Raw genomic sequence first — 54246 nt, forward strand, 5'->3', positions numbered from 1 at the left:
GTCGGGATTGACGCGCAGCGAGACCCGGGCGCGCCGTCCCATGGACTGCGCGACTTCGGACAGGCACTGCAGTTCGGCCTGCGACTCGACGTTGAAGCACTTGACGCTGGCTTCGAGCGCGGCGCGCATTTCCCAGGCCTGCTTGCCCACGCCGGAGAACACCACCTTGGCCGGATCGCCGCCGGCCGCCAGCACCCGCTTCAGTTCGCCGCCCGACACGATGTCGAAGCCGGCGCCCAGGCGGGCGAATTCCTTCAGCACCGCCAGGTTGGAATTGGCCTTCATGCCATAGCACACCAGTACCGGGCGGTCGCCGATGGCGTCGCGGTACGATTGCCACGCCTGGACCAGCGCCGCGCGGGAATAGACATACAGCGGCGTGCCGAGTTGGCCGGCCAGGGCGTCGAGCGGGACGTTCTCGGCGTGCAGCGTGCCGTTCTGGAAACGGAAATGCGGATGGCCGGCCAGTTCGGGCCGTGCGGGGGCGGGGGCGGTCATGGAAGGGTGGTGGTGGGAGGAATGGGGGGCGGCTGGTGCTGTTCGGGCTGCGCGGGCGCGTCGCCTTCGGGCGGCGGCAGGTACAGCGGCCCCTTGAAGCCGCACGCGGCAACCAGGCCGGTTGCCGCCAGCGTGGCTACAATGCGTAAAGCCATGCGGCTGCGTGCCAAATGGAACACTCGAAACTCCGTAATTCTTGCAGGTTCGATTATGACTGAAACCGAATTCCTTGCGTTGGTCGACCAGGTACTCGACAGCATCGAGAGCCAGGCCGACGACTGGGCGGCTTCGCTGGACGTCGATGTCGAGGCCAGCCGCAGCGGCAACGTGCTGACGCTGGTCTTCGAGGACGGCACGCATGTGGTCGTCAACAGCCAGGCGGCCATGCAGGAAATCTGGGTGGCCGCGCGCAGCGGCGGTTTCCATTACCGCTACGACGGCCAGCACTGGAACGATACCCGCGGCGGCCCCCCGCTGCCCGATGCGCTGTCGCAGATCTGCTCCGAGGCCGCGGGCGTGCCGGTGAGCCTGCGGTTGTAACAGGTAACCCGGGGCGCCACGGCGACCCCCGGGCTCAGAACGGAATCTGCTGCGACCAGGGCGTCTGCTTGTCGGGGTTCAGGTTCGGCGCGGCGCGAATGCTGTTGTCGCCGCCGCCATTGCCGATCAGGTCGTTCAGGAAATCTCCCAACTGGTCTTCCGCGGGGGCGGCGGGTTCGGACAGCCCGAGCCGCGCCACCGCCTGCCCGGGCGGGAATTCCGAGAAATAAAAATCGCCCCGCTCGACCAGCAGCCCCTCGGGCCGCGGGCGTTGTTTCTGTTCGGGCACGCCCTTGAGCATGTCGGACATGTAGTCCAGCCAGATCGGCATGGCGATGCCGCCGCCGGTTTCGCGCGAACCCAGCGATTTCGGCTGGTCGAATCCCATCCACGCCGTGGCGACCAGCGAGGGCGTATAGCCCGAGAACCAGGCGTCCACCGATTCGTTGGTGGTGCCGGTCTTGCCGGCGATGTCGGAACGCTTGAGCGAGGCGCGCGCCCGCGCCGCGGTGCCGCTGGTCGCCACGCCGCGCAGCATGTCGTCCATGACCCAGGCGGTGCGCGGATCGATCGCGCGCGCCGAGGCGTCGCCGGCCACGATGGGCTTGGATTGCATCAGGACCTTGCCGGAGGTGTCGGTGACGCGTTCGATGAGGTAGGGCGCGATGCGATAGCCGCCATTGGCGAACACCGCGTAGGCTCCGGCCAGTTGCAGCGGCGTAACCGAGCCGGCGCCCAGCGCCAGCGGCAGCACCGCGGGCTGGCGGGCTTTGTCGAAGCCGAAGCGGGTCAGGTAGTCTTGCGCATACTGCGGGCCGATGGCTTGCAGGATGCGGATCGAGACCATGTTCTTGGATTTGTACAAGCCTTGCCGCATGGTCAGCATGGGTTCGTACGTATTGCCGTAGTTCTTCGGGTGCCAGGCCTTGGACCCGGTCTGCGCGGCGGTCAGCACGAAGGGCTGGTCGGAGATCTGGGTGGCAGGGGTGAGGCCCCGCTCGAGCGAGGCCGCATAGATGAACGGCTTGATATTCGAACCCGGCTGGCGCCAGGCTTGCGTCACGCGGTTGAACTTGCCGCGGTAGAAATCGAAGCCGCCCACCATGGCGCGGATGGCGCCGTCCTGCGGCGACAGCGCGACGAACGCCGCCTGGACCGACGGCATGTTGATCACTTCCCAGCCGTCGCCGAACTTGTGGATGTACACCACCGAGCCGCGCTTGAGCCGCCGTTCCGCCGGCACCTTGGTGCCCAGCGAGCGGGCCACCACCGCCAGCGCCTTCTTGTCGTCGATGGTGATGAACTCGTTGGCGCTGCGCACCACTTTCACTTCCGTGGGGCTGGCCGACAGCACGACGGCGGTGAGCAGGTCGTCGCTGTCCGGGTACTTCTCGAACACGCCGTCGAGGTAATCGTCCAGCGCCTGCGGATTGTTCTCGATGCCTTCAGGCATGTCGAGCTGTTCTTCGGGGCCCGGGTAGTAGGTGCGGCGCGTGTATTGCAGCACGCCGTCGCGCACCGCGTGGTAGGCCGATTCCTGGTCTTTCGAGTGCACCGTGGTGTAGACGTTGATGCCGCGCGAATAGACGTTGTCCTGGTAGATGCCGTAGAGCAGCTGGCGCGCCAGCTCGGCGACGTACTCGCCGTGGATGGCGTAGCCGCCGGCGGGCGTGCCTTCGGCGGCCTTGAGCACGATGGGTTGCGCCTTGGCCTGTTGATATTCGGTGTCGGTCAGGTAGCCGAGCGAATGCATCCGGCCCAGCACATAATGCTGGCGCAGCTCGGCGCGCGGCCGGTTGGCGATGGGATTGAAGCGCGACGGCGCTTTCGGGATGCCGGCCAGCATGGCGGCCTCGGCGGCGGTGACCTGGGACACGGGCTTGCCGAAATAGCGGCGCGAGGCGGCCGCGAAGCCGTATGAGCGATGACCCAGGTAGATCTGGTTCATGTAGAGCTCGAGGATCTGGTCCTTGGTGAGCTCGGATTCGATCTTGAAGGTCAGCAGCAGCTCATAGAACTTGCGCGAGTAGGTTTTCTCGGAGCTGAGGTAGAAATTGCGCGCCACCTGCATGGTGATGGTGCTGGCGCCCTGCGACTTGGACATGCTCAGCAGGTTGGCCAGGCCGGCGCGCACCACGCCGGCCCAGTCGATGCCGCCATGCTGGTAGAAGCGGTCGTCTTCGGCGGCCAGCACCGCCGACTTCATCACATCGGGAAACTCATTGATGCGCAGCACATTGCGGCGTTCTTCGCCGAATTCGCCGATCAGCACGTGGTCGGCGGTATAGACCCGCAGCGGTACGCGCGGCCGGTAGTCGGTCATGGCGTGCAGGTCGGGCAGGTTGGGCCAGGCCAGCGCCAACGCCATGCCGCCCAGCAAGACGCCACACAGCGCCAGGCCGCCAAAGAAAATGCCCGTTTTGACGAAAAACCGTAAAACAGGTGATCCGCTCTTGGGGACTGGGGCTTTTTTGGAAGAATTCTGCGACTTGCTCATCGCGGCGATTTTACGGGTATCTGTAGACACGCTTGACCGTCGCATCCGGGTTTCTGTAACAAATTCGTTCAATGTGGTAAGCGGGCAACTAGCAGGCGATGGGATAATGCGTGCATGAGTGAATGCACGAATTCAGCGCCCGCGCCCCGCCCCGGCACGGACGAGACCGCTTGCGCGGCTGCCCCGGCCGCCGTGCCCGCGGGCGCCGGCCTGCCGCATGATTTGCCCATTTTCCTGGTGGGCATGATGGGCGCCGGCAAGACGACCATCGGCCGCGGCCTGGCGCGCGCGCTGGGGCGCGAATTCATCGACCTGGACCACGAGCTGGAATCGCGCTGCGGTGTCCGCGTGCCGGTCATTTTCGAGATCGAGGGCGAAGGCGGCTTTCGCAAGCGCGAAGCGGCCGCGCTGGATCACTGCACGCAGCGGCGCGGCATCGTGCTGGCCACCGGCGGGGGCGCCGTGCTGGCGCCGGAAAACCGCCGCCTGCTGCGCCAGCGCGGCGTGGTGGTGTACCTGCGGGCCAGTGTCGACGAGCTGTTCCGACGCACCAGCCGCGACCGCAACCGCCCGCTGCTGGCCAACCCCGACCCGCGCGGCACCCTGCGCGACCTGATGACCAGGCGCGAGCCCTTGTACGAAGAAGTCGCCGACCTTATCGTCGACACCGGCACCATGCCGGTGGCGCACTTGGTCAAATCGCTGCTGCCGCTGCTGCAAGCCTACGAGAAACCCCATGACCGTTGTTGACGTCGACACCCCGGGCGGGCGCTACCCGATCCGCATCGGCCCGGGCCGCCTGGATGCCCTGGACCAGGCCATTCCAGCCGACGCTACCGCTATCGCGGTGGTCACCAACCCGACTGTCGCGGCCCTGTATGGCGAACGCGCCGAGGCCGCCCTGGCGCGCACCGGCCGCCGCGTGCTGCGCATCGAGCTGCCCGACGGCGAAGCCCACAAGGACTGGCAGACCCTCAACCTGATCTTCGACGCGCTGCTGGAAAACCGCCTCGATCGCCGCGCCGTGCTGGTGGCCCTGGGCGGCGGCGTGATCGGCGACATGACCGGTTTCGCGGCCGCCGTCTACATGCGCGGCATCCGTTTCGTGCAGGTGCCCACTACGTTGCTGGCGCAGGTCGATTCGTCGGTGGGGGGCAAGACGGCGGTGAACCACCCGCTGGGCAAGAACATGATCGGCGCCTTCTACCAGCCGGTGGCGGTCGAGATCGACACCGACGTGCTGGGCACGCTGCCGGCGCGCGAAGTGTCGGCCGGGCTGGCCGAAGTGATCAAGTACGGGCTGATCCTGGATGCCGATTTCTGGGCCTGGTGCGAGACCAATGCCGCGGCCCTGCGCGCGCTCGACCCCGCCGCCCTGTCCCACGCGATACGCCGTTCATGCGAGCTGAAGGCGCAGGTGGTCGGCAAGGACGAGCGCGAGTCCGGCCTGCGCGCCATCCTGAACCTGGGCCACACCTTCGGCCATGCCATCGAATCGGGCCTGGGCTATGGCGAGTGGCTGCACGGCGAGGCCGTGGGCTGCGGCATGGTGCAGGCCGCCGAACTGTCGGCCGAGGTCGCCGGCTTTCCGCCCGCCGATGTAGGGCGCGTGCGCGACCTGGTCGGCGCCATAGGCTGCCCGGTCGTGGCGCCCGACCTGGGCGCGGACCGCTGGCTGGCCCTGATGCAGGTGGACAAGAAAACCGAGGGCGGCGAGATACGCTTCGTATTGATGCCGCGCATCGGCCAGGCCCTGACCCGGGCCGCGCCCCTGGATGCGGTGCGCGCGGTACTGGCCCGCACCGTGCAATGACCAAGGAGGGACGATGCCGCCGATGAACGACCTGGCCTGCTATGCATCCGATCCCTCCAGCACACGCGGACGCCGGCACGCCGAGCCACCCCCCCAGAACCGCACCGAATTCCAGCGCGACCGCGACCGGATCATCCATTCCACCGCGTTTCGCCGGCTGGAATACAAGACCCAGGTGTTCGTCAACCACGAAGGCGACCTGTTTCGTACCCGCCTCACGCATAGCCTGGAAGTCGCGCAGATCGCACGCACCCTGGCGCGCAGCCTGCGTTTGTCGGAGGACCTGACCGAGGCCATCGCCCTGGCCCACGACCTGGGCCATACGCCGTTCGGGCATGCCGGGCAGGATGAGCTCAATGCCTGCATGCGCGAGCTGGCCCCGCAGGCCGGCGGCTTCGAGCACAACCTGCAAAGCCTGCGCGTGGTCGACGAACTGGAAGAGCGCTATGCCGAATTCAGCGGCCTGAACCTGTGCTTCGAGACGCGCGAAGGCATCCTGAAGCACTGCTCGGCCGCCCATGCCCGGCAGCTGGGCGACGTGGGCGAGCGTTTCCTGAACCGCACCCAGCCGTCGCTGGAGGCGCAGGTGGCCAACCTGGCCGACGAGATCGCCTACAACAACCACGACATCGATGATGGTTTGCGTTCCGGGTTGATCACGCTGGAACAAATGCAGGAGGTGGCCATCTTCGCGCGCCACTACGCCGAAGTGGCCGAGCGCTATCCGCAGCTGGCGGCGCGGCGCGCCATCGCGGAAACGGTACGGCGCATGATCAACACCCTGATCGTCGACCTGACCGCCACCTCCCTGCAGCGCATTGCCGACGCTGCCCCGGCCGACGCCGAGGCGGTGCGCCGCGCGCCGCCGCTGGCGGGATTTTCGGACGGCGTGCGGCGCGAGGCCGACGAACTGAAGCGGTTCCTGTTCGACAACCTGTACCGCCACTATCGCGTCGTGCGCATGACCACCAAGGCGCGCCGCATCGTGCGCGAACTGTTCCAGGCCTTCCTGGCCGACCCGCGCCTGCTGCCGCCCGACCACCAGCGCGACGCGCCGCAGCAGGCCCGCGCCATCGCCGACTACATCGCCGGCATGACGGACCGCTATGCGATCCGGGAGCACCGGCGGCTGTTCGAGATGGGGTAGGGCTTGTTCAGCGGTGCGTGCGGTACGGCTCGTCGTCCGGCACGAACATTCCTTCGGCGCATGCGTCGCGGGTCCATTCCTGCATGGCCGGCAAGGCCAGCACGGCATCCATGTATTCGCGCACCGCGCCGGCGGCGGGCACTCCGTAGGTGGTGAAGCGCGACACCACCGGGGCATAGAAGGCGTCGGCGGCCGAGAATTTGCCGAACAGGAACGGGCCGTCCTGGCCGAACTCGGCGCGCGTGTCGTGCCAGATGGCCTGCACGCGCGAGATGTCGCCTTGTGCGGCCGAGTAATCGATGCCGGACAGCGTGGCCTCGATATTCATGGGCAGCACCTGGCGCAATTGGCCGAAGCCGCTGTGCATTTGCGCGGCCAGCGAGCGCGCGCGGGCGCGGGCATGCGGATGGGCGGGCCACAGGCCGGCTTCCGGGTGACGCTCGGCCGCATATTCGCAGATGGCCAGCGAATCCCACACGGCGAAGTCGCCGTCCAGCAGCACCGGCACCAGGCCGGCTGGCGTGATGCCGCCCAGGCGTTCGGCGAATTCGGGAGTGAACAGGCCGAGCTTCTGCTCGCTGAACGGGATGCCGGTCGCGCGCAAGGCCAGCCAGGCGCGCAGGGACCAGGACGAGTAGTTCTTGTTGCCGATGATGAGGGTGTACATGGCGAGGACACGGGTAGGGAAAGGGCCTCGCCAGTCTACCGCGTATTGCTGCGTTGCAATATCCCCTGCCAGCGCGGCGCTACACCGGCAGGCCCTTCTGCCGCAAGATGCGCATGAAACGCTCGGCGTCGGGCCGGCCGCTGCTGTTCTGCAGGCGTATGGCGCTCTCGCGGTCGAGCTGGGCCGCCACCTTGTCCCGCAGCCAGCCCAGGTCGGCCTGGCCGATGACCACTATCCCGTCGGCATCGCCCACCACGAGGTCGCCCGGCTGGACTGCCATGCCCGCGCAGGCGATCGGGACATTGATCTCGCCGGGGCCGTCCTTGCTCGGGCCGCGCGGCGTGTGGCCGCGCGCGTATACGGGCATGCGGCCGTCCGCCCAGCTGGCGGTGTCCCGGATGGCGCCGTCGATCACGAAGCCGCCCAGTTGCAAGGCGATGGCGGTCGTGCGCATGAGGTCGCCCACCAGCGCCTGGGACAGATCCGCGCCGCCATCGATCACGATCACGTCGCCTGCGCGTGCGGCCAGCATGGCCGCGTGGATCATCAGATTGTCGCCCGGCCGCACGCGGACGGTGAGCGCCGGGCCGCACAGCGGCGCGCCCGCGCCGTGGTAGGCGCGCAGGCCGACACTGCCGACGCTGCGTCCCAGGCAGTCCGCGATGCACGCGGCGGGCACGTTGCGGAAAAAGGCCAGGGTGTCCGGCGAAGGCGGTGGGACGCGAGCGTGCCAGCGATAGCCGGGGGGCCATGCGGCCGGCGTCGTCGATGTGGTTGCGATCATGGTTTCTTCCATGGGGATCAATGCGAAGTTGGCCGTGTTCGGTTGCGATTGTGGGGCCGGGGTGTGCCGGCGTCTACGTTGCTTCGACGAATCAACGTAGACGCGTCGCGGCGGGTATCGGATGATGCGTTCCACACAAGCCGCGCGACGCGGCAAGACAAGGGGACCCACCATGGCCACGGCCGCAAAGACACTCACGACGCTATCCTTCGCATTCATCATGTCCATCAGCACTATTGAATCCGCACGCGCGACAGACCTGGCCAGCGCCTCGATCGAGGATGTCCGGCGCCTGCTGGCGGCGAAGCAGTTGAGCTGCCTCGAGATCGCACAAGACGCATTGCGCCGCATCCAGCGGCTGGACCACAGGCTCAAGGCGTTCATCGCCGTCAACCCGTCGCTATTGGACGATGCCAGGCGCCTGGATGCCATGCGCGAGGCGGGCGACGTGAGGCCGCTGCATTGCGTCACCGTGGCGGTGAAAGACAATATCGACGTGCGGGGCCTGGCCACCACCGGCGGGTCGGTCCTGCTGCGCGGCAATCGGCCGGCACAGGATGCCACGGCCGTGCAACGCCTGCGCGACGCGGGGGCGCTGATCATCGGCAAGACCAATCTGGACGAATTGGCCGTGGCGGGCAGTACCATCAGCTCGCTGGGGCAGCAGACACGCAATGCGTACGATCTTGAACGGTTTGCCGCGGGCTCCAGCGGCGGATCCGCCGTGGCCGTCGCTACGGGCATGGCGGCCTGCGCGCTCGGGACGGAAACCGTGAACTCGCTGCGCAACGCGGCCAGCTCGGCCGGCGTGGTGGCGGTGCGCAGCACGCACGGTGTAGTCAGCCGTCATGGCAGCATTCCCTTGTCGACAACCATGGATGTCGTGGGGCCGATCTGCCGCTCGGTCGGCGATGCCATCCGGATCCTGGCGGTCATCAGCGGGCGCGATCTGCGCGACCCGGCCACGGTCGGCAGCGAGGGACTCGAGCGCGCCATCGCGCCGGGCACGATCCACCCGGCCGACCTGCGCACCGTGAAGCTGGGGGTGCTGGCCAACTTGTTCGGCGAGGATGCCGAGCACGAGGCGGTCAATGGCGTCATGGCGCACGCACTGGATACCCTGCGCGCTGCCGGCGTGCGAACTGTCGATATCGCCGACCGGGAATTCGACTCGGACCAGAGCAGCCGGCGGCTGAACGTCAGCAACTATGAGTTCCGGCCGTTGTTCGAGGCATACCTGTCCGGCATCGGGCCGATTGCCGGCCTGGCTACGCTGCAGGATTATTACGCCGCGCGCCGGTTTCCGGAGTCGACCATGCTGAAGTTCCTGACCAACGCGGTCACATGGAAGGATCCGCTGGACATGCCGGAATACCTGGCCGCGCTGCAGTATCGCCAGGCCATGCGCGCCAAGCTGCTGGCCTTGATGGACGAGCATGGCTTGGATGCGCTGGTGTACCCCGCGCAGAAAAGGCCGCCGCTGAAAACCGGCGACACTCCGCGTCCCGAACGCAACGGCATTTTCGCTTCGGCACTGGGCTTTCCCGCCATCGATCTTCCCGCCGGGTATGCGGACGGCGGCGGGTCCGCGCCGGTCGGCCTGCCTATCGGTATGGACCTGCTCGGCAGGCCCCGCCAGGATGCGCGCCTGCTGGGCCTGGCCCTGGCCGTCGAGCGCGCGCTCGGGCCGCGGCGAGCGCCCGCCATGGCCGGCGAGGGCCGCTAGGGGCGGAGCTAGTCCGGCACATACTGGGCGCGGGGGCGAATCAGGAACGGCGAGGCGTACTGCTCCAGCGCGTGGGCATTCCAGCCCGCCACGCGGGCCACGATGAAGATCGCCTGGCACGTGTCCGCCGGCAGCTTCAGTATGTGCGCCATCGCCGCCAGCGCGAAGTCGTTCTTGGGCAACAACCCATGGTCTGCACGGACCGCCAGCAGGAACGAGTCGATCGCCGACATTTCCGGCCCGGCGGCAGCCTGCCTCAGGTCGGCCAGGATGGCGATCGCCCGCGGGTCGCCCTTGGGGTAAAGCGGGTGGTTGAACCCTGGCATCGCGTCGTCGATGCGCGCCGGCGGGTCCGCCTTGAGCACTTGCCCGATCAGGCGGTAGGCGCGCGAGAAATTGGCGTGCTTGGCGCCGCTGGCCGCGCAGCAGCCGGCCAGGGCCGCGGCATAAGGGTTCGCCATGGTCGAGGCCGTGCATCTGACCACAAAACTCGATGGGTTGAGTTCGTGGTCCGCGTGCAGGACCAGGGCGCGCCGGATGATCTGCGCATGCGCGGGCGGCAGGCCCCAGGCGTGCGCGAGGCGTTCGTGCGCCAAGGCTGCGCTGGCGCGCGACTGCGTGGCCAGCGCCACGGCGGCGCGAAAAATCGTGGTCGCCTGCGCGACGAGCGGCGCGTAGGTGTACGCGGTATCCGTGGCGGCCGCACGGTTCATCTGCGCGAGCAGCCATGCCGCGAAGCGTGCCGCGAACGGCTGGCCGTCGGCGCGTGAATCGGGCAGACCGGCCGGCGCGGCGTCTGGCAATCGATCGACCTTCCAGAGCAGTGCGGCCGTGTCTTCCAGCGTGGCTGTCTTACTGAGCTGGATTGCATCGATACCGCGAAACCATGGCCGACCACCGCGGATGGCACACACGTGGCTTTCCAGCACGGGCAGGCCGAAATCCAGCGACGCGCGCGCCACATTCCTGGGGCTGCGGCCGCGGTCCCGGCGGCGCACGTAATCGGCGATCTCGGCCCGGTTGAACAGGCTGGCGCCGGTTTCCGGATCCAGTATGCGGCCGACTTTCCCCCGGCTGATATAGGCGTACAGCGTGCGTAGCGAAACCCCCAGCATTTGCGCTGCCTGTCGCGAGCTGATCAGCGGATTTTCGTCTTGTTCCGCGTGGCTGTGGTTTTTCATGAGTTGATTCGAGGAATCTACGTTGACCGGGAAAACCGCGCCGATATTATCTTTGCCCATGGCCTGGCAATGTCTGCGAGGCATGAGAAAGCGCGGCGCATGCCGCCGAGGTGCATGAATGTCTGAGCATTTGAGTATGGATGATCCGGTGGCCGTTGCCAACGACAGCCGCGTCATCGAAGTCAGCCTGCACGGCGTGGGCGCCACGCCCCGTTCCAACTGGCTGTTCCTGAAGCTGGCGATGGACGACGGGCATGTGGGTTGGGGCGAATTGAGCCTGCGCGGGCACGAGGCCATTCTCGATGCCATATTGCAGCGGTTGATTCCGGCGATCGAAGACCAGACGCTGGATAGCCTGCGCGGCATGCGCGCGGCTTTCCCCGGCCTGCCTTGCGGCCGCGCGGGCAATGCCGTGCTCAGCGCGCTCGACCAAGCCTGCACGGACCTGGCCGGCCAGTATCGGGGGGTGCCGATTCACCGTCTCTGGGGCGCGGCGGGACGGCACCCGCTGCCTGCCTATGCCACCGTCAATCGCAGTATCCGGGAGCGCACGCCAGCCGGCTTTGCCGATGCCTGTAAAGCCGCGGTGGATGCCGGCTTCAAGGGGGTCAAGGTGATGCCGCTAGATGCGGTCACGCCCGCGACGGCAGGATCGGAATCGGGGCGGCGGGAAGTGCGCGCGGCGGTGCAGCGCCTGGCGGCCGTGCGGGCTGCCATCGGGTCGGAGGTGTCATTGATGGCGGATTGCCATTGGCGGCTGGATGAAAAGACGGCGCGCGATTTCCTGGACGCGGCCGCCGAGCTGCGGCTGCACTGGTTGGAATGCCCGGTGCCGGAATCGCATGAATGGCATGAGGCGATCGCGCGGCTGCGCCAGTATGCGAACCAGCGCGGGGTGCTGCTGGCCGGCGCCGAGAACGTCGTCGGCGCATCGGGCGCAGCGCCGTTCATCGTCGGCGGCCTGTACGACGTGGTCATGCCCGACATCAAGTACTGCGGCGGCTATGCCGAATTCGCGCGCATCGCCAGCCTGGCGGCGCGACATGGCGTGGCGGTGTCCCCGCACAATCCGTCCGGACCGGTTGCGCACGCGCACACGATCCATGTCTGCGCCGCCCTGGGCGTGACGCAGCCGGTGGAGCAGCAGTTTGCCGAATCCGCGCTGTTCGATGCTTGTGTCGCCGGCGAACCCGCGCCGTTCCTGGCAGGGGCGTTCCTGCCGCCGGCCGGCCCAGGCCTGGGAATCGCCGTCGACCCGGTCGTCGTGCAGGCGAACCCCGCCGGCGAAAGCGCTATTTCCATGCGCGACCCGAGCTTTGCCTGAGCGCCCATTTCCTGGAGATCAACTGATGAACCAACGTCGGCGTTTTATTGCTGCGTCCTTGTCGCTGGCCGCCGGCGCGGCCGTCCGGCCCGCGTTCGCCGCCGCGAAGTTTCCCGAACGGCCCGTGCGGCTGGTGGTGCCCTACGCGCCGGGCGGCGGCTCCGACGCGCTGGGACGTGTCGTGGCCCACGCGATGGGCCAGCGCCTCGGAGTCAGCATGGTGGTGGAGAACCGCGGCGGCGCGGGCGGCGCAATGGGGCTGGAAATGGTCGTACGCGCCGCGCCGGATGGCTATACGCTGGTGCTGCTGTCGACCTCGCACGCTTCCAATGGCGCCGTCATGAAGCTGAACTACGACGTCGTCAAGGATACGCGTGCCATCGGTCTCATCGCATCGGGCCCGTGGGTGCTGGTGACCAACAAGGCCACCGGCATCGCCAGCCTGGACGACTTGCTGCGCCTGGCGCGCGAGCAGCCTGACGCGCTCAACTACGCGAGCTCGGGCACCGGCTCGTCGACGCACCTGGCGACCGAGCTGTTCGCGCAGAAGGCGGGCATCCGGGTGTCTCACATTCCCTATCGCAGTTCGGGCCTGGCGCTGACCGACCTGCTGGCCAACCGCATCCAGTTCATGCTGGCCAGCGCCGCGTCTGTGACGTCTTATGTGCGCGACGCGATGCTGCTGCCGTTGTGTGTTTCCACGGCGAAGCGTTCGCCGTTTCTGCCCGACGTGCCGACCGCCCAGGAAGCCGGGGTGGCGGGCTTCGCCGAGGAGCTGTGGCACGGCCTCGCGGCGCCGGCCGGTACGCCCGAGGAGGCGGTACAGGTGCTGAACCAGGCATTGGCGCAGGCCCTGCAGGATGCCGAACTGCGCGCGCAATTCGCGCGGGAGGGACTGCAGCCCCGGCCGTCGACGCCGCAGGCATTCGCCCAGCTTGTCGAGGCCGATGTAGCGGCGTGGGCCGATATCGCCGCCAAGGCGAACCTCGCGATGTAGGGGTTGCCCGCGGCCGGGCTAGCGGCGCAATACCCGCCCCAGATAGTGCCCGGTATGGCTGTCCGGATTGGCCGCGACGTCTTCCGGCGTGCCGGTGGCGACCACCCGGCCGCCGCCGTCGCCGCCTTCCGGCCCCATGTCCACGACCCAGTCGGCAGTCTTGATGACGTCCAGGTTGTGCTCGATGACCAGCACCGTGTTGCCGCTGTCGACCAGCTGGTTCAGCACCTGCAGCAGCATTTCGATGTCGCGGAAATGCAGGCCGGTGGTGGGCTCGTCCAGGATGTACAGCGTGCGGCCGGTGCTGCGGCGCGACAGTTCCTGCGACAGCTTGACCCGTTGAGCTTCGCCGCCGGACAGCGTGGTGGCGCTCTGTCCCAGGCGGATATAGGACAGCCCGACGTCGATGAGCGTGTGCAGCTTGCGCGCGACGGCGGGCACCGATTCGAAGTATTCGAGCGCCTGCTCGACGGTGAGGTCCAACACCTCGCTGATGTTGCGGCCGCGGTAGCGTATTTCCAGCGTTTCGCGGTTGTAGCGCTTGCCGTGGCAGACGTCGCACGGCACGTACATGTCCGGCAGGAAGTGCATTTCGACCTTGACCACGCCATCGCCCTGGCAGGCTTCGCAGCGGCCGCCCTTGACGTTGAAGCTGAAGCGGCCGGGGTCGTAGCCGCGTGCGCGGGCTTCGGGCACCCCCGCGAAGAGTTCGCGGATGGGCGTGAACAGGCCCGTGTAAGTGGCCGGGTTGCTGCGTGGCGTGCGGCCGATGGGGCTCTGGTCGACGCTGATGATCTTGTCGAAATGCTCGAGCCCGTTGATCGACACGAACGGCGCGGGCTCGGCCTGGGCGTGGTGCAGCTGGCGCGCCACGGCGGTGGCCAGCGTGTCGTTGACCAGGGTGGATTTGCCCGAGCCGGACACCCCGGTCACGCATACCAGGCGTCCGGCCGGGATGCGCAGGTCGACAGTCTTGAGGTTGTTGCCGCTGGCGCCTTCCAGCACCAGCCAGGGCTGCTCGGCGGAAACGGCGCGGCGCTTGGGCACTGGAATTTCGCGGCGGCCGCTCAGGTACTGGCCGGTGAGCGAGGCCGGGTCTTCCTGCACGGCGGCGGGCGTGCCCTGGGCGACCACCTGCCCGCCGTGCTCGCCCGCGCCGGGGCCCATGTCCACCACCCAGTCGGCCAGCCGGATCATGTCCTCGTCGTGTTCGACCACGATGACGCTGTTGCCGAGGTCGCGCAGGTGCTGCAGGGTGCCGATCAGGCGGTCGTTGTCGCGCTGGTGCAGGCCGATGGAGGGTTCGTCCAGCACATACATGACGCCGGTCAGGCCCGAGCCGATCTGGCTGGCCAGGCGGATGCGCTGCGCCTCGCCGCCGGAGATGGTGTCGGCGCTGCGGTCCAGCGACAGGTAGTTGAGCCCCACATTGTTCAAGAAGCTCAGGCGCGCCTCGATCTCGCGCACGATGCGCTGGGCGATTTCCTGCTTGGAGCCGGTCAGTGCCAGCGCCTGGAACCACGCCAGGCAGTCCGACAGCGGCATCGCCTCGACTTCGTAGATGGCCTGGCCGCGCCGTTCGCCCTCGCGCGGGTCGTCGCCGATGAGCACGTGGCGCGCCTCGGCGCGCAGGCGCGAGCCGCCGCAGTCGGGGCAGGTCTTGATGTTGCGGTACTTGCCGAGCTCTTCGCGCACGGTGGCCGAATCGGTTTCGCGCCAGCGCCGTTCCAGGTTGGGAATGACCCCTTCGAACGTATGCCGCTTGACCGTGCTGCGGCCCTTTTCGTTGATATACACGAAGGCGATTTCCTCGGCGCCGGAACCGTACAGCACCTTGTGCCGGACGTCTTCGGGCAGGTCCTCGAACGGCGTCTCGATGTCGAAGTCGTAGTGCGCCGCCAGGCTGGTCAGCAGCGAGTGCGTGAACGCGTTGCGGCGGTCCCAGCCGCGGATCGCGCCGGCCGCCAGGCTGAGCTCGGGGAAGGCCACCACCCGCTTCGGGTCGAAGAACCCCACCTGGCCGATGCCGTCGCAGGTCGGACAGGCGCCCATCGGGTTGTTGAAGCTGAACAGGCGCGGTTCGAGCTCGGGCAGGCTGTGGCTGCATACCGGGCAGGCATAGCGGCTGGAGAACACCTGCTCGCGGCCGCTGTCCATGTCCAGCGCGACGGTGCGGCCGTCGGCCAGCTGCATGGCGGTCTCGAAGCTCTCGGCCAGGCGCTGCTTGCTTTCCGGCTTGATGCGCAGGCGGTCGATGACTACGTCGATGTCGTGTTTCTCGCTTTTCTTCAGCGGCGCCATTTCGGCGATTTCCTGCATCTGGCCGTCCACGCGCAGCCGCACGTAGCCCTGCGCCTGCAGGCTGGCGCATTCGTCCTCGAAGCTGCCCTTGCGGGCCCGCGCGATGGGCGCCAGCACGGCCAGCCGCGTATCGGCGGGCCAGGCCAGCACGGCGTCGACCATCTGGCTGACGCTCTGCGCCTGCAGCGGCAGCCCGTGGTCGGGGCAATAGGGCGTGCCGACGCGCGCGTACAGCAGCCGCAGGTAATCGTGGATTTCGGTAATGGTGCCGACGGTGGACCGCGGGTTGTGGCCGGCGGCTTTCTGCTCGATGGAGATGGCCGGCGACAGGCCTTCGATCAGGTCGACATCGGGCTTGTCCATCAATTGAAGGAACTGGCGCGCGTAGGCCGACAGGCTTTCCACGTAGCGGCGCTGGCCTTCGGCATAGAGCGTGTCGAACGCCAGCGACGACTTGCCCGAGCCGGACAGGCCGGTCACCACCACCAGCTTGTGGCGAGGCAGGTCGAGCGAGACGTTCTTGAGGTTGTGGGTGCGCGCACCCCGAATGCGTATCGCGTCCATCGGGCTTGTAAGCGGTTTCAAAGGCCAACTTGGTACTATAGCGCGCCGAGCCTTTTCCCGTATGGCCCCCCGAATCTACCTTTTTGCATGCCGGCTGATACGAAACTCAAATTGACCCCATCCGAACGGCGCGCCAGCATTGCCCTGGCGGGGCTGTTTGCCTGCCGGATGCTGGGCCTGTTCCTGTTGTTGCCGGTGTTCGCGGTCGCCGCGCGCGGCCTGCCGGGCGGCGACGACCCCGCGCGGGTCGGCCTGGCGCTGGGCATGTATGGCCTGACCCAGGCCTTCATGCAGATTCCCTTTGGCCTGGCGTCGGACCGCTGGGGCCGCCGGCCGGTGGTCATCGCCGGCCTGCTGCTGTTCGTGGCGGGCAGCATCGTCTGCGCGCTGGCGCAGGACGTCTACTGGATCACCATCGGCCGCGCCATCCAGGGCGCCGGCGCGATTTCCGCCGCTGTCACGGCCTGGCTGGCCGACGCCACCCGCGATGAAGTGCGCACCCGCGCCATGGCCATGGTGGGCGGGTCGATCGGCCTGTCCTTCGCCGCCTCGCTGGTGCTGTCGCCCCTGCTGGTGGGCTGGTGGGGCCTGGCGGGCCTGTTCTGGACCATCGCCTGCCTGGGCGTGGCGAGCCTGGCGGTGGCGCGCTGGGTGGTGCCGGTGGTGCCGCGCACCGAGGCGCGCAGCATGAACAATGCGGGGCCGCGCCAGGTGCTGGCCCACGCCGACCTGCTGCGCCTGAATTTCGGCGTGTTCGTCCTGCACTGCACCCAGGTGGCGCTGTTCGTGGTGGTGCCCGCCCTGCTGGCCCATGCCGGCGGCCTGGCGGCGCAGGAGCTCTGGAAGGTCTACCTGCCGATTATCGTGGTGTCGTTCGTATTGATGGTGCCGGTCATTTTCGTGGCCGAGCGGCATCGGGCCCATCGCGGCGCCCTGCGCGCCGCCGTCGCCGGCCTGATCGTCGTGTGCGCCCTGCTGCCGGCCGCCAGCCACGGTTTCTATACCCTGGCCATCGTGATGACGGCCTTTTTCGTGGTTTTCAACATCCTGGAGGCCCTGCAGCCCTCGCTGGTGTCGCGCGTGGCCCCGGCGCAGTACAAGGGCCTGGCCCTGGGCTTCTACAACACCGCCCAGGCCGCCGGCCTGTTCTGCGGCGGCGCGCTGGGCGGCTGGCTGGCCGCCCATGCCGGGGCGGACGCGGTGTTCCTGGGGGCGGCGGCGCTGGCAGCCGTCTGGCTGGCGGTGACCTGGGCCCTCAAGCCGCTGTCCTGAGGGCCGCAGTACGGGGCCGCGCCGGGCGCCTTTTTGTCGCGCCGCCGGTTTTCGTAGCGGTCGATTTTCGCGGATAATAGGGGCATCCACTCGGTTTTTGCCTGCCCGCCGGTCGTTATTCCCGATGACCGGCGTGTTTGTTGGAACCGGTCTTGAATCATCGTTTTAGGGTGCTTGCCTGCGCGGCCGTCCTTGCGCGGACGGGCGGGCCCGCCACCAGAGGAATATCGCCATGGCATCGGTCAATAAAGTCATTCTCGTCGGCAACCTGGGGCGCGACCCCGAAGTGCGCTACAGCCCCGACGGCGCGGCGATCTGCAACGTCTCCATCGCCACCACCTCCCAGTGGAAGGACAAGGCCACCGGCGAACGCCGCGAAGAAACCGAGTGGCACCGCGTGGTCATGTACAACCGCCTGGCCGAGATTGCCGGCGAATACCTGAAGAAAGGCCGTTCGGTGTACATCGAGGGCCGCCTGAAGACCCGCAAGTGGCAGGACAAGGAAACTGGCGCCGACCGCTACAGCACCGAGATCGTCGCCGACCAGATGCAGATGCTGGGCGGCCGCGACAGCGGCGGCGAGGGCGGGGGCGGCTACGGCGGCGGCGGTTACGACGACGCGCCGCGCCAGCAGCGCGCCCCGGCGCAGCGGCCCGCCGCGCAGCGCCCGGCTCCGGCGGCGGCTCCCGCCGCGGGCGGCGCGGCCAACCTGGCCGACATGGACGACGACATTCCGTTCTGACGCGCGCTGGCGCGCATGGCCCGCAAACCCTGGCTTGCCCGCATGGCGAGCCAGGGTTTTTTCATTGTGCGCGGCCTCGTGACCGGCTTCACACCTGGCCGGCGGCCGGGGTCTGCGGGGCCGCCGGGCCATCGTCAGGGCCGACCAGCGCGTAGTTGTAGCCCTGGTCCGACCAATAGCGGGCCAGCAGGTCGCCATCGCGCCGGCTGCCTTGCGCCAGCAGTTGCTTGCCGGGGCCGGGCGGGCGGATGTAGAACGTGGCGCGCTGGCCGGCGTTTTCGTAAATGACGATGGCGGCCGGCCCCTGGTCGGTGGCCAGCAGGCGCGCCGCGACCGGCCGGAAGCCATTGGCGCTCAGGTCGGGCAGGCGCTGGGCGTGCGCGAAATAATCGTCCAGCCAGGCCTGCAGATTGCCCGTATCGGCGCGCACGTCCGGTCGCGGCGCATCGGCCGAGGCGAACAGGCGATAGGCTTGCACCGCGTCCTGCATGGGCAGCATCCGGCTCGCCAGCACGGTGTCGCGCACACCCCAGCCCGCCATGCCCCCGATGGCCAGCGCCGCGGCCAGGCTGGCCGCCATGGCCAGCCTGCGCCGCGAACCGGCGCGCAGGCGCGCGCGCACCGCGGCGGGATCCAGGGCCGGGTTGGGAGGCAGGCGTTCCTGGTCGGCGAGCATGCGCAGCCGCTCGGCGTCGCGCGACCAGGCGGCGAGTTCTTCCGCCTCTTCGGGATGGGCCCGCAGGTAGGCTTCCATGGCCTGCCGCCCGGCGTCGTCGAGTTTGCCATCCACGAACGCGTTGCGCGCCGCGTCGTCTATCGGGCGTTGGTTCATTTCAATATCCTCAGGTGGGCCGCGCCGGCTTGTCCCTCGTTCAAGCCCCGCAATGCGCTGCGCGCACGCGACAGGCGCGACATGACCGTGCCCAGCGGCACCTCGAACAGATCGGCCACCGCCTTGTAGCTCAGGCCTTCCACACAGACCAGCCACAGCAGGGTGCGCTGGGCTTCGGGCAGGAGTTCGAAGGTCGCCAGCGAGGCGCGCGCGAGGGCCTGGCGCTCGGTCGAGGGCGCCGCGGCATCGGCGCCGGCAAACCATTCGAGCAGCCGCGAGTGGCGCCGCGTGCGGCGTTGGGAATCCAGGAACTGGCGGTACAGGATGGTGAACAGCCAGGCCCGGATATCGCCTTGCGGGCGGCGGCTGCCCCACCGCGTCAAGGCGCGCTCCAGGGTGGCCTGCACCAGGTCGTCGGCCGTCGCGGGGTCGCGGGCCAGGCGCAGGGCGAACCGCCGCAGCCGCGGCAATAGCTGGCGCAGGACGGCATCGGACAACTCATCCGCGGGCATGGTGTCGTCATCGGTGGGTGCCGGGGCTGACACAGGCAAGGGTACCGGTCGAATCATGGGGAATGTTCCTGTCCAGGCCAGCGCCACGACGCGGCAAATAACAGGCCAATATCGTAAGACGCCGCCCGGGCCAGTTTATTCCCGAGGGAATAATCGTTTTGGCCGGCCGTCTTACCCAGGTATTCAACGCCCTCACGGCCAAGGAGCCTTATGTCGGAAGGACCCCAACGCGATGCCCGGGCGCTCGGTGCCGGGCAACTCTGCCTGCGCCTGGGCGCGATCGGCGCCATTGTCCTGGCATCGGGCGCCGCATTCGCCTTCGTGGGCGGCTGGCTGGACCCGCAACGCCTGACCCCTGACCGCGCGGTCGACGTCCTCGAGGCCAACAGCGGCCGCCATGCCGGCTACCGCCGCAATCATGCCAAGGGAGTCTGTGTCGTCGGCCATTTCGAAAGCAATGGCGCGGCCCAGCGCTGGTCGACGGCCGCCGTGTTCGCCCCCGGCAACACGCCCGTGGTTGGCCGCCTGGCCGTGCCGGGCGGCAACCCGTTCGTCCCGGACTCGAGCGTGCCCATTCGCAGTTTCGCCTTGCGTTTCACTTCGCGCAATGGCGAGCAGTGGCGCACCGGCATGAACAGCATGCCGGTATTCGTGGTGGCCACGCCGCAGGCGTTCTATGAGCAGCAGCTCGCCGCGCGCCCCGACCCCGCCACGGGCAAGCCCGATCCCCGGCGCATCCAGGCATTCTTCGCCGCGCATCCCGAGACGGCGGCTTTCCGCGCCTGGGCCAAGACCGCCAGGCCATCGGCCAGCTATGCCACCGAAAGCTACTACGGCTTGAACGCCTTTTATTTCATCGATGCCCAAGGCAAGCGGCAGCCGGTACGCTGGCGGCTGGCGCCCGTCGACGCGCCGCCGGCCCCGGAAGCCGGGCCGCGGCACGACGGCGATTATCTGCAGGCCGACTTGCAGCAGCGCCTGGCGCAGGGCCCGCTGCGCTGGCGCCTGCTGGTGACGCTGGGCGCGCCCGGCGATCCCACCGGCGATGCGACCCGGCAGTGGCCGGCCGACCGGCCTGTCGTCGACGCGGGCATGGTGGTGATCACGGGTAGCGCGGCGCAGGAGCACGGCGCGTGTCGCGACGTGAACTACGATCCGACCGTGCTGCCGCGCGGAATCGCCATTTCCGATGATCCGCTGTTGCCCGCGCGTTCGGCTGTCTATGCGGCGTCGTACGAGCGCCGCACCAGCGAAGGGCCGCCCGCCGGCGTCCCGGCCTCGCCTGCGACCACCCAACCGGAGCGCGCGCAATGAATCCAGCATCGAATCGATCCGTGGCGGGCTTCGGCTGGTTTGCGCGCCTGCTGCATTGGCTGATGGCTGTGGGCATTCTGGCGATGCTGTTCATCGGCGTCGGCATGGTGGCGTCCGTTTCCGAGCGGCACCAATGGCTGATGCAGGTCCACAAGCCGCTGGGCGTGGCATTGCTGGTGCTGGTGTGCATACGCCTGGCCGCGCGGCTGTACCGGGGGACGCCGGCCCTGCCCGGCGACATGCCGGCCTGGCAACGCCACGCCGCCCATGCCTCGCATGTATTGCTGTACCTGTTGATGTTCGCCATGCCGCTGATCGGATGGGCGATGGTGTCGGCCGGCGGCTATCCGGTCATCGTGGGCGCCTGGCAGCTGCCGCCCATTGCGCCGGCCGATGCGGCGTTGTTCGCCTGGTTGCGCGGCGCGCACCGCTATCTTGCCTTCTTGCTGTTCGCCACCGTGCTGGTGCACTTGGCGGCCGCGCTGTTCCATGGCTGGATACGGCGCGATGGGGTGCTGGCATCGATGACGCGCGGCCGCTGACCGGCCCGCGGGGGCCTGGGTGCGGCCGGCGGGCGCGCATCCGGGCCGCGCGGCTGTCAGCGCCGCAGGGCGGGCCGGCCTGCAGGCTGGGCTGGAGAAATGCGCAGGGCCGATTCGACCCGCCCGATGTGTGCGCTCATGACGCGGCTGGCGCGCTGGGCGTCGCGGGCGCGCAGGCAGTCGAGCAGTTCCCGGTGCTGCAGGTTGGAGACCGCCCCGACGGTGTTGTCGGCGAAGAAGGTTGCGCGGCGGTGCGCCGACATCAGGTAGAACGGGTGCACCATCTGCGTCAGCACCGTATTGTGCGCGGCGCTGAACAAGGCCATGTGGAATTCGTAATCCAGGTCGGCCGTGCGCTCGCCCGAGCCCGCCATGGCTGCGTCGAAGCGGTCGATGACCGCCTGGAGCGCCTGCAGGTCAGCCTCGGTGCGGCGCTCGCAGGCGAGCTGCACTGCCTGGATCTCGACGATGCGGCGGACTTCCAGGGCTTCTTGCAGCTTGTCGGTGGTGAGCTCGATGCCGACTTCGGAAAACAGGCTTAGTGTTTCCAGGCTGACCCGTTCGGGCATGGCTGTCAGGTAGACGCCGGAATTCGGCTTGCGGGTCAGGTAGCGCAGGTTTTCCAGCACCGACAGGGCTTCGCGCACCACCCCGCGGCCCACGCCGAAGCGTTCGGAGAGTTCCCGTTCGGAAGGCAGGCGCTCGCCGGGATCGTAATTGCGCTTCTGGATGAACGCGAGCATTTGCCCGAGTGTGCGGGACGTGAGTTCTTGCTTTTCTGTGGCCATGGTGATCGAAGGGAGAACGCACGCCCGCGCATGGCCGGACCGCCCCGGGCCCGGCCATGCCGGCACCCGCTATTGCTTGGTGAAGATCTTGGGCGCGACCGTATTGAACGTATTTTGGATCGCCAGGGCCTGCTTTTGCAATGTCTCGCCACGCACGTCCGACACTTTCATGCCGAAATCCCGCGCGAACTTCTGGTAGTCGTCGCTGGCGATGGCCTGGGCGAACAGGTCCTCGAGCCGCGTGGCGACCTCGGCGGGCAGGCCCCGCGGGCCGACCAGGTACGACATCTGCTCGAGTTCGCCATAAGGGAATACGTCGATCTGTTTCTCGGCGAAGGTGGGCACCTCGGGCATGATCTGCACGCGCTCGGTCGAGAACACGCCGATGGGCTTGATCAGGCCGGCCTTGATCTGGTTGATGGTCTCGGACGGCTTGAGCACGCCCGCGTCGATCTGCCCGCCGGCCAGGTCCGACAGCACTTTCGAGCCGCCCGTATAGGGAACGTTGACGTATTCCACGCCCACCGTCCTGGCGAGCATCGACGCAAAAGTGTGGTTGACGTTGTTGTTCCCCGGCGTGCCGATGGACACGCCGCCGGCGCGCGATTTCATGAGCTTGACGAAGTCCTCGACGCTGTTGGCCGGGCTGACCTTGGGCACCACCAGGATCAGCTGTTCCACGGTGGTCTGGTTCAGCGCCGTGAACTGGTCCACGCGCAATTTGGTCATGTCCTGCGCGATGACGCCCATCAGCGAGGAAGTTGCCAGGCCGACGGTATAGCCGTCGGGCGCGGCGTTGGCCACTTTGGTCAGGCCGATGGTGCTGGACGCGCCGGGCACGTTCTCGACCACGACGTTGACGCCCGACTTGCCCAGGACTTCCGACAGCTTGCGGCCGGTCAGGTCGACCGAGCCGCCGGGGTTCCATGGCACGACCAGCGTGACCGGACGCGCCGGGAATGCTTCGCCGGCATGGGCGGTGCCCAGCAGGGATGCGGCTGCCAGCGCCGCGATGGCGGCGATACGGCGGGTTTTCATGTGTGTCTCCTCTGGTTGTATGGCGAAATCAGAACTTCACGACATAGCCGGGGCCGTCGATGAAGGGGAACTCCTTGAATACCGACTCATCGATGTCCAGGCCCAGGCCGGGCCGGTCCAGTGGCCGCACCGTGCCGTCGGCGCCGGCGTGGAAGGCCGGGCCGAACATGTCGCGGAACGGGTTGAAGTGCGATACGCAGGCTTCGTAGTAGCCCGCGTTGTCGACCGCCGCGAGCAGGTGCACGCAGGCGGAATGGTTGATGCCGGTGGCCGAGCTGTGCGGATGCACCTTGTAGCCCCAGGCCGACACCAGCGCGGCGATGCGCATGCTTTCGGTAATGCCGCCGGTCTTGGACAAGTCGGGCTGGAAGACCTGGACCGCGCGTTCTTCCAGCAGCTGCGCGAATTCGTAGCGGGTGTAGTGGTTTTCTCCCGCGGCGATGGGCACGCGGCTGCTCATGGCCGCCGCGGCGCGGTAGGCGCCGAAGTTGTCGCAGGCAAACGGTTCTTCCAGCCATCCGACCCGTACTTCCTCGAGCGCCGGCATCAGGCGGCGCACTTCGTCGAGCGAGTACGCGGCATTCACGTCGGTCAGGATGTCGATCTCGTCGCCGATCCGGGCGCGCACGGCACGCAGCCGCGCGCTGTCGTCGGCCACGCTGTCGCCCAGGCGCAGCTTGAGGGCCCGGTACCCGGCCCGGACGTACTGCATGGCTTCGTCGGCCAGCGATTCGGGGGCCTGGTAGCCCAGCGCGATGCCGCCGGCGTAGGCCTTGATGGCCTTGCTGCTGCCGCCCAGCAGCTTATAGAGCGGCTGCCCGCACAGCTTGCCGCGCGCGTCCCACAGTGCCATGTCGATGCCCGACAGCGCCAGCGCGGCGCCGGCGCCCAGCCCGTGGCTGGCCAGCTGCATCTTGTGGATGCGGCTCCAGACACCGCTGGTGTCGAAGGCGTCCATGCCGGTCACCAGGGGCGCCAGCGTGTTGGTGATCAGGCTGGCGACCGCGCCGGGACTGCGGCCGGGGTGCGCTTCACCGTAGCCGACGATTCCGCTGTCAGTCTGCACGCGCACGATGATGGCGTCGCGCTTGATGGTGCGGCCGATGCCCAGCGTTACGGTTTTGCCCTCGGGCAGGCGGAAGGACAGGGGGATGGCTTCAATGGAGATGATTCGGGACATGGCGGCAGGCCTCGCGAGGGCACCTGGGGCAGGCGCAATAAGGTGTTTTCCAAATTGGTAGTACCAAATTGGTACGGTAATAAAGGCCGCTGTGTCGAGCAACCGGGTTTACCCTCGATGCCGGACGCCATGCATGGCGGCCATGCCGGGGCGGGCTTGCCGCGCCATGATCCGCGGCCCAGCCCGCGGCTGCGAGGCGCCGGTGAACGCGTTATGCTCAGCGGTTTGCCGAAATCCGGGGCCCGGGCGTCCCGTGCCACCTGAACAAATAAAGAAGGAAGCTCCGACCTTGGCCGAATCCGAAAGCCGCACCGCCGCCGGCATGCCCGCCCGGGATGTGACCACGCCCACCGGGCTGCGGCGCACCCTGGCCGCCCGCCACCTGACCATGATTGCCGTGGGCGGGTCCATCGGCACGGGCTTGTTCGTTGCTTCCGGCAACACCATTGCCCAGGCGGGGCCGGGCGGGGCGCTGCTGGGTTATGCGCTGATCGGCCTGATGGTCTATTTCCTGATGACCAGCCTGGGCGAACTGGCGGCCGCCATGCCGGTGGCGGGGTCCTTCGCCACTTATGGGGCGCGCTATGTCGAGCCGGGTTTCGGCTTCGCCCTGGGCTGGAACTACTGGTACAACTGGGCGGTGACGGTGGCGGTCGACCTGGTGGCGGCGCAGCTGGTGATGGCCTACTGGTTTCCCGATGTGCCGGGGGTCTACTGGAGCGCGCTGTTCCTGGCGATTACCTTCGGCCTGAATGCGCTGTCGGCGCGCGGCTTCGGCGAGGCGGAGTTCTGGTTCGCGCTGATCAAGGTGGTGGCGGTGCTGGTTTTCATTGCCATGGGCGTGCTGATGCTGCTGGGCATCATCCGTGGCGGCGAGACCGGCGGCTGGCACAACTGGACGGTGGGCGACGCGCCGTTCGCCGGCGGGTTCGCGGCGCTGATCGGCGTTGCCATGGTGGTGGGTTTTTCGTTCCAGGGCACCGAGTTGATCGGCATCGCCGCCGGGGAATCCAAGGACCCGGCGCGCAATCTGCCGCGCGCCGTGCGCCAGGTTTTCTGGCGCATCCTGCTGTTCTATGTGCTGGCCATCGGCGTGATCGGCCTGCTGATCCCGTACACCGATCCGCAATTGCTGCGCAACGAGGTGACCGACATTAGCGTCAGCCCTTTCGCGCTGATTTTCGACCGGGCCGGCCTGCTGGCGGCGGCGTCCATCATGAACGCGGTGGTGCTGACTTCGGTGCTGTCGGCCGGCAATTCCGGCATGTACGCCGCCACGCGCATGTTGTACGCCCTGGCGCGCGAGGGCAAGGCGCCGGCGATTTTCGGCCGGGTCTCGGCCAGCGGCGTGCCGGTGCTGGCGCTGCTGGCGACCACGGTGGTGGCGGCGCTCTGTTTCTTTTCCTTCGTGTTCAGCCCGAATGCGGTTTATATCTGGTTGCTGAACACTTCGGGCATGACCGGTTTCATCGCCTGGCTGGGGATCGCCATCAGCCACTATCGCTTCCGCCGCGGCTATCTGGCGCAGGGCGGCAAGCTGGGCGACCTGCCTTATGTTTCGCCCTTTTTTCCTTTTGGTCCCCTGTTTGCCTTCACGCTCTGCCTGGTCATTACATTGGGGCAGAATTACCAGGCTTTTCTGCAGGACCGGATCGACTGGGTGGGCGCGGGGGCGACGTACATTGGCATCCCGCTGTTCCTGCTGATCTGGGCCGGCTACCGGCTGGCGCGCGGGTCGCGGTTCGTGCGCTATGCGGATATGACGTTTCCGGTGCGGGGCGTGGGTTCCGGGGCGGATTAGGGGAGGGAGTGCCTTGCGGGGCGGGATGGGTTCGTAGGGCGTCCAGGCCGGGGCTGGGGCGTGCGGGCCGGCCACGTCGCTCGGCTCGGGCGCGCCACCAGGCGCCCTCGGCCCCCTGCGGGGGCTGCCCTCGCTCCAACTGGCCGGCCCGCACGCCCCAGCCCCGGCCTGGACTCACGGCGGCGGCATGCCTGGGGCCGCTGGCGAGCGGGTGGTGAATCAGAAGCTATCGCATGCAGGTGTCAGACACCCCGTGTAGGTCGTCTCGTCAAGCCAGACAGTGCGCAGGGGGTGTCTGACACCTGCGTATGAGACTATTTGCACGGGGGCGCCGCCAGGCGTGGGCGTTTCAAGAACTCAATGACGCACTCCCCCAAGTCCAAAACCTCCCGCAGCCCACGATCCCCGGGTATTGCGACAAGCCCGCAACCATTCAAACCCTAGTCGTCCAGGGACCATCAGGCTTACGATCTGCATTCCGGACCGGATATTCTTCAAAAAATGCGGCACCCCGTCGCTTCGCTGTCTTGCTGATCAGGTTCCGCCACCTTCTCCAGCCAAGGAGCACGACGATGATGAGCAAGAACACGATCTGTCTCTGGTACGACCGCGACGCCCTGGACGCCGCGCAGTTCTATGCCCGGACATTCCCCGACAGCGCGGTTGGCAGGGTCCTGCACGCGCCCGGCGACTATCCCTCGGGTCAGAGCGGCGACGTCCTGACGGTGGAGTTCACCGTGATGGGCATTCCCTGCATGGGCCTGAATGGCGGCCCGGACATCAAGCATAACGAGGCATTCTCGTTCCAGGTCGCCACCGATGACCAGGCCGAGACCGACCGCCTGTGGGATGCCATCGTCAGCCATGGCGGCCACGCGAATGTGTGCGGCTGGTGCCAGGACAAATGGGGCGTGTCCTGGCAGATCACCCCACGGGCGCTGATGGACGCCATCGCGGACCCGGACCGCGCGGCGGCCGGGCGTGCATTCGAGGCAATGATGCAGATGGGGAAGATCGATATCGCGGCGATCGAGGCAGCCCGCCGTGGCTGACGCTGGCCGCCTGCATCGATGACAGACACGCCGGCCGGGTCCTTCGCCGAGCACGGGTATGTGCGCCTGGCAGGCTTTCATCCGCGCGCGCGGATGATGGCGATCCGGCGCAAATTGCTGGATGAGGTCCAGCGGGTGTCGGGGCGCGGCCTGCCGGGCGCATTGCGCGGGCTGCCGGTCTTTCAGCAGATCGGCCGGCTGTCGTCCATGGTGCAGTATCCGGACCTGCATGAAGCCCTGATGAGCCGCGAATTGCTCGACCTGGTCGCCCATTTGGCCGGCCGCCCGCCGGCGGTCGTGCAGGACGCGCAACTGCTGCTGTCGCCGCCGCGCCAAGGCGCGTGGACGCTGGCCGGCCTGAATTGGCATGTGGATGTCAAAGCCGGCCCACGCGATCGGCTGCCGGGAATCCAGGCGTTTTTTCTGATCGACGACGTGGCCGAGCAGGGCGGAGCCACGCTCGCATTGGCCGGCTCGCACCGCCATGCGCCGCGCACGCCGCAGGCCGCCGCCTTGCGCGAACGGCTGCGCGCGCCCGGGGATCTGCTGCGGAACCTCCGGGAGCTGGACATCGACGTGGTAGAGATGGCGGGCCGGGCCGGCGATGTGTACCTGATGGACATGCGCGTGCTGCATACGCCGTCCGTCAACGCGACGCCGCACATGCGCATGATGGCGACCTCGCGTTGCCTGCTCGATGCGTGAGGCCGGCCCGGCTGCGCGCCCTGGCAGGGGCCGTTGTCAATCCAGGCTGATGCCGGCGTTCTCGATCAATTTTTCATAGGTGGCCGACTTGTCGTCCAGGCGCTGGCGCAATTCGGCCAGCGGCCAGCCCAGTGGTTCGAAGGCAAAGGTGTCGAAGCGCTTGCGGATATCCGGGTCGGCCAGCACCTTGGTCACGTCGGCGTAGATCTTGTCGCGCACGTCCGCGGGGATGCCCTTGGGCGCCAGCAGCGACACGATGGAATTAACGTCCAGTGCGGCGGGACCGCCGGCTTCGGCCACGGTGGGTACGTCCGGGTACTGGGGATGCCGCTGGGGGGCGGCAATGGCCAGGTAGCGCAGCTTGCCGCTGTCGTATACGGGCCGGGTGGACGGAATGGTGCCGAAGGCCCAGTCGACCTCGCCGTTGGCGACGGCCGTGTACAGCTGGCTCACTTCCTTGTAGGGCACATGGATCATCTTGGTGCCGGTCAAGGATGCCAGCCATTCGCCGCCCAGGTGGCCGGGGCTGCCCACGAACCATGAACCATAGGTGAGGCTGTCGGGCTTGGTCTTGGCCGCGGCGATCAGGTCGGTCATGTTCTTCCAGGGCGATTTCTCGCCGACGGCGACCATGAACGGGGTGTAGAAGAGCGGCGCCACCAGGTCGAATTTTTCCAGGGTGACATAGTGGCGCGACTTGTACAGGTGCGGCAGGGCCGAAACGTGCTCGCTGTCGAGCTGCAGCAGTGCGTAGCCGTCGGCCGGCTGCTTGCCGGCGGCCTCCATGGCAATGAAACCGCCGCCGCCGGGCCGGTTCTCGACGACCACGGGCTGCTTCCACATCTTGCCGAGTTCCTGGGCCAGGATGCGCAGCACCACGTCGGGGCCGCTGCCGACCGAGAAGGCGGTGTACAGGGTGACGGTCCTGGCGGGGTAGGCGGGCGCCTGGGCCCAGCCGGTGCTGGCCAGGCAACTGGCGGCCAGGGCGGCGGCCAGCAGGGTGCGGCGTTGGCGGGATGGCATGGGGTGTCTCCTGGTGCCGTTGTTGTTGTCGGGGGGCGCCATTGGCCACGGCCTTGCATGCCGCAAATCGTGGCGTCATGGACCCGGTCCATTCCATCCATTATGTGCCGCCAGGTATGCGTGAAAAAATGAAATGTTCATATTATTCATATATAAAAATGCATATCTGATCTGGCGCGACGCCGGGTGCGCGGCCGCGCTTAGCGATCGCCCGCGCGGCGGGCAACCGTCACTTCCGGTTCGCCCAGTTGCGTCAGCCTGTCGTTCAGCGTCCGCAGGTAGCTGACCGATGCCTTGTCGTATTGAGCAAGCAGTTGCCAGGTGAACGCAACCGTCTCGCGCTTGTCCTGGGCGAGCTTGGTCCAGGGCGCGCCCGCATCGCTCGCGGTCGAGGCGTCGATGGCATCCTGGCTCACTGTGATCAGGCGGCTCATGCAGTCGATCTGCGAGGCCAGCTTGGCGACATCGAACGAGTCCGCTCCGCCCGCAGGCACGCAAGGACGATCCGCGCGTGACGGGCCGGGCGGCCGCAAGTCGATTTCGTCGACGTGTACGAGCTTGTCCGCGACGTCCTTGCCGAAATGGCGGGCCAGCTTGAAATGCTGGACGATCAATTGCTGGCGCCACTGGCGATGGAAGTCGCGATAGCGGGTCCACGATGTCCGGGAGAATTCCTCCCAGCCTTTATTGTCCGATTCGTTCACCAGCGTCTGGAGCGCGGCGTAGCCATCGAGCAGCAATCGGCTGGTGTCTTGTGCGGTGGCCTGCGCGGCATCGATGAAGCGTTCCCGGTCGGTGCGCTGGTTCTGGTTGGCAAGCTGCCATTGGGTGCCCGCGAGCGTGAGGACCGCGGTGAGCACCGGCGTGATGACGTGCTGAAGTAACGTGGATCCATTCATGGAATCGAATGCAGGTAGAGTTGGGATGGCCTGGATTTTCACACGCACGTAAAGACGCCCCGCTAGATTCTTCCTTCTTCATCGCCCTCGCGGGTATCAGAAATCAAGGAAGGTTCTTCATGTTCTTGCGTCGATTCGGCCTGGGCGCCGGCCTGCTTTGCCTGACGCTGCTGGCTGCGTGCGGCAGCGGCAGTGATGATGACGATCACGACAGCCCGCCGCCACAGGCGGCCAACTACCAGCTGCAGATCCTGCACACCAATGACCACCATTCGCACCTGGACGGCAGCGCCTATGACCTGCAGCTGGGCGGCGCCGTCACGCGCGTGCAGCTGGGCGGATTCTCGCGCCTGGCGGGCGTGATCAACCGCCTGCGTACGCCGGATACGCTGGTGCTCAACAGCGGCGAGCTGAACGGCACGCTGTACTTCAGCCTGTTCAAGGGCGAGCCGGATTTCAAGCTGTTCAATGCGCTGGGCCTGGACGCCTACCAATTGGGCAACCATGAATTCGACGAGGGCGAGGCGGTGCTGCGCGGACTGATCGACATGGCCACCTTCCCGATCCTGGCGGCCAATGTGCGGCCGACCGCGCAGAGCCCGCTGTATGGCGCGCCGATCAAGCCTTATGTCGTGCGCGAGATGAGCGGCCACAAGGTCGGCATCATCGGCATCCTGAAGGTCGAGAAGACGGTGAATTCGTCGATGGTGACCGATGCGGTCGAGTTCACCGAAGAGATCGCGACGGTGCGCCGCAATATCGACGAGCTGAAAGCACAGGGCATCGACAAGATCATCGTCCTGAGCCACCTGGGCTACGACGGCGATATCGCGCTGGCGGGCCAGGTCGACGATATCGATGTCATCATCGGCGGCGACACGCACGAACTGCTGGACTCCACCGGCGAGCTGGCGGCCATGGGGCTGGAGGTGGACGGCGACTATCCCACGGTGGCGACCGCGCCCAACGGCAAGCCGGTCTACATCGCCCAGGCCTGGGAGATGGCGCACGGCGTAGGTGTGCTGAACGTGGAATTCGATCCACGGGGGGATGTGGTGCAGGCCCAGGGCAGCATCGTGCTGCCCATCGACAAACCGTTCCTCCAGGCCGATGCCGAGGGGGAGTTCGTCGCGGTGGGCGCCGCGCGCGAAGCCGAGATCGCCGCCTTGGTCGAATCATCGCGCACGCTGGCGCTGCAGCAGCCGGACCCGGCCGTGGCGGCGATCCTGGCGCCGTATAGCCAGGAGCTGGAAGAGTTCCGCACCCAGACGCTGGGCTCGGTGGCCGAGACGCTGCCGTTCGACCGCATCCCCGCCGCCTTCGCGGCCGGCAGCAGGCCCACGGGCAGCTACGCCGCCTACTATGTGGCCGATGCTTTCCTGAAGTACATGCCCAAGGCCGACATCGCCATCCAGAACGCGGGCGGCGTGCGCACCCAGTTCCTGCAGGGGCCGTTTACCGTGGCCGACGCCTATACCATGCTGCCGTTCTCCAATACGGTGGCCACCGTCGACATGCGCGGCGACGGCGTGGTGGCGGTGCTGGAAGATGCCGCCCAGTACGCGCTGACGTCGGGCTCGACGGGGGCGTTCCCGTATGCGTCGCACTTGCGTTTCGACGTCTACAAGAGCCAGCCCAAGGGCAGCCGCATCCAGAACGTCGAGGTGAAGGACCGTGTCACCGGCGCGTGGACGCCGATCGACATGAACGCGACTTACCGCGTGGTGACCAATTCGTTCACCGCGCTGGGCAAGGACGGCTACGAGGCGTTCGCCAAGGCTATCGAGGCCGACCCGGGCGTGCACGAGGACAGCCATGTGGCGTATGCCGTGCCGTTGGTGGAGTATTTCCAGAAGCACTTGCCCGGCAACGTGCTGCCGGCGCTGGATCCGGCCGAGTACAGCCTGAAGTCGGTGGTGGACTAGCGCGCTACTGCTTGGGCGGGCGGGACGGCCGCGCCCCGCCCGGCGCGGCGTGGCGCGGCGCCGCAGCCAGCGCCGCGAGAATCCCCGCCAGCGCGCCCGCCGCCACGTACCAGGCGCCCGGCACGAACCGGTACGTCAGCCCGGCCGCCGCCAGGCTGACCAGCCACGGCCAGGCGCGCCGCCAGCCGCGCCACATGCCGCGCAGCATGACCAGGAATACGGCGGGGAACGCCATGTCCAGCCCGTAGGCCTCGGGATGGCCCAGCAGCGGTCCCAGCAGCGCGCCCAGGGTCGTGCAGGCGATCCACGCCACATAGAACACCAGCGACGAGCCGAGGTAGTAGGCCAGGCTGAAGGCGGGGGCGATGCCCAGTTCCGCGCGCCGCCGCGTATCGGCCATTGACAGCGCCCAGCTGGCGTCTGTCATCAGGAACAGCGACGGCAGCACCTTGCGCTTGGGCAGGTGATGCAGGAAGGGCGTCATGGCGGCGCCCATGACCAGCATGCGGCTGTTGACCAGGAAGGTCACCGCCATGATCAGCAGCACGGGCGGCGGTGCGGCCCACAGTCCGAGCGCTGCGAATTCCGAGCCGCCGGCGAAGTTCAGGCCGGTCATGAGCGGGACTTCGAAGGGTGTCAGCCCGGCCTGCGCGGCTTGCGTGCCAAGCACCAGGCCGAAGGGAATCACGCCGAACAGCATCGGCAGGCTGGCCGTCGCGCCGGCGCAGCAACGGGCCCAGGCGCCGGCGTGGCCCGGCACGTTGCGGGAGCGGGGCGCCGTCATCGCGCGGGGCCGGGCGAAAGCGCGCGCACGGCCGGCATCATGCAAACCAATGTCGCAGCAGCGCGGCGCTGCCCACGCCGACGATCACGGTGGCCAGCAGCGGCAGCCGGGTCGCGGCGACGACCGTGAGCGCCAGCGCCAGCAGGTCCGCCGGCTGGTCGGAGACGAACACCGGCGCGATCACGGAGATCAGCACGCAGCCCGGCGCGGCTTCCAGCACCGCCATGGCGCGCGGGCCGAGGCTGCGATTGCGCAGCAGGATATACCCGCCGATGCGGGCCAGGTAGGTGACGGCGGCCATCAGGACGATGGCGAGCAGGTTGGCGGGGTCGACCATGATGCTGTCCGGGAAGCGCGGGCCGTGTATGGGCAAAGCTTCGCGCGACGCGCGAAGCCTCCACATGATAACGGGCCGTGCCGCCGCCGGCGCGGCCGGCCCCTACCGGTTGACCGTGGCTTTGGACATGGACAGCGCGATGGCGCCGCCCACCACCAGGCTGATGGCGATCACGTACAGCCCCGTGTCAGTGCTGCCGGACAGGTCCTTAATCCAGCCGACGATGAACGGGCTGACGAAACCCGCCAGGTTGCCCACCGAGTTGATCAGCGCAATGCCCGCGGCGGCGGCCGTGCCGGCCAGGAAGGCGGGCGGCAGGCACCAGAACTGCGCCAGTCCGGTCAGGATGCCCATGGTGGCGATGGTCAGCGAGGCGACTGCCCACACCGGCGTCTGCGGCAGCCAGGTGCTGGCCGCCAGTCCGATGGCGCCGGCCAGCGCCGGGATGGCGATGTGCCAGCGGCGCTCTTTGCGGCGGTCGGAACTGGCGCTGGTCCACAGCATGCAGGCGACCGCGGCCGCGTAGGGCAGCGCCACCAGCCAGCCGATGGTGGTGGGATCGGACACACCCGAGGCCTTGACCAGCGAGGGCAGCCAGAACCCGATGCCGTACAGCCCCATGATGAAGCCGAAGTAGGCGGCGCTCAGCACCCAGACCCGCCCGTTACGGAACGCGGCCAGCGCGGAATGGGCCTCGGTGTGCGCGGCGTCCGCGTCGATGTTCTTCTGCAGTAGTTGCTTTTCCGTGTCGGACAGCCAGCGCGCGTCGGCGATCTTGTCGTTGAGCAGCAGCAGCACCATGAAGCCCAGCACCACCGAAGGGATGGCCTCGATCAGGAACAGCCATTTCCAGCCCGCCATGCCGTGCACGTCGTGGAACGCCGACAGGATCCAGCCCGACAGCGGGCCGCCGATCACGCCGGCCATGGGGATCCCGGTCATGAACAGCGCGGTGACCTTGGCGCGGCGCGCGGCGGGATACCAGTACGTCAAGTAGAGGATGATGCCGGGAAAGAAGCCCGCTTCGGCCACGCCCAGCAGGAAGCGCAGGATGTAGAACGAGGCCGGGGTCTGCACGAACATCATGCAGCCGGAGATGACGCCCCAGCTGATCATGATGCGGGCGATCCAGCGGCGCGCGCCGAACCGGTGCAGCAGCAGGTTGCTGGGCACCTCGAAGATGAAGTAGCCGATGAAGAAAATGCCCGCGCCCAGGCCGTACACGGCTTCGCTGAATTGCAGGTCGTTGAGCATCTGCAGCTTGGCGAAGCCGACATTGACGCGGTCGAGGTAGGCCGCTACGTAGCAGATGAACAGGAACGGCAGGATGCGCCAGGTGACTTTTGCATAGGCTGCGTCCTCGTCGCGCAGGCTGGGCGCCATGGCGGGCGCATAGGGAATACTGCTCATGGATGTCTCCGTTTGTTTTGTCGGCGCCGCGCGCGCGGCCTGGCCGGGCATTCAGTCGAACATGTCGGGCTGGGTCGCGGCGAGCTGCTCGTAGATGGGCTGGAAATGCAGCCAGCCGATGTACTCGCTGCCGACGTGTTCGCGGCTGTAGCGGGCCCGTTCTTCCGTGACGAGACGCGGCGCGATGCCGGTGGCGTCGATCATCAGCTGCTGCTGGCAGCAGCGTTCCAGCGCGATGAACCAGAATGCGGCCGATTCAATGCTGTGGCGGCTGGCGGTGAGCAGCCCGTGATTCTGGTGGATGGCCGCCTTGACACCGCGGAAGGCGTTGGCCACTTTGTTGCCGCCCTTGACTTCCACGGCCACCTGGCCGGCCTCTTCGCCGATGACGACATGGTCTTCATAGAAGGCGGCGGCGTCCTGGCTGATGGGTTCCAGCTTCTTGCCCAGCGCCGCGAAAGCGGTGCCGTACACCGTGTGGGCATGGCACATGGCCAGGATGTCCGGATGAGCCGCGTGCACGGCCGCGTGCAGCACGAAGCCGGCCCGGTTCACCGCATACTCGCCTTCGACGACTTTGCCGTCGTGGTCGACCAGGATCAGGTTCGACACCTTCACTTGCGAGAAATGCACCGCCATCGGGTTGGTCCAGTACAGCTCCGGGCGCTCGGGGTCGCGGATCGTCAGGTGGCCGGCGAAACCGTAATCGAAGCCTTGCAGCGCGAAGGCTCGACAGGCGGCCACCAGGCGCTCCTGGCGGTGCCGGCGTTCAGCGGCCGGCGAGTCGAAGGTCGGCAGTTCGGGGAATTTCAGCCCGACCTGCTCGGGCTGGTAGACGGAAATACGCTTGGCGCGGTCCAGCATGGGTCTCTCTCCGGATGGGTGTCGTGGAATGCCGAATAGTGCGATTGCCGCGCGACCCTTGACAAACGATGTGTTTTCACAGATAGATGAATCTGGTTCACATATGAATTCCCGCGAGGCAGGTGCGATGCGACGGCTCCCCTCTTTCTTTGCGCTGCGCGCGTTCGAAGCGGCCGCGCGCCATGGCAGTTTTACCGAGGCCGGCCGCGAGTTGAAGTTGACGCCGTCGGCGATCAGCCATCAGGTGCGCGCGCTGGAAGACTGGTTCGAGCGGCCGCTGTTCACCCGCGGCGTGCGGCAAGTCACCTTGACCGAGGACGGCCGCCACCTGCTGGCCGGCCTGGGCCCCGCGTTCGACCAGATCGAGGACGCCTGTGCGCGCCTGCGGCATCGTGCCGACGGGCACGAACTGGCGGTGCATTGCGCGCCCAGCTTCGCCTCGAAATGGCTGGGGCCACGGCTGCCGCAGTTCATGGCCACGCATGCCGCGATCACGATACGGCTGTCGTCCAGCGCCGAGCCGGCCGACCTGCGCAAGGACAAGCACCTGGATGTGGATATCACCTATGGCGCGCCGCCGCGCCGCGCCGGCATCGTGGTCGAGCCGCTGGGGCGCGAGCGCACGGCGCCGCTATGCCGCCCCGACCTGCTGGCGGCCTGGGCGCCAGCCAGCGCCGCCGACCTGGCCCGGCACACGCTGATTGAATCGCAGCTCAACCCGGTGCGCTGGGCCGACTGGTTCCAGCTCAATGGCGGCCGTCCGCCGGCCAAGACCGGCCCGTCGTTCGATCGCGGTGCGCTGGCCATCGCGGCCGCGGTCGACGGGCTGGGCATCGCCCTGGAGACCACGCGCTTCGCGCAGACCGAGCTGGAGCGCGGCGACCTGGCCATCATCGACGGGCCTGGCTTCCGGCCCATCGAGCGCGAGACGCACTTCATCTGTTATCGGCAAGGCGACCGCGACAATCCGCCGCTGCTGGCGTTCCGCGGCTGGCTGGCGGAGCAGCTGCGGCAGTGAAGGTCGCCGCCGCTACGCGCGCAGCCCCGCGAAGAACGCTTCGGCGTTCTCCGGCAGCCCTTCGATGTAGTACCCGCCTTCCTGCACCGCCAGCACCGGCACGCCCAGGCCGGCCACGACCCGCCCGAGGCGCTCGAAGCCGGCGCTGCTGACGGCCACCTTGGCCTGCGGGTCGCGCTCGAAGATATCGAAGCCCAGCGCCAGCACCAGGACATCCGGCTGGAACACCTCGATGGCGTCGACGGCGACGGCGAGCTGCTCGAAAAAGACCGGCTCGGGCGAGCCGTGCGGCATTGGCAGGTTGAGGTTGTAGCCGAACCCGGCGCCGGCGCCCTGCTCGTTCGGGTAGCCGGTCACCACGGGGTAGAAATTCTCCGGGTCGCCGTGGATCGACACGTAATAGACGTCGTCGCGCTGGTAGAAGATTTCCTGGATGCCCTGGCCATGGTGTATGTCGGTATCCAGCACTGCCACGCGCGCATGCTGGCCGCGCAGGCGCTGCGCGGCGATGGCGCAGTTATTCAGGTAGCAGAAGCCGCCCGCCGCGTCGCGGCGGGCATGGTGGCCGGGCGGGCGGCACAGCGCGTAGGCGTGACGGTCGCCGGCCAGCAGGGCATCGGCGCCGGCCACCGCGGACTGCGCCGACCAATAGGCCGAGCGCCAGGTGGATGCGCCGATCGGGCAGCTGCCGTCGGCCAGGTAGCGCGCTGCCTTGGCCAGCACGCCGCGCAGGGCGTTGGGCTCGCGCACGTAGATATTCGAAACCACCTCGTCGCCCCAGTCTTCCGGCAGCCGCCGCCATTCCCGGTGCGCGGTCTTGAGGAACTGCAGATAGTCCAGCGCGTGCACCGCCGTCAGCGGCGCCATGCCCGCGTCGGGCGGCTGGCGCAGCTGCAGGCCCAGCTGCTGTGCCGCGCCGGCCAGGGCGGCGGCGCGCGCGGGCACTTCCTGGGGCGCGCGCATCTTGCCGCGCGAGAAATAGGTTTGCGGGTGATGCAGCGCCTGGTCGGGGTGGTAGTAGGCTTTCATGGCGGTCGGTGGGGGGGGCGGTGCGGGCCGGTTGCCGTGTCAGCTTACACCCAGGTGCCGGGCGAAAGTGGCCGGGTCCGTGTTGGTGCCGCACAGCAGCACGCCCACCCGCTTGCCGGCCAGCGTGTCCTTGAGCGGGCCCGCCAGGGCGGCGGTGGCGGCGGCGCAGGCCGGCTCGGTGGCCAGCTTGAGCTGGTCGAACAGCAGGCGCATGGCGCCGCGCAGCGCGTCGTCCGACACCTTGACCAGCCGGTCGACGTGGCGGCGGCACAGCTCGTAGCTGTACTGCTCGGTGTGCGGCGCCATCAGGCTGTCGGCGATGCTCTGCATGGGGCCCATCTTGATGGGGCCGCTGGCGGCGAAGCTCTGGTGCATGGCGTCGGCGCCCTCGGGCTCCACGCCGAATACCTGGCATTGCGGCGCCAGCGATTTCACGGCGGTGCTGACGCCGGCCATCAGCCCGCCGCCGCCGACCGGGATGATCACGGCGTCGAGCTCGCCCGCCTGTTGCAGCCACTCGTAGCCCAGCGTGGCGGTCCCCAGCACCGTGCGGTAGCCGTTGAACGGGTGCACGAAGTAGCGGCCTTCTTCGCTTTCGATGCGATGCACGGTGTCGAACGCCGTCGCGCCATTTTCGGCCAGGATCACGTCGGCGCCATATTGGCGGCAGAGGGCCACGCGCGCGGGGCTGGCAGTCTTGATCATCACGACCTTGGCCGGGATCGCCAGCCGCATCGCGGCATAGGCCACCGCCACCGCATGGTTGCCGGCCGATACGCAGGTGACGCCGGCGGCGCGCTGGGCGTCGTCCAGCGCCAGCAGGTTCGAGAATGCGCCGCGCGCCTTGAAGGTGCCGCTGGCTTGCAGCAGTTCGAACTTGAAATTCACCGCCGTGCCCGGCACGGGTTCGAAGTCGGCCTTCTCCAGCACCGGCGTGGTGCGGATCCAGGGCTGGAGCCGGGCGTGCAGCTCGGCGATGGCGGATTGTGCGGGAAGCGTGGTGGTGTCGAGTTGCGAGGTCATGAGGGCTCCTGCATGAAACGGCGGGCGCTAGGCATGTGCTGCCTGGCGCCCGGGACCATGGCCGCGGCCTCAGCGCAGGCCCAGCCGCTTGCGCACGGCGACGAGCGAGGCGAGGCTGACCAGGGCGGCGAAGATCAGGTAGAAGCTGGGCGCCAGCTTGTTGCCGCTGGCCGAGATCAGCCAGACGATGATGAAGGGCGCGAAGCCGCCGAAGATCGTCACGGCAATGTTATAGGCCAGCGACATTCCCGTGGTGCGGGTCTGGGTGGGGAACAAGTCGGTCAGCAGCGCCGGCAGCGCGCCGAAATAGCCGGACAGCAGGATGCCGATGATGATCTGCACCAGGATCATCGTGCCGAAGGTGGGCGAGCCGGCCAGCAGTTGGAACAGCGGGTAGATCAGCACCAGGAACAGCACGGCGGCCGTCGCCATGATGCCGGTGCGTCCGTGGCGGTCCGACCAGTGGCCGACCATGGGCGCGACGATGAACTGCACCACGCCGGTCACCAGGGTGGCCGCGAAGGCGGCCGCCGGCGGGATGCCCAGCTGCTTGACCGCGAAGGTGGGCATGTACAGCACCAGGTAGGTGGCGACGGTGCCCAGCACCACGGTGCCGATGGCCAGCAGCAGGCGCAGGCGGTGCTCGGTGAAAGTGTCGCCCAGCGGCGTGGCGCTGCGTTCGGTGGCCAGGAACTCGGGCGTCTCGTCGATGCGGGTGCGGATGTAGTACGCCACCGGGCCGATCAGCAGGCCGAAGAAGAAGGGGATGCGCCAGCCCCACGATTCCATCTGCTCGGGGCTCAGCCATTCGTTCAGGCCGGCGCCGAAGCCGGCCGCCAGCAGCGTGGTGAGGCCCTGGCTGGCCACCTGCCAGCTGGCGAAGAAGCCGCGCCGGTCGGGCGTGTGTTCGGCCAGGAAGGCGGTGGCGCTGCCGAATTCGCCGCCGGCCGAGAACCCCTGGATCATGCGCGCGGCCACGATGCCGATGGGCGCCCAGATGCCGATGGCGGCGTAGGTCGGCATCAAGGCGATCAGCAGGGTGCCGAGCATCATCAGCATGATGGACAGCGTCAGCGTGGCGCGCCGGCCGACGCGGTCGGCGTACACGCCCAGCACCAGCGCACCGAGCGGGCGCATGAAGAAGGATACGCCGAACGTCCCCAGCGTCAGCAGCAGCGAGATGCTGTCGTTGTCGCTGGGAAAGAACAGCCTCGAAATGGTGACGGCGAAGAAGCCGTAGACGACCAGGTCGAACCATTCCAGTGCATTGCCGATCGAGGCGGCCGCGATGATGCGCCAGGCGGGGGGCGACGCCCTGCCGGCGGCCGGGGTGAGCGTCGTAGCGGTATTCATGGGCGGGGCTCCGAAGTCGGTTGGGAGGCGGGGGTGTCGTTGTTGCCCGCGGCGCGCGCGATGGCTTCGATCTCGACCAGCGCGCCGGGCACCATCAAATCGGCCCGCACGGTGGAGCGGGCCGGCAGGGCGATATCGCCGAAAAACGCGCCGTACGCGGCGTCGAAGGCGGCGAAGTCCTCGATGCGGGCCAGCCAGACGGTGGTCTTGACGATGTCGCGCGGCGCCAGGCCGGCATCGGCCAGGTGGCGCGCGATGTGTTCGAGGCAGGTGCGGGTCTGTGCCGCCACGTCGGCGCCGACGATGCGAAAGCCCTCGCCGAAGGCCATCTGGCCGGACACGAACACCAGGTCGCCGGCGCGCCGGTGCATGGAGAAATTGGGCTGGCGGCGGGGTTGGGTGTCGTGCTGCATTGACGCTCCGTCATGGTTCGGTCCGGCGACCAGCTTAGTCGCCAAAGCACATGTGCGCTTATGCGCAGATGCACGCTTTATTTGCCGAAAGGGCAAAATCGTACCAAGCGGCAGCGGGCTGCGGGTTTACCCCAGGCGACCCAGGCCACTGGCCGCGCCTTGACGCTGCGCGAAACCGCCCGGTAACGTAACCGTCATTCTTTCGGGCCAGCGTGGATGCTCTGCCGTGGATAACCCTGTCGCCAATCGCCTGCATGCCTATGTGCCGCATACCTACGAGGTGGCGGGGGTCCAGCCGGTCGGCTCGGCCTGCTTCATCCAGGCCCGCCCGATCGGCGCCGGCATGGCCGGCTACCGCGATACGCTGGTGCTGGGGGCGGGCCTGTCGGCCAGCTGGGCCGACATCACCCGTCCGCGCGCCATGGAAGAGCACTACGATTGCAGCGGCGCGCTGAAGATCCACGTGCGCATGTTGGGCCGGTCGGCCGTGACCGACGGCCGCGAGGCCCCGCATGCCATCGACGGGCTGTCGTGCAGCGCCTTGCTGCAGCCGCGCGGCGCGCGCAAGATCGAGGTGTTCGGGGCGGGCGCGCGCGAGCGCTCGGTCACGGTCTCGTGCACGCGCGAATACCTGGTGGAGGAACTGGGGCTGCAGGCCGCGCGCTACGGCGGCGCGCTGGGCCGCTACCTGGACGACGATCCGGCCGCGTTCGCGCTGTTCCGTGCCGGGCTGACGGCGGCCATGCAGCAGGCGGCCCAGTGCTTTTTCGAGCCGCTTGACGACCGCCATGCGCGCCGGCTGCTGCTGCAGGCGCGCGCCGAGGACATCGTGCGCCATTTCTTCGTGCACATGCGCCGCGACGCGGCCGCGGGCGAGATCCGGCCGCGCGACCGGGCCATTGCCGAGCAGGCGGCGGCGCGCCTGGCCGTTGAACTCCGCGAACCGCCCGGGGTGCGCGAACTGGCCGCGCAGGCCGGCGTCAGTGTGTCGAAGCTGTCGCGCACGTTCAAGGCCGTGCATGGCGCCACCATTCCGGAATACCTGCTGGCCGCCAGGATGCGGCATGCGCTGGCGCTGATCCGGGCGCGGCTGCCGGTGACGCAGGTGGCCCTGGAGGTCGGCTACGACCATGCGGGCAATTTCTCGACGGCGTTCCGCCGGCATTACGGCGTGCCGCCGCGCGCCTGGAGCGATGCGCCGGGCGGCCTGCCGTGAGGCCGCCCGCGTCGGCCGCGCCCCCGGCCATGCTCAGGCGTCGTGGAACGTGGTGAATTCGTCGACCGGCTCGCGTTCGGTGCGGTATTGGTTGGCCGGTTCGTCCGGGTCCTGGTAGCCGATGGAAATGCCGCAGATCACGATCTGGTCGGCGGGAATGCCCAGGTGCTGCTTGACGATGTCCGGATAGTTGGCCAGCGCCGCCTGCGGGCAGGTGTCCAGGCCGCAGGCGCGCGCCATCACCATGATGTTCTGCAGGAACATGCCGTAGTCCAGCCAGCTGCCCTTGTCCAGGTCGCTGTCGATGGTGAACAGCAGCACGCAGGGGGCGCCGAAGAATTCGAAGTTGCGCGCGTGCTGGCGGGCCGACGCTTCGCGGTCGCCCTTCTGGATGCCGAGCAGGCTGTACAGGCCCCAGCCGGTGGCGCGGCGCCGTTCCAGGTAGGGGCTGCGCCAGTTGACCGGGTAGTACTGGTATTCGCGCCGCTCGGGCTCGCCGCGCGCGTGCGCCTGCACCAGGTCGCGCGCCAGCGCGGCGCGCCTGGCCCCGGTGACCACGTGCACTTTCCAGGGCTGGATGTTGCTGCCGCTGGGCGCGCGGGCGGCGGCTTCGAGGATGCGGCGGATCAGGGCGGGTTCCACCGGGGTGGGCAGGAAACCGCGGATGCTCTGGCGCGAGACGATGGCCTGTTCGATGACTTGCGGGGAATCGCTCATGAAATTGCCTCTTCCGTGGGGGCGTCGGCCGCCAGGCGCGGGCCGCCGTATTTGAAGGACCCTTGCGCCGACGCCAGGATGCGGCCGTCCGGCGTACAGACTTCGGCGCGGGCGAAGTAGATCTTGCGACCGCGGCCCGTGACGGTGCCGGTGGCGACGACCTTGCCGGCCTTGACCGAGCCGATGAAGTTGATGGCCAGCGAGATGGTGACCGCATTGCCCTGGCTGTCGCCCGGCTGCGGCACGATGCCGGCGTAGCCGCAAGCCGCGTCCAGCAGGGCGCAGACCACGCCGCCCTGCAGCGCGCCCTGGCGGTTCAGGTGGCCGGGCCTGAGGTCCATGCTGAGCACGATGCGGCCGTCGCCCCACTGTTCGATGACAGCGCCCAGGGAATGCAGAAACGGATTGTGTTCGAAACCGGTCATGGCTGCGCGAAATATTGGACTGCCTGATCATACCTTTGACAGATCAAATGTGCAGCGCACAAAACTCGGCGCTACCATGGACGCTTCCTGGAACCCCCCGAACAGGCCCGAGCATGAGCGCACAACAGCAGCAGACCCGCATCTCCGTCCCCGCCATCCGCCAGTCCAAGGGCGCTGGCAAAGTCGTGGCCCTGACGGCGTACACCACGCCCATGGCCCGGCTGCTCGATCCGCACGCCGACCTGCTGCTGGTGGGCGATTCGCTGGGCATGGTGGTGTATGGGCTGCCCAGCACGCTGGGCGTGACGCTGGACATGATGATTGCGCACGGCGCCGCGGTGGTGCGCGGGTCGACGCGCGCCTGCGTGGTGGTGGACCTGCCGTTCGGCAGCTACCAGGCGTCGCCCGCGCAGGCCTTCGAGGCGGCCGCGCGCGTGCTGGCGGAAACCGGCGCGCAGGCGGTCAAGCTGGAGGGCGGCGCCGAAATGGCCGATACGGTGCAGTTCCTGGCGGCGCGCGGCGTGCCGGTGGTCAGCCATATCGGCCTGATGCCGCAGCAGGTCAACAGCGTGGGCGGCTACAAGGCGCAGGGCATGCTGGCCGACGGCGGCGAACGCATCATGCACGATGCCCGGGCGCTGGAAGCCGCCGGCGCGTTCGCGCTGGTCGTCGAGTGCACCGCGGAGGCCGTGGGCCGGCGCGTGACCGAGGCCCTGGGGATTCCCGTGATCGGCATCGGCGCCTCGCCGGCCTGCGACGGGCAGATCCTGGTCACCGAAGACATGCTGGGCATGTCGGGCGCCCGCGTGCCGCGCTTCGTCAAGCAGTACGCCCAGCTGGGCGCCGAGATCGAACAGGCGGCGGCGCGCTACGCGGAGGACGTGCGCGGCGGGGCTTTCCCGGCGCCGGAGCACTGCTTCGGCGTGCGCGCTTCCTGAGCGGGGCGCCGATACAAGGTGGCTGACACCCATGGGGCGTCAGGCGCCTGCCGCTGGGCTGGTCCCCAGGGCACGGGGTGTCAGACACCCTATGGTGCGGCCGGGGTCTGCGCGAAGGCGGTTCATGGGGTGTCTGACACTTGCCGTGCTGCGCGGGACCGGCCTGGCGACATTGCCAGGCATCAAGGCAGCCTCGGCGTAGCTGCAACACCCGCTTGACGCCCATTTATACTCAGAAGTAGCATAAATACCGATTCCTCTTTTTTTGATCCACAAATGCTCTATATGAGCATAAAGCCGGCAACCGACGGCCGGCATGGAGAGCCGCCTCATGGACACCCCCGCCACCCGGCCCGTCGAGTTCGATTTGCCTGCCGGCCCGACGGCCGCCTCTCATTGCGCCAGCACTGTCGGCCAGGCCTGGGCCCGCGTACCGGAGCCGCTGCCGGCCGCGCGCAAGGTCGCCCTGGTCGAACGCATCCGCGCCCTGCTGGCGCGCGAGCGCGCGACGCTGGTGGCCCACTACTACGTCGATGCCGACCTGCAGGAACTCGCCGAGGCCACCGGTGGTTGCGTCGGCGATTCGCTGGAAATGGCCCGCTTCGGCCGCGACCATCCGGCCGGGACGCTGGTGGTGGCCGGCGTGCGCTTCATGGGCGAGACCGCCAAGATCCTCAGCCCGTCCAAGCGCATCCTGATGCCCGACCTGCAGGCCACCTGCTCGCTGGACCTGGGCTGTCCCGCCGACGCCTTCGCCGCCTGGTGCGACGCCCACCCCGACCGCACGGTGGTGGTCTACGCCAACACCAGCGCGGCGGTCAAGGCACGCGCCGACTGGGTCGTCACCTCGTCGATCGCGCTGGACGTGGTGGCCGACCTGCACGCGCGCGGCGAGCGCATCCTGTGGGCGCCGGACCGCCACCTGGGCAGCTACGTGCAGCGCCAGACCGGCGCCGACATGCTGTTGTGGCAGGGCGCCTGCATTGTGCACGACGAATTCAAGGGCACCGAGCTGGAACTGCTGCGCGCCGAGCATCCGGGAGCCAAGGTGCTGGCGCATCCGGAATCGCCCCAGCCTGTCCTGGCCCAGGCCGATGTCGTCGGCTCGACCACGCAGTTGATCGACGCCGCGCGCAAGCTGGACGCGGCGCAGTTCATCGTGGCCACCGACCAGGGCATCCTGCACAAGATGCGCGCGCAGGCGCCGGGCAAGGATTTCATCGCCGCGCCCACCGCGGGCAACAGCGCCACCTGCAAGAGCTGCGCGCATTGCCCGTGGATGGCCATGAACGAACTGGCCGGCCTGGCCCACGTGCTGGAACACGGCGCCAACGAGATCACCCTGGACGCCGAACTGGGCCGGCGGGCCAAGGCGCCCATCGACCGCATGCTGGCGTTCGCCGAACAGCGCAAGCAGCGCGTGCGCGCCAGCGGCGACCTGGCGCGCGACACCGCGCTGTTCGAGCGCGTCGGCCCGGCCTGAGCCGCGCCATATCGGAGCATCCGCCATGGATTTCGACGTACTCATCATCGGCAGCGGGCTGGCCGGCTTGGCGGCCGCGCTGGAACTGGCGCCGCACCGGCGCGTGGCGCTGCTTGCCAAGGGCGCGCTGGACCTCAGCGCCAGCAACCGCGCCCAGGGCGGCATTGCCGCCGCGCTGGGCCCGGACGACAGCGTGGCAGATCATGTGCGCGACACCCTGGCCGCCGGCGGCGGCCTGTGCGATGCGGCCGCCACGCAGCGCATTGCCGCGGATGCGCGCGCCGCCATCGGCTGGCTGCAGGACCAGGGCACGGCCTTCACGGCGGCCGCGCCGGGGCAGCCCGCCCTGCACCTGACCCGCGAAGGGGGCCATGGCCGCCGGCGCATCGTGCATGCCGCCGACGCCACCGGCCGGGCGGTCATCGCCGCGCTGGGCGCGCGCGCCCGCAATCATCCGAACATCACGGTGCTCGAGCATCACTGCGCCATCGACCTGCTGGTGGCCGGCATGCCCGGCAGCGCCGCCGCGCGCTGCCGCGGCGCGCAGGTGCTGGACCCGCGGGGCCGCGTGTCGGCATTGGGCGCCGCCCACGTCGTGCTGGCCACGGGCGGGGCATGCCAGGTGTATGCCCACAGCACCACGCCTCCCACCGCCACCGGCGACGGCATCGCCATGGCCTGGCGCGCCGGCTGCCGGATCGCCAACCTGGAGTTCACCCAGTTTCATCCCACCAGCCTGTACGACCCGCAGGGCGAGACCTTTTTGATCTCCGAAGCGGTGCGCGGCGAAGGCGGGCTGTTGAAACTGCCCGACGGCACCCGCTTCATGCCGGCGCACGACGCGCGCGCCGAGCTCGCGCCGCGCGACGTGGTGGCCCGCGCCATCGACCTGGAAATCAAGCGCCATGGCCTGGACTGCGTCCACCTGGACATCAGCCACCGTCCGCGCGCGTTCTTGCAGGCGCACTTCCCCACCATTTATGCGCATTGCCTGGCGCGCGGCATCGACATGGCGGCCGCGCCCATCCCGGTCGTGCCGGCTGCCCACTACACCTGCGGCGGCGTCGTCGCCGATGCCAGCGGCCGCACCGACCTGGCGGGCCTGTATGCCGTCGGCGAAGCGGCCTGCACCGGCCTGCACGGCGCCAACCGGCTGGCCAGCAATTCGCTGCTGGAATGCGTGGTCACGGGCCGCGGCGCGGCGCGGGCCATCCTGGCGCAGCCGGCCGCCGTGGCCGCCGGACCGGCATCGCCGCCACCTGTCGCCCAGGCCGTCAAGTCGGCGCCGCCGCCCGCGGCCCTGCCCGCCAGCGCGGCGGATCTGTCGGTCGCGTCGTTGCGGCAGGCCTTGCGGCGGCTCATGAGCGCGGACGTGGGCATCGTGCGCAGCGATGCGTCGCTGACGCGTGCGGCGCAGCGCATCGTCGGGTGGGAGGCGGACGTCGCTCGGCGCTGGCGGACCGAAGGCCCCAGCCGCGACTTGCTGGAACTGCGCAACCTGCTGCTGGTGGCCGGCCTGGTGGTGCGCGCCGCCGTGGCCCGCCGTGAAAGCCGCGGCGCGCACTTCAACCGCGATTGGCCCGGCGAACTGCCCGTCGCGCTGCCCACCGTGCTGTGCGACGACACCGCGCACGCAACCGCCGCCTGACCGGCATTCCGCGCCAGGCGTGGCAGACACCTGCGGGGAGTCCGTGCCAGGCGTGACAGGTGTCTGACACCCGCGGGAGGGCGTCGCGTATGCACACGCTGCGACATGGGGTGTCAGACACCTACGGAGACGCCTACTGGGCCGATGCGCTTATCGCAACAGGTGTCTGACACTCCGCGGCACGTCTTGGCGTGCGCATGCAGCATGGCAAGGGGTGTCAGACACCTCTGGAGAAATCCAGGGCGATTCATTGCCCGGCGGCATTCAGTGGCCGGTCCAGTTGCGGACGGTCTCGGCGAAGCGCTGCGCGGTCGGTGTGAGCTCGCCGCGCCAGCCCAGCGCGAAGGGCAGCACGGGCGCGGCGGGGCGCAGCGGCCGATAGGCCACGTCCGGCCGGGGCACGCGCGCCATGCCCGCGGTCACCAGCCCCATGCCGATGCCGGCCGCCACCAGGGCGACCAGTGATGTCATGGGCGTGGCTTCCTGGACGATGCGCGGGCTGATGCCGGCGTCCTGGAACATGGCGATGATCCGGTCATAGATGCTCGGCCCCACGTTGCGCGGCGCGATCAGGAAGGGCTCGCCGGCCAGGTCGCGCACCGCCACCGTCTTGCGGCGCGCCAGGCGGTGACCGGCCGGCAGCGCCAGGACCAGTTGCTCGCCCGCCAGCCCGGCGGTGGCCAGCCCTGGGGTGTACAGGGGCGGGTGCAAGACCGCGATGTCGACCGCGCCGGCGGCCAGGGCGCTTTCCAGCGAGGGGGAGTTCATTTCGGCCAGTTCCACCTGCACGCCCGGATAGCGCGCGCGGAACTCGCGCACGCATGGCGGTATCAGGCCGTACAGCGCCAGCAGGGTGAAACCGATGCGCAGCATGCCTGTCTCGCCGCGCGCCGCGCGGCGCGCCTGTTCCTTGCCGGCGGCGGCCTGGGCACATGCCCCGCGGGCATGCGGCAGCAGGGCGGCTCCCGCCGCCGTCAGCGCGACGTGGCGGCGGTCGCGTTCGAGCAGCATCGCGCCGATCTCGTCTTCGAGATTCTGGATGCGCGCGCTCAATGCGGGCTGGGTCAGGTGCAACTGCTGCGCGGCGCGGCGGAAATTGAGCGTCTCGGCCACGGCGATGAAGCAGGCCAGGGTGCGGATGTCCATGGGGGGCGGCTCGCTGTTGCTGATCAAGGAAGTTGATCAGAGACCGGTAAATTGCGATTGGACGCTGATCAGCATGGTGACCGATCATGCCACCGGCGCGGCTATCGGACAACGCCGCGCCGCAAGTCTTCATAGGGGATCGACCATGCATTCACGTTTCCTGTTGGGCGCGGCGCTGCTGCCGCTGGCGGCCTGGGCCGCGCCCTTGCCGGACTGGGCCGGCGCTATCGACGCCGGCACGCTGGCCGTCATCGCCGACGGCGATTTCGTCGCGCAGACGTACGCCAACGGCCGCCTGGCGCCGACCGCCGCCGGTTGGCGCGACACCCTGGCCATCTGGGCGCGGCGCGACGGCCAGCCCGTGGCCGGCCGCATCGAGGTCTCGAACTCGGTCACGGCCGCCCCGGAAATCCTTGCCCTGGCGCCCGGTGGCGATACGGCATTCGTGGTCGAGCGGCTCGGCCAGCGCGACGCGCGCGCGCAGACGGTGCGCGACCTGCCGGCCGGCCACCGCCTGATGGCGGTCGACCTGGCCGACCCGCAGGCGCCGCGTATTGCCGCCACGCTGGATGTCGGCCCGCTGCCCGAGGCCCTGGCGGTCAGTCCCGATGGCCGGCGCGTGGCCGTGGTGGCCAACTCGCCCGACGACAGTCTGTTGTCGATCGCGCGCTACGAGCGGGGGGCGTTCCATGAGACGCAGCGCTTCACGCTGCGCGAGCTGGGGGTGGCTGGCACGGGCGCCGGGCCGCGCGGCGGCGTGACCGCCACCAATGTGCAGTGGCATCCTTCGGGCCGCTATCTGGCGGTCAACCTCAACACCCTGAACCGCGTGGCGTTCTTCGAAGTGCGGGAAGAGCCAGCGGGCCGGCTGGCGCTGCACCCGTGGGGCGAACCGGTGGAGGTGGGGGCCGACCCGTTCGTCGGCCGCTTCACGCCGGACGGCGGTTACTACCTGACGGCCGACTGGGGGCGCGATTTCAGCGCCACCACGCTGGACGGCCGCGTGCCCCGCCGCGCCTCGTCGGTCAGCGTCATCCGCCTGGCCGGGCCGGGCGGCCCGGCGCGGCACGAGCGCGTGGGGCACGCGCCGACGGACGAGTCGTCCGAAGGCCTGGCGGTCAGCCCGGACGGCACGCTGGTGGCCACCGTGAACATGCGCAGTACGCCTTTCCCGCCGGACAGCCCGCGCTTCGTGCGCGAGGCGACCGTATCGCTGCTGCGCTTCGACGCGCGCACCGGCAGCCTGGCCAAGGTGGCGGACTACGCGTTCGAGGGCGTGCTGCCCGAGGGAGCGAGCTTCGACGCGTCGGGCCGGCACTTGCTGGTGACGGTTTTCCAGTACCACGCCGGCGGGCCGGCGGGCGGCGGGCTGGAGGTGTTCCGGGTCGAGCGCGACGACGGCCCGCGCCTGCGCCACTTGGGGCGGCTGCCCATGCCGCACGGCACTCACCACGTGGCGGTGGCGCGCTGAAAAAACGCTTTGCCGCGTGGTGAAACGTAGGACAATGTCCGGCACCGGCGCAAGCCATGTCCTGGAGCACCACGATGATCAGAAGCATGCGATATGCCCTGGCCGCCGCTGCGGTCGCGCTGGCGGCGGCCACGCCCGCCGCCGCGCAGAAGGTCATGAAGGTCGGCACGGAAACGAACGGCGTGCCGTTCTCGTTCCTGGACCCCGCCACGCACCAGATGCAGGGGTTCATGATCGACCTGATCCACGCCGTCGGCAAGCACGCCGGCTTCACGCCCAAGGTCGATGCCATGGATTTCTCGGCGCTGATCTCATCGCTGACCTCCGGGAAGATCGATATCATCGCCTCGGCCATGTACATCACCGACAAGCGCCGCCAGGTCATCGACTTCACCAAGCCGGTCTACACCTATGGCGAAGGCATGATCGTGCCGGCGTCGGATACGGAAAACTACCAGTCGTACCAGCCGTTCAAGGGCCGCATCGTGGGCGCGCAGGTCGGCACCGTGTACGTGGACTCGCTCAAGGCGTCCGGCCTGTTCAAGGAGGTGAAGATCTACGACACCATTCCGGCCATCATCCGCGACGTGAACGCCGGGCGCATCGAGGCCGGCATCGCCGACTACCCGACGCTGTCGTATTACCTGGGGCTGGGCCAGTTCCCGCGGACGCGCCTGGTGCAGAGCTACAAGGCGTCGCTGCCCGGCTCGATCGGCCTGGGGCTGCGCCAGGGCGAAGACGAACTCAAACAGCAGCTGCAGGCCGCGCTGGACGAGCTCAAGCGCAGCGGCGAGCTGGACGCGTTGTTGAAAAAATGGAAGCTGTCGTGACGCACCTGGTGATCAAGTCGGGCGGTCCGCAGGGGATGGCCGAATGGCGCAGGCATTTCGGCGAGCTGGCGCCGGGATTGCGGGTCAGCGGCCGCGACGAGCCGCTGGCCGAGCCCGGCTCCGTCGGCTATGCCTTGGTCTGGGAGCCCGATCCCGGCTGGCTGGCCTCGCTGCCCAACCTGAAGCTCATCATCAGCGCCGGCGCAGGGGTCGACCACATCCTGGCCGACCCGCGGCTGCCGGCCGGCGTGCCCATCGCCCGGCTGGTCACCGACGAAACCGCCGGCGAGATGAGCGAGTTCGTGCTGGCGGCCGCGCTGGCCATCACCAAGGAATTCAGGCGCTTCGCCGTCAACCAGGCGCGGCGCCGCTGGGATACGCCGGAAGCGCCGCGCATGGCGCGCGACATGCGCGTCGGCGTCATGGGGCTTGGTTACCTGGGCGCCGCCACCGCCACATTGCTGGCGCGCAGCGGCTTTCCCACCGCGGGCTGGTCGCGCGCGCCGGCGCAACTGCCGGGCGTGGAAAGCTATGCCGGGCCGCAGCAGTTGGATATCTTCCTGGCGCGCACCGATATCCTGGTGTGCCTGCTGCCCGGCACCGAAGCCACGCGCGGCATCCTGGGGGCCGCGACGTTCGCGCGCCTGCCGCGCGGCGCGGCGGTGATCAGCGTGGGGCGCGGCTCGCACATGGTGGCGTCCGACCTGCTGGCCGCACTGGATTCCGGCCAGTTGTCGCAGGCGGTGCTGGATGTCTTCGAGACCGAACCGCTGCCGGCCGCTTCGCCGCTGTGGGATCACCCGGGCGTGACCGTGACGCCGCATTGCGCGGCCACGCCGACGCGCCGCGAGCGCGCGCGCTACGTGGCGGACCTGATCCGCCGCTGCGAAGCGGGCGAGGCGCTGCCGAACCTGTACGACCCGGCCAAGGGCTATTGAGGCTGCGGATCGGGCGCGGCCTCGGCGCCCTGCAGGACCGGGGTCGATGCGGCGAAGTCGGATAAATGTTCGAGCAAGGTCCGTACCTTGCGGGGCAATTGCTGTTGCGGCCAGACCGCGTACAGCACGCGTTGCGGCGTGCGCCAATCGGTCAGCAGGCGGCGCAGCCGCCCGCTGGCCACGGCGGCGCCGGTCAAGGTGCGCGGGCAGTACATGATGCCCAGGCCGGCCTCGGCCATGGCGACCATCAGTTCCAGCTCGTTGACCCGGCAGCGCCCGGCCGGCTGCAGCTCGATGCGTTCGCCGCCGTCGGATGCCATGAAGTACCAGGTCGCCAGCGGTTCGCTGACCAGCAGCGCGTGCTGTTCGAGTTCGCGTGGATGGCGCGGCTCGCCATGCGCCGCCAGGTAGGCCGGCGCGGCCACCACGTCCAGCCCGAAGCCGCCCAGCCGGCGCTGGCGCAGCTTGGGGTCGTGCTGGGGGCCGACGCGCACGGCCAGGTCGGCGCCGTGGCGCCACAAGTCTTCGTTGCGGTTGTCCAGGATCAGTTCCAGCCGGATATCGGGCCAGGCCGCCAGGAACGAGGTCCAGGCGGGGGCCAGCAGGCCGCGCGCCAGGCTGACCGGCGCCAGCACCCGCAGTGTGCCCTTGATCTGGTTGAGGTCGTCGTCCAGGCTGGCGGTGGCCTGCTGCAGCGCGGTCAGCAGCGGCCGGCACTGCTCGTAGTACTGGCGCCCTTCCGGGGTGGGCTTGAGGCTGCGGGCGCTGCGCAGCAGCAGCTGGCAGCCCAGCCGGGCTTCCAGTTTCTGCAGCCGGCGGGTCAGGGTGGCGGGCGGCAATTGCAGGCGGCGCGCCGCCGCCTGCAGGCTGCCGTCGTCCACAATGGCGATGAACAAAGCCAGATCGTCGAGCATATATTCCAAAAACGGAATTTAAGATTGAAATATTGGCTGTAGTTCCAAAAATCGCCAGCATCTAGGATAGCTCCGTCATTCTCTACTCTCAAGGAGCTTTCCATGTCGTACGCAACCCGACTGCGTTTTATCTTCGCGCTCTTGATGTCCGGCCTGATGTCGATGCTGATGACGGGCTGGGTGTCGTGGCTGAACCTGGGCATGGGCCCCCACTTTGCCGGGCACTGGGCGCGCGCCTTCGTCGCCGCCTGGCCGGCGGCCTTCGCCATCGTGCTGGCGCTCGGCCCGGCGGTGCAGCGCGCCAGCCAGCGGCTGGTGGCGGCGCGCTGCGGTGGCCCCCGGCCCTAGCTGACGAACTGCGGCAAATACAGCGAGATCGCCGGGAACAGGATCAGGATGGCCAGCCGGCCGATGTCGCTGACGACGAAGGGCATCACCCCGCGGAATATGGTCTGCGTGCTCACGCCGGGCAGCAGGCCGCGCAGCACGAACACGTTCATGCCGAACGGCGGGGTGATGAAGCTGATTTCGGTGACGACCACCACGATGATGCCGAACCAGATCAGGTCGAACCCCAGGCTTTGCACCAGGGGATAGAACACCGGCACGGTCAGCAGGATCATCGACATGCTCTCGAGCACGCAGCCCAGCACGATATAGATGGCGCAGATGGCGAAGATCACCGCCAGCGGGCTCAGCTGGTAGCGCTCCACCAGTTCCAGCAGGTCGGCCGGCAGCGAGGTGAAATTGATGAAGTTGGCCAGCATCAGCGCGCCGATCATCACCACGAAGATCATGCCGGTGGTCTTGGCCGATTCCACCACGACGTTCACGAATGTGCGCCAGCTCATGGCGCGGCGGCAGCAGGCGAACACGAACCCCAGGAACGCGCCGATGCCGGCCGCCTCGGCCGGCGTGAACATGCCGGCATAGATGCCGCCCATCAGCATGGCGATCAGGGCCAGCACGCCCCACACCTGGCCCAGCGCCTGGCGGACCTGCGGCCAGGTGCTGCGTTCGCCCTTGGGGCCGGCGGCCGGGTCGCGCCGCACCACCCAGGTCACCGCCAGCATGTAGCAGCCGATGGCCAGCAGGCCGGGCAGCACGCCGGCGGCGAACATCTTGCCGATGCTCTGCTCGGTCAGCAGGCAGTACACGACCATGATGATGGACGGCGGAATCAGGATGCCCAGCGTGCCGCCCGCCGCGATCGACCCGGCGGCCAGTTTCTCGCTGTAGCCGATGCGGCGCATTTCCGGATAGGCCACTTTGGCCATGGTGGCCGCCGTGGCCAGGCTGGAGCCGCAGATCGCGCCGAAGCCGCCGCAGGCGACGATGGTGGACATGGCCAGGCCGCCGCGCCGGTGGCCCAGCACCGCGTGCGCGGCCGCGTACAGTTCGCGCGACATGCGCGACTCGGTCACGAAATTGCCCATCAGGATGAACAGCGGCAACACCGACAGCAGGTACTGGAAGCCGCTTTCGTAGATCACCGAGCCGGCCATGGCGTAGGCCGCGTTCCAGTTGCGCACCAGCCCCAGGCCGATGAAGCCGACCAGCGCCATGGCGAAGGCGACGGGCACGCGCAGGAATACCAGCGTGAGCATGGCGCCCAGGGCGATCAGGGATTCGGTCATGGCGTATCGCTTCCTGTGGCGGCAAGGGGGCGCAGGATGTTGGCGGCATGGTAGACGGCGTCCAGCGCCAGCAGCGCCGCCATGAAGTAGACGAACGGCGCCAGCGGGATACCCAGCATGGCGGTCATGTCGCCGTAGCCGGCGGTGCTGGCGGCCTTGCCCCAGGTGACCCAGGCCAGGAAGCCGCTGACCACGGTGGCCAGCAGCGCGCCGAAGCGGTCCTGCAGGGCCACCGCGCGCGCCGAGAACAGATGGCTGAAGCCGTCCACCGTGATGTGGCCGCGCGCGCGGGTCATCAGGGGGATGCTGGAGAAGATCACCGCGATCATCATCAGCTCGACCAGCTCGACCGAGCCGATGATGGGGTGATTGAACAGGTAGCGGCCGGTCGCGTCGACCACGGTCAGCAGGCTCATGCCGCACAGGCTGGCCACCGCGATGGCCTTGAGCACGGCCACGATCGCGCAGTTCAGGGTTTTCATGGTGTCCTCGCCGGAGCGGGCGCGGGCCGCGGCGCCGGGCCGCGCGCCGCGCCCGGGTGCGGTCATTGGGCGTCGAGCTGCTTGAGTTCGGCGCGGAACGAGGCCAGCGCGGCCGGGCCGTCGATGCCCTTGGCCGCGGCGGCGTCCAGCCAGGTCTGCTCGAAGCCTTGCGTGCGCTCGCGCACCGCGGCCACCAGGGCTTCGTCCGCCTGCACGACCTGGATGCCGCCGCCGTCCATCACCTTGCGGGCCGCGGCATCGTGCTTGTCCCAGGCCTTGCCGGCCAGTTCGGCCAGGTGGCGGCCCGACAGCTTCAGCACCGTGTCCTGGTCCTGCTTGGACAGGCGCGCGAAGGCGTCCTCGTTCATGATGATGGCGTGGGTGTCGGAATACAGCCCGCCGGGGAACGTGGTGGCATGCTTGATGATGCTGTCCAGCTTGAACGAGACCAGCGACTCGGCGGGGAAGAACACGCCGTCGACCACGCCAGTGCTCAGCAGCTCGTA

At 68.5% G+C, this 54246-nt stretch carries 53 protein-coding genes (2 of these 53 running past the window's edge); 24 read left to right on the forward strand and 29 right to left on the reverse strand.

Going from position 1 to position 54246, the window contains the following annotated elements; genetic code table 11:
- Positions 1 to 498, reverse strand: the 5' end (the start) of a protein-coding gene (gene lysA / locus ACKTT0_RS09120) for a diaminopimelate decarboxylase (protein WP_407849587.1). Its footprint begins 795 nt before the window's first position; only the first 498 of its 1293 coding nucleotides appear in the window; its start codon is at positions 496 to 498; the stop codon falls past the left edge of the window.
- Positions 495 to 653, reverse strand: a complete 159-nt coding sequence (gene lptM / locus ACKTT0_RS09125) for an LPS translocon maturation chaperone LptM (RefSeq protein ID WP_407849588.1) — start codon at positions 651 to 653, stop codon at positions 495 to 497. The genes lysA and lptM overlap by 4 nt, the downstream gene beginning before the upstream one ends.
- Before the next feature lie 55 nt (positions 654 to 708).
- Here lptM and cyaY point away from each other — a divergent pair, with 55 nt between their 5' ends.
- Complete coding sequence (cyaY, locus tag ACKTT0_RS09130) at positions 709 to 1038, forward strand: iron donor protein CyaY (RefSeq protein ID WP_028355413.1); 330 nt, start codon at positions 709 to 711, stop codon at positions 1036 to 1038.
- Between the two features lie 34 nt (positions 1039 to 1072).
- Here cyaY and ACKTT0_RS09135 read toward each other — a convergent pair whose 3' ends face one another.
- Positions 1073 to 3535, reverse strand: coding sequence for a penicillin-binding protein 1A (locus ACKTT0_RS09135; RefSeq protein WP_407849589.1), 2463 nt, complete (start codon positions 3533 to 3535; stop codon positions 1073 to 1075).
- Between the two features lie 114 nt (positions 3536 to 3649).
- Here ACKTT0_RS09135 and ACKTT0_RS09140 point away from each other — a divergent pair, with 114 nt between their 5' ends.
- The 3 genes from ACKTT0_RS09140 to ACKTT0_RS09150 are packed head-to-tail and all read left to right on the forward strand — an operon-like array spanning position 3650 to position 6495.
- A complete protein-coding gene (locus ACKTT0_RS09140; RefSeq protein ID WP_407849590.1) occupies positions 3650 to 4285 on the forward strand; it encodes a shikimate kinase in 636 nt (211 codons plus the stop codon).
- On the forward strand, positions 4272 to 5348 hold the full coding sequence (gene aroB, locus ACKTT0_RS09145; protein WP_407849591.1) for a 3-dehydroquinate synthase: 1077 nt from the start codon (positions 4272 to 4274) through the stop codon (positions 5346 to 5348). Before ACKTT0_RS09140 ends, aroB begins: the two co-directional genes overlap by 14 nt.
- Positions 5349 to 5370: 22 nt before the next feature.
- Positions 5371 to 6495 carry a deoxyguanosinetriphosphate triphosphohydrolase gene (locus ACKTT0_RS09150; RefSeq protein ID WP_407852400.1) on the forward strand — a complete coding sequence of 375 codons (1125 nt, stop codon included), beginning with the start codon at positions 5371 to 5373 and terminating at the stop codon, positions 6493 to 6495.
- Between the two features lie 7 nt (positions 6496 to 6502).
- Here the strand turns inward: ACKTT0_RS09150 and ACKTT0_RS09155 are convergent, their stop codons facing one another.
- A complete protein-coding gene (locus tag ACKTT0_RS09155) occupies positions 6503 to 7162 on the reverse strand; it encodes a glutathione S-transferase family protein (RefSeq protein ID WP_407849592.1) in 660 nt (219 codons plus the stop codon).
- 79 nt (positions 7163 to 7241) lie between these two features.
- On the reverse strand, positions 7242 to 7946 hold the full coding sequence (locus ACKTT0_RS09160) for an RraA family protein (protein ID WP_407849593.1): 705 nt from the start codon (positions 7944 to 7946) through the stop codon (positions 7242 to 7244).
- Positions 7947 to 8166: 220 nt separating this feature from the next.
- On the opposite strand from ACKTT0_RS09160, the gene ACKTT0_RS09165 reads away from it, so the two are divergent.
- Entirely contained in the window at positions 8167 to 9672 is a 1506-nt protein-coding gene (locus ACKTT0_RS09165) for an amidase (RefSeq protein ID WP_407849594.1), read from the forward strand.
- An 8-nt stretch (positions 9673 to 9680) separates the two neighbouring features.
- On the opposite strand, the gene ACKTT0_RS09170 is transcribed toward ACKTT0_RS09165, so the two are convergent.
- Positions 9681 to 11030 carry a citrate synthase family protein gene (locus ACKTT0_RS09170; RefSeq protein WP_407849595.1) on the reverse strand — a complete coding sequence of 450 codons (1350 nt, stop codon included), beginning with the start codon at positions 11028 to 11030 and terminating at the stop codon, positions 9681 to 9683.
- Here ACKTT0_RS09170 and ACKTT0_RS09175 point away from each other — a divergent pair.
- Positions 10990 to 12177 (forward strand): mandelate racemase/muconate lactonizing enzyme family protein, encoded by a 1188-nt coding sequence (locus tag ACKTT0_RS09175; protein ID WP_407849596.1) that lies wholly within the window; start codon positions 10990 to 10992, stop codon positions 12175 to 12177. The two genes, ACKTT0_RS09170 and ACKTT0_RS09175, sit on opposite strands and share 41 nt — an antisense overlap.
- A gap of 25 nt (positions 12178 to 12202) precedes the next feature.
- On the forward strand, positions 12203 to 13174 hold the full coding sequence (locus ACKTT0_RS09180; RefSeq protein WP_407849597.1) for a tripartite tricarboxylate transporter substrate binding protein: 972 nt from the start codon (positions 12203 to 12205) through the stop codon (positions 13172 to 13174).
- Positions 13175 to 13192: 18 nt separating this feature from the next.
- Here the strand turns inward: ACKTT0_RS09180 and uvrA are convergent, their stop codons facing one another.
- Complete coding sequence (gene uvrA, locus ACKTT0_RS09185; RefSeq protein ID WP_407852401.1) at positions 13193 to 16039, reverse strand: excinuclease ABC subunit UvrA; 2847 nt, start codon at positions 16037 to 16039, stop codon at positions 13193 to 13195.
- An 87-nt stretch (positions 16040 to 16126) separates the two neighbouring features.
- On the opposite strand from uvrA, the gene ACKTT0_RS09190 reads away from it, so the two are divergent.
- Both ACKTT0_RS09190 and ssb read left to right on the forward strand, forming a co-directional pair.
- Positions 16127 to 17311: an MFS transporter gene (locus ACKTT0_RS09190; RefSeq protein WP_407849598.1), complete on the forward strand. Its 1185-nt coding sequence runs from the start codon at positions 16127 to 16129 to the stop codon at positions 17309 to 17311.
- Between the two features lie 232 nt (positions 17312 to 17543).
- Positions 17544 to 18053 carry a single-stranded DNA-binding protein gene (ssb, locus tag ACKTT0_RS09195; RefSeq protein WP_094808061.1) on the forward strand — a complete coding sequence of 170 codons (510 nt, stop codon included), beginning with the start codon at positions 17544 to 17546 and terminating at the stop codon, positions 18051 to 18053.
- A gap of 88 nt (positions 18054 to 18141) precedes the next feature.
- On the opposite strand, the gene ACKTT0_RS09200 is transcribed toward ssb, so the two are convergent.
- Positions 18142 to 18885, reverse strand: a complete 744-nt coding sequence (locus tag ACKTT0_RS09200) for an anti-sigma factor family protein (RefSeq protein ID WP_407849599.1) — start codon at positions 18883 to 18885, stop codon at positions 18142 to 18144.
- Positions 18882 to 19397, reverse strand: coding sequence for a sigma-70 family RNA polymerase sigma factor (locus ACKTT0_RS09205; protein ID WP_407849600.1), 516 nt, complete (start codon positions 19395 to 19397; stop codon positions 18882 to 18884). Before ACKTT0_RS09205 ends, ACKTT0_RS09200 begins: the two co-directional genes overlap by 4 nt.
- A 210-nt stretch (positions 19398 to 19607) precedes the next feature.
- On the opposite strand from ACKTT0_RS09205, the gene ACKTT0_RS09210 reads away from it, so the two are divergent.
- Positions 19608 to 20711: a catalase family peroxidase gene (locus ACKTT0_RS09210; protein ID WP_407849601.1), complete on the forward strand. Its 1104-nt coding sequence runs from the start codon at positions 19608 to 19610 to the stop codon at positions 20709 to 20711.
- Positions 20708 to 21253: a cytochrome b gene (locus ACKTT0_RS09215; RefSeq protein ID WP_407849602.1), complete on the forward strand. Its 546-nt coding sequence runs from the start codon at positions 20708 to 20710 to the stop codon at positions 21251 to 21253. Before ACKTT0_RS09210 ends, ACKTT0_RS09215 begins: the two co-directional genes overlap by 4 nt.
- Before the next feature lie 56 nt (positions 21254 to 21309).
- Here the strand turns inward: ACKTT0_RS09215 and ACKTT0_RS09220 are convergent, their stop codons facing one another.
- The 3 genes from ACKTT0_RS09220 to ACKTT0_RS09230 form a co-directional block, all read right to left on the reverse strand.
- A complete protein-coding gene (locus ACKTT0_RS09220; protein ID WP_407849603.1) occupies positions 21310 to 21996 on the reverse strand; it encodes a FadR/GntR family transcriptional regulator in 687 nt (228 codons plus the stop codon).
- 114 nt (positions 21997 to 22110) lie between these two features.
- Positions 22111 to 23079 (reverse strand): Bug family tripartite tricarboxylate transporter substrate binding protein, encoded by a 969-nt coding sequence (locus tag ACKTT0_RS09225; protein ID WP_407849604.1) that lies wholly within the window; start codon positions 23077 to 23079, stop codon positions 22111 to 22113.
- A gap of 28 nt (positions 23080 to 23107) precedes the next feature.
- On the reverse strand, positions 23108 to 24259 hold the full coding sequence (locus ACKTT0_RS09230) for a mandelate racemase/muconate lactonizing enzyme family protein (protein WP_407849605.1): 1152 nt from the start codon (positions 24257 to 24259) through the stop codon (positions 23108 to 23110).
- A gap of 322 nt (positions 24260 to 24581) precedes the next feature.
- Between ACKTT0_RS09230 and ACKTT0_RS09235 the strand changes: the two genes are divergently transcribed.
- The 3 genes from ACKTT0_RS09235 (at position 24582) to ACKTT0_RS09245 (ending at position 27817) form a co-directional block, all read left to right on the forward strand.
- Positions 24582 to 26060 carry an amino acid permease gene (locus tag ACKTT0_RS09235; RefSeq protein ID WP_407852402.1) on the forward strand — a complete coding sequence of 493 codons (1479 nt, stop codon included), beginning with the start codon at positions 24582 to 24584 and terminating at the stop codon, positions 26058 to 26060.
- Between the two features lie 572 nt (positions 26061 to 26632).
- Positions 26633 to 27112 carry a VOC family protein gene (locus ACKTT0_RS09240; protein ID WP_407849606.1) on the forward strand — a complete coding sequence of 160 codons (480 nt, stop codon included), beginning with the start codon at positions 26633 to 26635 and terminating at the stop codon, positions 27110 to 27112.
- Positions 27113 to 27130: 18 nt separating this feature from the next.
- Positions 27131 to 27817 carry a phytanoyl-CoA dioxygenase family protein gene (locus ACKTT0_RS09245; RefSeq protein WP_407849607.1) on the forward strand — a complete coding sequence of 229 codons (687 nt, stop codon included), beginning with the start codon at positions 27131 to 27133 and terminating at the stop codon, positions 27815 to 27817.
- A 36-nt stretch (positions 27818 to 27853) separates the two neighbouring features.
- Here the strand turns inward: ACKTT0_RS09245 and ACKTT0_RS09250 are convergent, their stop codons facing one another.
- Both ACKTT0_RS09250 and ACKTT0_RS09255 read right to left on the reverse strand, forming a co-directional pair.
- Positions 27854 to 28840, reverse strand: a complete 987-nt coding sequence (locus ACKTT0_RS09250) for a Bug family tripartite tricarboxylate transporter substrate binding protein (protein WP_407849608.1) — start codon at positions 28838 to 28840, stop codon at positions 27854 to 27856.
- A gap of 200 nt (positions 28841 to 29040) precedes the next feature.
- Positions 29041 to 29739: a hypothetical protein gene (locus ACKTT0_RS09255; RefSeq protein ID WP_407849609.1), complete on the reverse strand. Its 699-nt coding sequence runs from the start codon at positions 29737 to 29739 to the stop codon at positions 29041 to 29043.
- A 119-nt stretch (positions 29740 to 29858) separates the two neighbouring features.
- On the opposite strand from ACKTT0_RS09255, the gene nadN reads away from it, so the two are divergent.
- A complete protein-coding gene (nadN, locus tag ACKTT0_RS09260) occupies positions 29859 to 31664 on the forward strand; it encodes an NAD nucleotidase (protein ID WP_407849610.1) in 1806 nt (601 codons plus the stop codon).
- Positions 31665 to 31668: 4 nt separating this feature from the next.
- Here the strand turns inward: nadN and ACKTT0_RS09265 are convergent, their stop codons facing one another.
- The 4 genes from ACKTT0_RS09265 to ACKTT0_RS09280 all read right to left on the reverse strand — a co-directional run bounded on the left by ACKTT0_RS09265 (position 31669) and on the right by ACKTT0_RS09280 (position 35059).
- Positions 31669 to 32448 (reverse strand): AzlC family ABC transporter permease, encoded by a 780-nt coding sequence (locus tag ACKTT0_RS09265; protein WP_407849611.1) that lies wholly within the window; start codon positions 32446 to 32448, stop codon positions 31669 to 31671.
- Positions 32449 to 32485: 37 nt separating this feature from the next.
- On the reverse strand, positions 32486 to 32785 hold the full coding sequence (locus ACKTT0_RS09270; protein WP_407849612.1) for an AzlD family protein: 300 nt from the start codon (positions 32783 to 32785) through the stop codon (positions 32486 to 32488).
- Between the two features lie 102 nt (positions 32786 to 32887).
- Complete coding sequence (locus ACKTT0_RS09275) at positions 32888 to 34195, reverse strand: MFS transporter (RefSeq protein WP_407849613.1); 1308 nt, start codon at positions 34193 to 34195, stop codon at positions 32888 to 32890.
- Positions 34196 to 34246: 51 nt separating this feature from the next.
- Positions 34247 to 35059: a class II aldolase/adducin family protein gene (locus ACKTT0_RS09280; RefSeq protein WP_407849614.1), complete on the reverse strand. Its 813-nt coding sequence runs from the start codon at positions 35057 to 35059 to the stop codon at positions 34247 to 34249.
- 127 nt (positions 35060 to 35186) lie between these two features.
- Here ACKTT0_RS09280 and ACKTT0_RS09285 point away from each other — a divergent pair, with 127 nt between their 5' ends.
- A complete protein-coding gene (locus ACKTT0_RS09285; protein WP_407849615.1) occupies positions 35187 to 36077 on the forward strand; it encodes a LysR substrate-binding domain-containing protein in 891 nt (296 codons plus the stop codon).
- A 12-nt stretch (positions 36078 to 36089) separates the two neighbouring features.
- On the opposite strand, the gene ACKTT0_RS09290 is transcribed toward ACKTT0_RS09285, so the two are convergent.
- From ACKTT0_RS09290 to ACKTT0_RS09305, 4 genes are all read right to left on the reverse strand, one after another.
- On the reverse strand, positions 36090 to 37106 hold the full coding sequence (locus ACKTT0_RS09290) for a histone deacetylase family protein (protein WP_407849616.1): 1017 nt from the start codon (positions 37104 to 37106) through the stop codon (positions 36090 to 36092).
- Positions 37107 to 37145: 39 nt separating this feature from the next.
- The gene (locus ACKTT0_RS09295; RefSeq protein ID WP_407849617.1) at positions 37146 to 38129 is read right to left on the reverse strand and encodes a threonine/serine dehydratase family protein; all 984 of its coding nucleotides are present in this window, start codon (positions 38127 to 38129) and stop codon (positions 37146 to 37148) included.
- 69 nt (positions 38130 to 38198) lie between these two features.
- Positions 38199 to 39482 carry an MFS transporter gene (locus ACKTT0_RS09300; protein ID WP_407849618.1) on the reverse strand — a complete coding sequence of 428 codons (1284 nt, stop codon included), beginning with the start codon at positions 39480 to 39482 and terminating at the stop codon, positions 38199 to 38201.
- A complete protein-coding gene (locus tag ACKTT0_RS09305) occupies positions 39479 to 39895 on the reverse strand; it encodes a RidA family protein (protein ID WP_407849619.1) in 417 nt (138 codons plus the stop codon). Before ACKTT0_RS09305 ends, ACKTT0_RS09300 begins: the two co-directional genes overlap by 4 nt.
- Before the next feature lie 226 nt (positions 39896 to 40121).
- On the opposite strand from ACKTT0_RS09305, the gene ACKTT0_RS09310 reads away from it, so the two are divergent.
- Complete coding sequence (locus ACKTT0_RS09310) at positions 40122 to 41111, forward strand: helix-turn-helix transcriptional regulator (protein ID WP_407849620.1); 990 nt, start codon at positions 40122 to 40124, stop codon at positions 41109 to 41111.
- A 33-nt stretch (positions 41112 to 41144) separates the two neighbouring features.
- Here the strand turns inward: ACKTT0_RS09310 and ACKTT0_RS09315 are convergent, their stop codons facing one another.
- Entirely contained in the window at positions 41145 to 41828 is a 684-nt protein-coding gene (locus ACKTT0_RS09315) for a nitroreductase (protein WP_407849621.1), read from the reverse strand.
- A complete protein-coding gene (locus ACKTT0_RS09320; protein ID WP_407849622.1) occupies positions 41825 to 42253 on the reverse strand; it encodes a PaaI family thioesterase in 429 nt (142 codons plus the stop codon). The genes ACKTT0_RS09315 and ACKTT0_RS09320 overlap by 4 nt, the downstream gene beginning before the upstream one ends.
- A 113-nt stretch (positions 42254 to 42366) precedes the next feature.
- Between ACKTT0_RS09320 and panB the strand changes: the two genes are divergently transcribed.
- From panB to nadB, 3 genes are all read left to right on the forward strand, one after another.
- A complete protein-coding gene (gene panB / locus ACKTT0_RS09325; RefSeq protein WP_407849623.1) occupies positions 42367 to 43191 on the forward strand; it encodes a 3-methyl-2-oxobutanoate hydroxymethyltransferase in 825 nt (274 codons plus the stop codon).
- 331 nt (positions 43192 to 43522) lie between these two features.
- Positions 43523 to 44674, forward strand: coding sequence for a quinolinate synthase NadA (gene nadA / locus ACKTT0_RS09330; protein ID WP_407849624.1), 1152 nt, complete (start codon positions 43523 to 43525; stop codon positions 44672 to 44674).
- A 25-nt stretch (positions 44675 to 44699) separates the two neighbouring features.
- The gene (gene nadB / locus ACKTT0_RS09335; RefSeq protein WP_407849625.1) at positions 44700 to 46322 is read left to right on the forward strand and encodes an L-aspartate oxidase; all 1623 of its coding nucleotides are present in this window, start codon (positions 44700 to 44702) and stop codon (positions 46320 to 46322) included.
- A 264-nt stretch (positions 46323 to 46586) separates the two neighbouring features.
- On the opposite strand, the gene ACKTT0_RS09340 is transcribed toward nadB, so the two are convergent.
- Positions 46587 to 47468, reverse strand: coding sequence for a LysR family transcriptional regulator (locus tag ACKTT0_RS09340; protein ID WP_407849626.1), 882 nt, complete (start codon positions 47466 to 47468; stop codon positions 46587 to 46589).
- Between the two features lie 145 nt (positions 47469 to 47613).
- Here ACKTT0_RS09340 and ACKTT0_RS09345 point away from each other — a divergent pair, with 145 nt between their 5' ends.
- From ACKTT0_RS09345 to ACKTT0_RS09355, 3 genes are all read left to right on the forward strand, one after another.
- A complete protein-coding gene (locus ACKTT0_RS09345; RefSeq protein WP_407849627.1) occupies positions 47614 to 48939 on the forward strand; it encodes a lactonase family protein in 1326 nt (441 codons plus the stop codon).
- A gap of 86 nt (positions 48940 to 49025) precedes the next feature.
- Positions 49026 to 49769, forward strand: coding sequence for an ABC transporter substrate-binding protein (locus ACKTT0_RS09350; protein ID WP_407849628.1), 744 nt, complete (start codon positions 49026 to 49028; stop codon positions 49767 to 49769).
- The gene (locus tag ACKTT0_RS09355; RefSeq protein ID WP_407849629.1) at positions 49754 to 50707 is read left to right on the forward strand and encodes a 2-hydroxyacid dehydrogenase; all 954 of its coding nucleotides are present in this window, start codon (positions 49754 to 49756) and stop codon (positions 50705 to 50707) included. The genes ACKTT0_RS09350 and ACKTT0_RS09355 overlap by 16 nt, the downstream gene beginning before the upstream one ends.
- Here the strand turns inward: ACKTT0_RS09355 and ACKTT0_RS09360 are convergent.
- Positions 50701 to 51621, reverse strand: coding sequence for a LysR family transcriptional regulator (locus tag ACKTT0_RS09360; protein ID WP_407849630.1), 921 nt, complete (start codon positions 51619 to 51621; stop codon positions 50701 to 50703). The two genes, ACKTT0_RS09355 and ACKTT0_RS09360, sit on opposite strands and share 7 nt — an antisense overlap.
- A 102-nt stretch (positions 51622 to 51723) precedes the next feature.
- Between ACKTT0_RS09360 and ACKTT0_RS09365 the strand changes: the two genes are divergently transcribed.
- Positions 51724 to 51969 carry a DUF2798 domain-containing protein gene (locus ACKTT0_RS09365; protein WP_407849631.1) on the forward strand — a complete coding sequence of 82 codons (246 nt, stop codon included), beginning with the start codon at positions 51724 to 51726 and terminating at the stop codon, positions 51967 to 51969.
- Here ACKTT0_RS09365 and ACKTT0_RS09370 read toward each other — a convergent pair.
- The 3 genes from ACKTT0_RS09370 to ACKTT0_RS09380 all read right to left on the reverse strand — a co-directional run.
- Positions 51966 to 53258: a TRAP transporter large permease gene (locus ACKTT0_RS09370; protein WP_407849632.1), complete on the reverse strand. Its 1293-nt coding sequence runs from the start codon at positions 53256 to 53258 to the stop codon at positions 51966 to 51968. The genes ACKTT0_RS09365 and ACKTT0_RS09370 overlap by 4 nt on opposite strands.
- Complete coding sequence (locus ACKTT0_RS09375; RefSeq protein WP_407849633.1) at positions 53255 to 53740, reverse strand: TRAP transporter small permease; 486 nt, start codon at positions 53738 to 53740, stop codon at positions 53255 to 53257. Before ACKTT0_RS09375 ends, ACKTT0_RS09370 begins: the two co-directional genes overlap by 4 nt.
- A gap of 62 nt (positions 53741 to 53802) precedes the next feature.
- On the reverse strand, positions 53803 to 54246 hold the 3' end of the coding sequence (locus tag ACKTT0_RS09380) for a TRAP transporter substrate-binding protein (protein WP_407849634.1). 582 nt of this gene lie beyond the right edge of the window; the window shows 444 of its 1026 coding nt (coding positions 583-1026); its start codon lies off the right edge, out of view; it ends in the stop codon at positions 53803 to 53805.

The sequence above is a fragment of the Bordetella saccharivorans genome, from assembly GCF_045862855.1.
Lineage (GTDB): Bacteria > Pseudomonadota > Gammaproteobacteria > Burkholderiales > Burkholderiaceae_B > Bordetella_A > Bordetella_A petrii_F.

Bases quoted from the DNA above. Each gene is read 5' to 3' on its own strand.
- ACKTT0_RS09245 (WP_407849607.1), top strand. From the start codon at position 27,131: ATGACAGACACGCCGGCCGGGTCCTTCGCCGAGCACGGGTATGTGCGC.
- aroB (WP_407849591.1), top strand. From the start codon at position 4,272: ATGACCGTTGTTGACGTCGACACCCCGGGCGGGCGCTACCCGATCCGC.
- ACKTT0_RS09350 (WP_407849628.1), top strand. From the start codon at position 49,026: ATGCGATATGCCCTGGCCGCCGCTGCGGTCGCGCTGGCGGCGGCCACG.
- ACKTT0_RS09240 (WP_407849606.1), top strand. From the start codon at position 26,633: ATGATGAGCAAGAACACGATCTGTCTCTGGTACGACCGCGACGCCCTG.
- nadN (WP_407849610.1), top strand. From the start codon at position 29,859: ATGTTCTTGCGTCGATTCGGCCTGGGCGCCGGCCTGCTTTGCCTGACG.
- ACKTT0_RS09295 (WP_407849617.1), bottom strand. From the start codon at position 38,129: ATGACCTCGCAACTCGACACCACCACGCTTCCCGCACAATCCGCCATC.
- ssb (WP_094808061.1), top strand. From the start codon at position 17,544: ATGGCATCGGTCAATAAAGTCATTCTCGTCGGCAACCTGGGGCGCGAC.
- ACKTT0_RS09135 (WP_407849589.1), bottom strand. From the start codon at position 3,535: ATGAGCAAGTCGCAGAATTCTTCCAAAAAAGCCCCAGTCCCCAAGAGC.
- ACKTT0_RS09365 (WP_407849631.1), top strand. From the start codon at position 51,724: ATGTCGTACGCAACCCGACTGCGTTTTATCTTCGCGCTCTTGATGTCC.
- ACKTT0_RS09255 (WP_407849609.1), bottom strand. From the start codon at position 29,739: ATGAATGGATCCACGTTACTTCAGCACGTCATCACGCCGGTGCTCACC.
- ACKTT0_RS09225 (WP_407849604.1), bottom strand. From the start codon at position 23,079: ATGAAAACCCGCCGTATCGCCGCCATCGCGGCGCTGGCAGCCGCATCC.
- ACKTT0_RS09315 (WP_407849621.1), bottom strand. From the start codon at position 41,828: ATGAGCGATTCCCCGCAAGTCATCGAACAGGCCATCGTCTCGCGCCAG.
- lptM (WP_407849588.1), bottom strand. From the start codon at position 653: ATGGCTTTACGCATTGTAGCCACGCTGGCGGCAACCGGCCTGGTTGCC.
- ACKTT0_RS09270 (WP_407849612.1), bottom strand. From the start codon at position 32,785: ATGGTCGACCCCGCCAACCTGCTCGCCATCGTCCTGATGGCCGCCGTC.
- ACKTT0_RS09220 (WP_407849603.1), bottom strand. From the start codon at position 21,996: ATGCTCGCGTTCATCCAGAAGCGCAATTACGATCCCGGCGAGCGCCTG.
- ACKTT0_RS09180 (WP_407849597.1), top strand. From the start codon at position 12,203: ATGAACCAACGTCGGCGTTTTATTGCTGCGTCCTTGTCGCTGGCCGCC.
- ACKTT0_RS09230 (WP_407849605.1), bottom strand. From the start codon at position 24,259: ATGTCCCGAATCATCTCCATTGAAGCCATCCCCCTGTCCTTCCGCCTG.
- ACKTT0_RS09285 (WP_407849615.1), top strand. From the start codon at position 35,187: ATGCGACGGCTCCCCTCTTTCTTTGCGCTGCGCGCGTTCGAAGCGGCC.
- ACKTT0_RS09160 (WP_407849593.1), bottom strand. From the start codon at position 7,946: ATGATCGCAACCACATCGACGACGCCGGCCGCATGGCCCCCCGGCTAT.
- ACKTT0_RS09280 (WP_407849614.1), bottom strand. From the start codon at position 35,059: ATGCTGGACCGCGCCAAGCGTATTTCCGTCTACCAGCCCGAGCAGGTC.
- ACKTT0_RS09290 (WP_407849616.1), bottom strand. From the start codon at position 37,106: ATGAAAGCCTACTACCACCCCGACCAGGCGCTGCATCACCCGCAAACC.
- ACKTT0_RS09320 (WP_407849622.1), bottom strand. From the start codon at position 42,253: ATGACCGGTTTCGAACACAATCCGTTTCTGCATTCCCTGGGCGCTGTC.
- ACKTT0_RS09190 (WP_407849598.1), top strand. From the start codon at position 16,127: ATGCCGGCTGATACGAAACTCAAATTGACCCCATCCGAACGGCGCGCC.
- uvrA (WP_407852401.1), bottom strand. From the start codon at position 16,039: ATGGACGCGATACGCATTCGGGGTGCGCGCACCCACAACCTCAAGAAC.
- ACKTT0_RS09205 (WP_407849600.1), bottom strand. From the start codon at position 19,397: ATGCCCGCGGATGAGTTGTCCGATGCCGTCCTGCGCCAGCTATTGCCG.
- ACKTT0_RS09275 (WP_407849613.1), bottom strand. From the start codon at position 34,195: ATGAGCAGTATTCCCTATGCGCCCGCCATGGCGCCCAGCCTGCGCGAC.
- cyaY (WP_028355413.1), top strand. From the start codon at position 709: ATGACTGAAACCGAATTCCTTGCGTTGGTCGACCAGGTACTCGACAGC.
- ACKTT0_RS09370 (WP_407849632.1), bottom strand. From the start codon at position 53,258: ATGACCGAATCCCTGATCGCCCTGGGCGCCATGCTCACGCTGGTATTC.
- panB (WP_407849623.1), top strand. From the start codon at position 42,367: ATGAGCGCACAACAGCAGCAGACCCGCATCTCCGTCCCCGCCATCCGC.
- ACKTT0_RS09170 (WP_407849595.1), bottom strand. From the start codon at position 11,030: ATGACGCGGCTGTCGTTGGCAACGGCCACCGGATCATCCATACTCAAA.
- ACKTT0_RS09340 (WP_407849626.1), bottom strand. From the start codon at position 47,468: ATGGACATCCGCACCCTGGCCTGCTTCATCGCCGTGGCCGAGACGCTC.
- ACKTT0_RS09165 (WP_407849594.1), top strand. From the start codon at position 8,167: ATGTCCATCAGCACTATTGAATCCGCACGCGCGACAGACCTGGCCAGC.
- ACKTT0_RS09235 (WP_407852402.1), top strand. From the start codon at position 24,582: ATGCCCGCCCGGGATGTGACCACGCCCACCGGGCTGCGGCGCACCCTG.
- ACKTT0_RS09200 (WP_407849599.1), bottom strand. From the start codon at position 18,885: ATGAACCAACGCCCGATAGACGACGCGGCGCGCAACGCGTTCGTGGAT.
- ACKTT0_RS09355 (WP_407849629.1), top strand. From the start codon at position 49,754: ATGGAAGCTGTCGTGACGCACCTGGTGATCAAGTCGGGCGGTCCGCAG.
- ACKTT0_RS09305 (WP_407849619.1), bottom strand. From the start codon at position 39,895: ATGCAGCACGACACCCAACCCCGCCGCCAGCCCAATTTCTCCATGCAC.
- ACKTT0_RS09215 (WP_407849602.1), top strand. From the start codon at position 20,708: ATGAATCCAGCATCGAATCGATCCGTGGCGGGCTTCGGCTGGTTTGCG.
- ACKTT0_RS09375 (WP_407849633.1), bottom strand. From the start codon at position 53,740: ATGAAAACCCTGAACTGCGCGATCGTGGCCGTGCTCAAGGCCATCGCG.
- ACKTT0_RS09360 (WP_407849630.1), bottom strand. From the start codon at position 51,621: ATGCTCGACGATCTGGCTTTGTTCATCGCCATTGTGGACGACGGCAGC.
- ACKTT0_RS09250 (WP_407849608.1), bottom strand. From the start codon at position 28,840: ATGCCATCCCGCCAACGCCGCACCCTGCTGGCCGCCGCCCTGGCCGCC.
- ACKTT0_RS09175 (WP_407849596.1), top strand. From the start codon at position 10,990: ATGGATGATCCGGTGGCCGTTGCCAACGACAGCCGCGTCATCGAAGTC.
- ACKTT0_RS09265 (WP_407849611.1), bottom strand. From the start codon at position 32,448: ATGACGGCGCCCCGCTCCCGCAACGTGCCGGGCCACGCCGGCGCCTGG.
- ACKTT0_RS09140 (WP_407849590.1), top strand. From the start codon at position 3,650: ATGAGTGAATGCACGAATTCAGCGCCCGCGCCCCGCCCCGGCACGGAC.
- nadB (WP_407849625.1), top strand. From the start codon at position 44,700: ATGGATTTCGACGTACTCATCATCGGCAGCGGGCTGGCCGGCTTGGCG.
- ACKTT0_RS09300 (WP_407849618.1), bottom strand. From the start codon at position 39,482: ATGAATACCGCTACGACGCTCACCCCGGCCGCCGGCAGGGCGTCGCCC.
- ACKTT0_RS09345 (WP_407849627.1), top strand. From the start codon at position 47,614: ATGCATTCACGTTTCCTGTTGGGCGCGGCGCTGCTGCCGCTGGCGGCC.
- ACKTT0_RS09155 (WP_407849592.1), bottom strand. From the start codon at position 7,162: ATGTACACCCTCATCATCGGCAACAAGAACTACTCGTCCTGGTCCCTG.
- ACKTT0_RS09150 (WP_407852400.1), top strand. From the start codon at position 5,371: ATGAACGACCTGGCCTGCTATGCATCCGATCCCTCCAGCACACGCGGA.
- ACKTT0_RS09210 (WP_407849601.1), top strand. From the start codon at position 19,608: ATGTCGGAAGGACCCCAACGCGATGCCCGGGCGCTCGGTGCCGGGCAA.
- nadA (WP_407849624.1), top strand. From the start codon at position 43,523: ATGGACACCCCCGCCACCCGGCCCGTCGAGTTCGATTTGCCTGCCGGC.